This window comes from Hyphomonas sp., from assembly GCF_013823385.1.
Taxonomy (GTDB): Bacteria; Pseudomonadota; Alphaproteobacteria; order Caulobacterales; family Hyphomonadaceae; genus Hyphomonas.
On the sequence record NZ_PNMA01000002.1, the window covers coordinates 1 to 56,498 of the forward strand.

Consider the following 56,498-nt stretch of genomic DNA (forward strand, 5'->3'; position numbering starts at 1 on the left):
CCCTTCGAGGGATCAGAAATCGCACGGCGATTTCCCCGAGAAGGCCTGCTGTCTGAAAGACAGCTGGCAAGGCCACCTGAACTGATCCGAACCCGGATGGCACCCGCCAGTCCGGATACAGACATATGGAAAAAACTCATGGCAAGACGAAAACGAGACCGCCGGCTGGATTATGCGCAGATCAGCTACCCTGAAGACCGCGCCGCCCTGCTGAGGCTCAGCGGCGCGCCCGCCTGGCTGATCGCCCGCGCGCAGCGGGAGGAGCGCCCGAACGCCCTGCGTGCCCTTGGCAATCCTCAGCGGCGCCGGGAAAAGGCGCGCCCTATTTCTCGCCGGCGGCCTTGCCCATCTGGCGCAGGATCCAGACCGTGATACCGATCATCACCAGTATCAGGGCGCCGAAACCTGCAAGCGCGCCCACCGCCAGGGGATCAATCGTCAGATTACCGATCTGCATGTGAGGCCTCCTCCAGCATTGAGATTCTCAAACGGAAGATACGAGAAGCCTGGCGCCGGGGAAACCCGCGTAAGACTACCTAGGCTGGGAACGCCCCCGCCCGGCTGAGCGCGCTGGCGACCGGGTGGCCCAGCACGGTTTCCAGCCATTTTGCCGTTTCGATCAGGCGCGCAAGGTCGAGCCCCGTCTCATATCCCGCCCGCTCCAGCATCCAGACAACATCTTCGGTCGCCACATTGCCCGTCGCCGCCGGCGCGAAAGGACAGCCGCCAATGCCCCCGCAGCTGGCATCGATCACATCCACGCCCGCCTCCACGGCGGCAAACACATTCGCGAGGCCTGCACCGCGCGTATCGTGGAAATGCATCCGCAGGAACACGTCCGGCGCCTCGATCCGTACCCGGTCGATCGCGCGGCGCACGTCCCACGGCGTGGCCGCCCCGATCGTGTCGCCCAGCGCCAGCTCGGCAACGCCTGCCCGCTGCGCCTGCGCGGCAAGGCTGCCGACCACGGCGATATCCACATCGCCCGTATACGGATCGCCAAAAGCCACCGAGATCGTCGCCGTCAGCGGAATGCCCGCCTCATGTGCCAGCGGGGCGCAATGGCTGAGCATGTCGGCGCTCTCCTGCGGGCTCATGCCCTGGTTGCGCCGCCCGAACGCCTCGCCTGCCACCAGCACGAAATTGATTTCATCCGCCTTCGCCTCAATCGCCCGGCGCATGCCGGTCTCGTTGAGAGCCAGGGCAATGTGGCGGGTCGTCCGTGTCCGGTCGAGCCCGGCAAACACGGCCGGAGAATCCGCCATCTTCGGCACGGCCTTGGGGCTGACGAAGCTCCCCGATTCCATCCGCCGGACGCCCGCCGCCTCCAGCCGCGCAATGAATTCCAGCTTCTGTTCGACGCTGAGATTGGCCGGATCATTCTGCAGCCCGTCGCGCGGGCCAACCTCCACAATATCGATACGCCGTCCCATGCTCACTTCCCTGTAAATGCCGGCGCCCGCCGCTCGACAAAGCTCGCCACGCCTTCCTTGAAATCATGCGTCGCAAAGCTCGCCTCCATCTCGGCATCGGCCACTTCCAGCGAGGCCGCGTAAGACTGGAAATAGCTCTCGCGCACCTGCCGCTTCATGATCGCTACCGAGCGCGGCGACACCTGCGTCGCCAGATGCCGGGCCGTCTCGCCCACAAATTCCATCAGTTCACTGCCGGGCAGCGCCTTGTTGACGAGGCCAAGCCGCTCTGCCTCCACCCCGTCAAACTTGCGCGCGGTGAACAGAAGGTCCAGCGCATGGGCTTCCCCGACCAGGCGCGGCAGCTGCCAGGCAATGCCATGCTCGGCAATCAGGCCGCGCTGGGCAAAGGCGGTGGTGAACTTCGCCTCGGCGGCGGCATAGCGCATGTCGGCAAAGAGGGTGAGGATCAGGCCGATACCGGCGCAGGGCCCGTTGATCGCCGCGATGATCGGCTTGGGGCAGGCAAACATGTGGCCAAAGCGGCCCGGGAACACCTTCTCGAGCTCTGACGGCGTCTGCGGCCTGGGGGCAGAAGGCCGCGTCGCGTTATAGTCTGCCCCGGCGCTCGCCTGGATCGACTGGAGGCCGTTCATGTCCGCCCCGGCGCAAAAGCCGCGCCCCGCCCCGGTGATCACGATGCAGCGCACGGCGTCGTCAGCCCCGCCCTTCCGGATCGCGGTCTCCACCTCAACCTGCATCGTGCCGGTCCAGGCGTTCAGCCGGTCGGGACGGTTCAGCGTGATCGTCAGCACGCCGTCTGAAAGCCCGGTCAATATCTCCTGATAGGCGCTCATCGCTCGTCTCTCCCTATGGTCTCTGCATCAGTCTAGACCCGTATCCCAGGATTGGGCAGACGCAAAACCACGCTCCCCTGCCGCTTGACTTGGGCGCGGCCATGGGCGACCGCTGCGGCGATGAGCAGCTTCCTCCCTCCCCTCTCCGGCAGCGCGCAGGACGAAACCGCCGAGCTGCGCCCGCGCTTCGATGCGAACGGTCTCATCGCCGCCATCGCGCAGGATGCTGTCAGCGGCGAGGTGCTGATGCTCGCCTGGATGAATGCCGAGGCGCTGCAGAAAACGATTCTGACCGGCCGGGCCACCTACTGGTCGCGTTCGCGGGGCGAAATCTGGGTCAAGGGCGAAACCTCCGGCCACATCCAGGAAGTCACCGAGATCCGCATCGATTGCGATCAGGATGCCGTGCTGCTGAAAGTCCGTCAGACCGGCGGGGCCTGCCACACCCACCGGGAGAGCTGCTTCTACCGGCGCGTCGACGGCTCTGCGCTATCCTTCCCCGGCGAGGCAGATTAGGGTTCCGCCGAAAACTGGAGGAACCGCCATGCGCCTGCCCACATCATTGACCCAATGCCTGCTAACCGGCGCTGCCGCCGCCCTTCTGGCTGCCTGCGCCCCGCCTGCCGAAACGCCCTCTGCCGAAGCGCCCCTGCCTGCTGCCGAAACCGCAGACGCAGCCGCCCCGGCGCTCTACGTCGATGTGCTCGATTGCGGCACCATCGCCATCTCCGATCTCGATGCCTTCTCCTCGGCCGGCGACTATGCTGGCCAGGCCGACGAGTTCACGAACACCTGCTATCTGATCAACCACCCGAATGGCCGCCTGCTGTGGGATCTTGGCCTGCCGTCCCAGCTCGTCGGCCTGCCGCCCTTCACCCAGCAGATATTCACCGTATCGGTCGAACGCTCGATCACAGACCAGCTCGCCGATCTCGGCGTGGTGCCGTCCGAACTCACCTATGTCTCGATCTCGCATGCCCATTTCGACCATATCGGCCAGGCCGATCAGGTTCAGGGCGCCACCTGGCTCGTGAACCAGACCGAGTATGACTACATGTTCCCGGCCGATGGCTCGCCCCCGGCGGACCCGTCACTGGCGGCAAACTTCGCCCTGTTCCAGGCGATGGACAAACAGATCATCAGCGATGGGCATGACGTGTTCGGCGATGGCAGCGTGGTGATCTTCCAGACGCCTGGCCATACGCCGGGGCATTCATCGCTCCAGCTGACCCTGCCGGAAACCGGGCCGGTCCTGCTGACCGGCGACCTCTATCACCGCACCGAGAGCCGCGAGCTTGGCCGCGTGCCGCGCTTCAACACGAGCGAAGAGAATACCCTCGCCTCGATGGCCGCATTCGAAGCGCGGGCCACCGACCTTGGCGCCAAGGTCGTCATCCAGCATGAGCCGGCTGACATTGAGCCGCTGGGCGGAGCTATTCGCTAGGCGCCGTCTCATCCTCAGCGGGCAGAGGGGCGGGCCGGATGAAAATCCGGTCCTCCCGCCCGGCAAACTCGCCCCGGCGGAATTCGCCAGCAATGCTGGCTGAAAGCCCCGCCTCCGTGAGCACGGCGGCGATGCGGGCGGCGCGGCGGTGCCCCAGCGCCCGCTCGTCAAATGTCTGCGCCGCCACGGCGTTCGGAAGATAGGCCACCACCTCCACCCGCCGCGCGCCCCAGCGCTGCAGGGCCCAGACCTGATCGGCCAGCATATCGGCGGCGCGCGGGGCCAGCGCATCATCATTGGGCGCAAACGGGATGGGCAGCAGCGCCAGCGGCGGCGGTACGACTGAGATCGTCCAGTCGGCATAGTTCCGCGTCAGCCCTTCCTCCAGGCTGCGCCAGACCGGCAGGGTCACCCCTTCGGTCGGCGCGGCTGCGAACACAGCCGAGCGCGCCTGCGGGTCGATGTCTGCGGCGGCGAGATTGAAGGGAAAGGCGGCGCGCAGATCCCGCTCGGTCCGGCGTTCCTGAGCCAGGGCTTCGAACTGGGACATCTGGGCCCGCAGCGGCGCGCCAAGGGAAGACTCCGCCGCCTGAAGGAAACGCGCCGTCGCGGTGTTGTTGTTGTCGTCCACCTGAATCTGGTCGATCGAAACCTTCACCGTCCGGCGAAACCGCTCTGCCAGCCGCTCCGCCAGCGCCGCTTCGGCGCCCGGCACACGGTCATTGGTCAGCACGGTCGCCTGCAGCACGATCTGATGTTCCCCGCGCCGGGGAAACGCCACATCCATATCGGAAAGCCGCGCTTCCCTGCCCTCAAACGGGACCAGTACCAAATCCCGCGCCACATCCCGCACGCGGGTCTCATAGGCAATGTCGCGCAGCGCCAGGCCGAGCGGAATCGAAAGGGCAACGAAGACGCCGACGATCAGCCCGGTCTGCCAGAAATTATGCTGCGGGCTGTGGCGCTCGCCAAACCCGTAGAAGCGGGACAGCACCGTCACCGAGAGCGCAATCGCCAGAAGGTTCGTCATGTAGAGAAAGAAGGCCCCGCCCGCGAGCTGGAACTGCGCCGTCGCAAGGCCATAGCCCACAACCGCCAGCGGCGGCATCAGGGCCGTGGCAATCGCCACGCCGACGATCGTCTCGCCCTTGCGGTGGATCACGGCATAACCGCCCGCAAGACCGGAGAAGACAGCGACCAGAAGATCAAAGAAATTCGGCCGCGTCCGCGCCAGGATCTCCGGGGTCACATCCGTCAACGGAGAAAGGAAAACGATCAGAAAAGACGTGCCAAGCGCCAGACCGGTGCCGATGGCCAGCGAGAGGATGGCCTCCCGCAGCGCTTTCAACTCCAGGATCGAAAGCGAGAAGCCCATCAGCATGATCGGCCCCATCAGCGGAGAGATCAGCATAGCGCCAATGATCACCGCCGGAGACGACAGAAGCAGGCCGAGAATGGCGATCCCGCAGGACATTGCCGTCATGAAAAGATAGCGCCCGGAGACGCCGCCTTCTTCATGGACGTGATCGACCACTTCCATATGATCAATGCTGCGGATGCCGCGCCAACGAGCCACCCGCAGCCGGCGATACCATTCCGGCCGCCGGGGCGGCTTGTGCTCAGCAGTATTGGTCATGTCCCGTCCTCGTTCACGAGAGTCCGTTCAAGCAAGCCACAGTGTAGCTCGCTCTCGCAACTGAAGTGTTACGCTAAGGAACGAGGCTCAGTTGCCACCCTCAACCAGGCGCCGGGCGATCACCATCGCCTGCACTTCGCCCGCGCCCTCGAAGATGTTCAGGATACGTGCGTCCTGCAGAATGCGGCTAATCGTGTATTCCAGCGCAAAGCCATTGCCGCCATGGATCTGCACGGCATTGTCCGCCGCCGCCCAGGCAACCCGCGCCGCCAGCAGCTTCGCCATGCCCGCTTCCAGATCGCACCGCTTGCCATTGTCCTTCTGGCGCGCCGAGAAATAGGTCAGCTGGCGCACGCCAATCAGTTCCGCCGCCATCATCACCAGCTTGTTGGAGACACGCGGGAACTTGAAGATCGCCTGGCCAAACTGCTGCCGGTCGAGCGCGTAACGAAGCCCGGTTTCGAAGGCGTTCTGAGCCACGCCCACCGCGCGCGCCGCCGTCTGGATACGGGCGCTCTCGAAGGTGGCCATCAGATGTTTGAAGCCCTGGCCTTCCACGCCGCCCAGCAGGTTCTCGGCCTTCACCTTGAACCCGTCAAAGCCGATCTCGTATTCCTTCATGCCGCGATAGCCGAGCACTTCGATTTCGCCGCCCGTCATGCCCTCTGCCGGGAACGGCTCGGCATCGGTGCCGCGCGGCTTCTCCGCCAGCAGCATGGAGAGGCCGGAGAAATTGTTCGTCGCCGGATCGGTTCGCGCCAGCAGCGTCATCAGGTCGGCGCGCACAGGGTGGGTGATCCAGGTCTTGTTGCCAGTTACGATATAATCGGCGCCGTCAGCAGACTTGACCGCGCGGGTGCGCAGCGAGCCAAGGTCAGACCCGGTATTGGGCTCGGTGAACACGGCCGTGGGCAGGATCTCGCCGCTGGCAATCTTGGGCAGCCACTTCTCCTTCTGCTCGGGCGTGCCCCCGATCAGGATCAGTTCAGCAGCGATCTCGGACCGCGTGCCGAGAGAGCCCGTCCCGATATAGCCGCGCGACAGTTCCTCGGAGACAACGCACATCGCCGTCTTGCCCATGCCGAGGCCGCCGAACTCTTCGGGGATCGTCAGCCCGAACACGCCGAGCTCCGACATTTCGTCGACCACATCCATGGGAATGTATTCATTGCGCAGGTGCCAGCCATGAGCGTGCGGCTTGATCCGGTCTGCGGAAAACTTGGCAAACTGTTCGCGCACCATTTCCATGGTCTCGTCGAGACCGGTGGTCTCCACCGTATTGCGCGACAGCGCATCGGGCAGCAACGCAGCAGCGGCTGAAAGAACTGCCTGGCTCTTGCCCTCGATGATCAGCTTGCGGATGACCGGCACGGCGAACAGTGCGTCGGACGCCTCAAGGCTGCCGAGTTCATGCGGGCGGATCGTCTCGCCCTGGTTCATCGGAATGCCGCCAATGATCTGGGCGCAATACTCGCTGAACAGGATCTGGGACAGCAGCGCCTCGGCCTCACCGAACCTGCCCTCAGCCTCAAGCCGCGCGGCCCATTCGGAAACCTGGCGCAGCGTTTCGACATAGGTGACGAGCCAGGAGAGGCCATGGGCCATGTGCTGGTTGCGCTCGAAGGCGCCGCGATCCGGTTTCCCGTCAGCGCCGGCCAGCAGGCCCCTCGCCCCGGCAATCGCGGCGGCCGCATAGGTGTCGAGCGCGGTGACGGCTTCCGCCAGCACGCCCACAAGCCCCGGAAAAACCGTGCCCTGGCCCTGTTCCAGCGTCTCAACTGCACCCATCGCGTCTCTCCCTCATATCTGTTGCCGCCTCATGTCGCCGAATAGGATAGGGCGGCAAGCGCTTTCTGGCATATCCATGTTGTGCGGCGCAACATCGCGCCGGAGTCCATCTCCTGGCCTCAGCCTTCCAGTTTCCGGTAGCGCGCCGTCTGCGAATGCGCCAGGGCCCGGCCCGCCGGCTCCGGCAGAAGGCGGGTCAGCGTCGCCACCGCCTTGTTGAACAGGCCCGGCACCACCACCGGCTGGCCCCGGTTGACCGCCTCAATTCCGGCTTTCACCACCGGCGCGGCGTCCATCCACATCCATTTCGGCATCTTGTTGGTCGTCTCGCGCATGCCGTTGACGTCATGGAACTCGCTCCAGGTAAAGCCGGGGCAAAGCGCCGTGCAATGAACATCCTTATGCCCCAGCGTCTCGCATTCGGCCGCGACACTCTCGGAGAACTTGATCATCGCCGCCTTCACGCTCCCGTAAAGCGTGTGCCCGGCGCTGCCGGGCGCATACCCGGCCAGAGAGGCAACATTGATGATCCGGCCATAGCCCCGCGCTGCCATGCCGGGCAGCACCCGGTGCGTCAGCTCCACCGGCGCCAGATAGAGAACCTGCAGGAAATCGGCCTGCTCGGCCCATTTGGTGGAGAGAAACGTGCCGGGCAGTCCGTAGCCGGCATTGTTGACCAGCGCGTCGATCTCCCGGCCCTTGCCTTCCAGCGCAGCCATGATCCGCGGCGGCGCGCCGGGATTGGCCAGATCTTCGGGAATGACCTCCACCAGCACGCCGTAGCGGGCATGCAGCTCGGCCGCCAGAACCTGCAGCCGGTCCACCCGCCGCGCCGTCAGGGCGAGGTCCCAGCCCAAAGCTGCGTACTGCTTCGCAAACTCAGCACCTATGCCGGAAGAGGCACCCGTGATGAGGCAAAGCCGCCTATTCATGCCCATTTTTCATGCTCGCTTCGTGAGTTGTGTCAGAAATGCAACAAAAGCATAACTAAAGCATGGCGTTAGCGCGGCCTCCTTGTTGATTGCTACGCCGCCCTCACCTTACGGTCAGTTCAGGTTTCCACAACCACCCGCCGGCAAGCCGGCACACACGCACACGGAGTGACCCCATGAAATTTAAAACAGCCCTATCAGCGGCCGTTGCCGTTGTTGCGCTTTCCGCCGCCGCAGCCCCCGTCTGGGCACAGGCACAGGAAGGCGACTCTGCCCGAACCCTCGATACCGTCGTCACCGTCGGTACCCGCGTTGCCAACCGCTCTGCCCTCGATACCGCCGCCCCGGTAGACGTGGTGTCCGCAGAGACCATCCAGAATATCGGCGTCGGCGAGCTTAACCAGGCGCTCTCCGTCAACCTGCCTTCCTACAACTTCCCCCGCCCTGCCCTGACCGATGGCACCGACTCCGTGCGCCCCGCCGCCCTGCGCGGCCTGGCGCCCGACCAGACCCTCGTGCTCGTCAATGGCAAGCGCCGCCACTCCGCCGCCCTCGTCAACGTCAACGGCTCGATCGGCCGCGGCGCTTCGGCGGTTGACCTCAACACCATCCCCTCGCTGGCCGTTGGCGGCGTGGAAGTCCTGCGCGATGGCGCCTCGGCCCTTTATGGTTCCGACGCGATTGCCGGCGTGGTCAACGTCCGCCTGCGCGAAGCCAATACCGGCGGCGCAGTCCAGGCGAGCTATGGCTGGCGCGAAACCGAATATACGACACCGGTCATCGCCCCGACCGCCGCAGGCGTGCCCAATCCCGGCAGCACGGTCAGCCGCAAACGCTCGGACGGCCATGTCCTGACCGTCGCCGGCTGGAAAGGCTACAGCCTCGGCGAAGATGGTTTCCTCACCATCACCGGCGAATACAAGGACCAGAACCACACCGAACGCTCCGGCTATGACAGCCGCCAGCAATATCCGACCGTCTTCCCGGAAGGCGAAGCGATCATCAATCGCTTCAATGGCTGGACCGGCGAGCCCGACCTCGAACAGCTGAGCTTCTTCGCCAATGCAGGCTACACCCTCGCCAACGGTGTCGAGCTTTATGGCTGGGGCAGCTTCCAGGACCGCGAAACGGTGTCTGCCGGCTTCTTCCGCCGCGCCAATGATGCCCGCAACGTCATCGAGATCTACCCGAACGGCTTCCTGCCGAAGATCAACCCGACGACTACGGACTATTCGGCCCTCGGCGGCGCCCGCTTCAACTGGGCCGGCTGGGATGTCGATGCCTCGCTCGGTTATGGCTCCAACAAGATGGAGTTCCAGATCATCGACACGCTGAACCGCTCGATCGGCCCGGCATCCAAGACCTCCTTCGACGCCGGTGGTTTTGAAGGCTCGCAGCTGGTGGCCAATATCGGCTTCGTCAAAGGCTTTGCCATGGACGGCCTCGCCTCCGATCTCAACGTGGCCTGGGGTGTGGAAGCGCGCAAGGAAACCTACGAAATCTTCGCAGGCGAGCCCGACTCCTACCGCAATGGCGGCGTGCTGCTCGGCGGCGCCCCGACCGCGTCTGGCGCCCAGGTGTTCCCCGGCTTCCGCCCCGAAAACGAGCGTGACGAAGACCGCACCGCCGTCGGTATCTATGTCGACCTTGAAGCCAACGTCACCGACAAGCTGCTCGTCTCCGGCGCCGTGCGCGGCGAATCCTATTCGGACTTCGGCGAAGCCCTCACCGGCAAGCTCGCAGCCCGTTACGATCTGACCGAGAGCTTCGCAGTCCGCGGCTCGATCCAGAACGGCTTCCGCGCCCCGTCGCTGCAGCAGCAATACTTCACCACCACCTCGACGAACTTCATCGGCGGCGTGCCCTTCGACATCACCACCTTCACGGTGGACGATCCGGTGGCCATCGCGCTCGGCGCAACTCCGCTGGATGCAGAAAAGTCGGTCAACTACGCCCTCGGCTTCGTCTTCCGTGCCGGCGCCTTCAACCTCACGGTCGATGGATACCGGATTGATGTTGAAGACCGTATCGTCCTGTCGGAAAACCTCACCGCAGCCAACGTTCAGGCTTACCTGCAAGGGCTCGGCTTCGTCGGTTCGGGCGGCGGCCGCTTCTTCCTGAACGGCGTCGACACCGAAACCACGGGCGTCGACATCATCGCCAACTACGCCTTCCCGGAAACGGAAATCGGCACCTTCCGCGGCACGCTCGGCGCCAACTTCAACAAGACCGAAGTGACGAAAGTGCCGGCCGTTCCGCAACTGGCAGCGCTTAATCCGGCCCCTGTCCTCTTCGGCCGCGTCAACGTCCTGACCCTCGAAGAAGGCGCCCCGAAGGACAAGTTCACCGGCCAGCTCGACTGGGAACGCGGCCCCTTCGCCGCCACCCTGCGCGCGATCCGCTATGGTGAAGTGCTGGTGCCCAACTCCAACCCGGCCAGCGACTATACGCTCGATCCGAAAACGGTCATCGATCTGGAAGCCCGTTACACCTGGAACGACCGCCTCACGCTCGCCCTCGGCGCCGACAACATCCTGGACGAGTATCCCGATGCGGCCCCGGCAGCGCAGAATGGAACGGGCAATACGCCCTTCTCCACCTACTCGCCCTTCGGCTATTCGGGCCGCTTCGTCTACACGAAGGCTACCCTGAAATTCTAAGGCGCGATCCCTCCGCTTACCAACAAACGCCGCCCTTCCGGGGCGGCGTTTTTCATTGCCCTGAGGGCAGCGCTTGATCTCTTCTGGCCCGCCCCTACTGTCCGGCGCCAGCACACGATCCTTGGGGGGAAACACTATGGCCCGCATCCGCGCCAACGGCATTGAACTGGAATATGACACGCTGGGAAATCCGGCCGACCCGGCCATCCTGCTGGTGATGGGCTTTGCCTTCCAGATGACCCGCTGGCCAGACGCCTTCCGCCAGGGCCTTGCCGAGGCTGGCTTCCATGTCATCCGGTTTGACAACCGGGATATTGGCCTCTCCCAGGAAATGGGCGGCTTTTCCAGCTATACCCTGAACGACCTTGCCGCCGATGCCGCCGGCCTGCTGGAAGCGCTCGGCATTGAGCGCGCGCATATTGTCGGGATGTCGATGGGCGGCATGATTGCCCAGCTGATGGCGCTCGACCATCCGCAGAAGGTTCACAAGCTGGTTGCGATGATGACTTCGTCCGGCGCCCCGAACCTGCCCCCGCCCACCCAGGAAGCCCTCGCCGCGCTGACCGCCGTGCCGATGCAGCGCACGCCCGAGGCCATCGCCGACATCGCCGTGAAAGCCCAGCACGCCATCGGCTCGGCGCCGCATCTGCGCAACAGCGCAGATACCATCCGGCGCAATGCGATTGAGGACTTTCACCGCTCGGACCGGCCATTTGGCGTCATCCGTCAGTTCACGGCCATTCAGGCCCAGCCCCGCTGGCATGACCGTCTCGGCGCCGTCACGGCCCCTACCCTCGTATTGCACGGCAGCGATGATCCGCTGGTGCGCCCGGCGGCCGGCGAAGACATCGCCCGGCGCATTCCCGGCGCCCGCTTCAAGGCCCTTCCGGGCTGGGGCCATGATCTCGCCGACGCGCTGTCGGAAACCCTCGCCAGCGAGATCACAGCCTTCCTGAAAGCATGATCCGTTAGCGGATGGCCACCGGGTTGATGATCGCCTGAACGGCGCCTTCAAGGCGCGGCGTGCCCAGCGTGAAGAAGAACTCCGTCACACCGTCTTCGGCCAGTTCATGCGTCACCATATTCTCGAGGATGTAGACGCCATTCTTGGCCAGCAGTGTCAGGTGAACATCAAACGGCCGGGCCTCCTTCTCGAACGGGATCACTTCCAGCGCCCAGGTATCGGCGCCCACCGCGACGGCGCCAAGATCGGCCAGATACTGCGCCCCTTCCACGCCAGGGCCTGGCTCCGTCGGCGGAAGATCGGCAGAACCTTCATTGGCCTTCATCGTGCCCGTATGGAAGAGAACCACATCCCCCTCCCCGATGCTGACACCGGCCGCCGCCATCGCCGCGTCGATCTCCGCCTTATTGAAAGCTGTTCCGGCAGGCACCGGATTGCCAAACTGCTTGGTCATGTCCAGCAGCACGCCGCGCGTCGCCATCGGCGGCAGATCATGCGTGCCAAACTGGGTAAGCCCGCCGGTCGTCACAAAGTCCGCCACCGGCACACCGTTATAATAGCGATGGTCGATGCCCATATGGCCAAGCCCGTCAATCTGGCTGCCGATGCCGATATAGGTGTTGACGAGATCGTCATTGCCCACCGCCTTGTTCTCGCCCAGCGGCGTGCCCGATCCGTCCGAGAGCTGAAGGATCGTCATGGAGAAGCTGCGCGGCCCGTATGCCGGCGTCTTGCGCCCGGTCACCTGGCCCAGCGCATAGGTCTTGCCCGTGGTGATCAGCTTGGCAGCTTCGGCTGTCTTCTCCGGCGAGAGCAGGTTCATAGCCCCGATCCGGTCCTCCGCGCCATAGCGGGAGGGATACCAGACCTCTTTCGCAGCCCCCTTTGCCCCCGGCGCCGGCGCCGGCGCGGCCTCATCCGCCGCCATATGCCCGCACGCCGCCACCAGCAGCACCGATGCCATCAGAACCTTCTTCATCGCTTCCTCCCGATTTTCTGTTTCTGGGAGAAAGCCTAGCGCCGGATCGCGCCTGCGCAACCCGTATCAGGCCCGGCGCACCAGGAAGCCCGCCCGCGGGAAATGCACATGGATGGTCTCGGCCACGTCGCTCACCCGCTGCAGGATCACGCGCTGGCTGTCGGCATGCACCAGCTCGCCCTCCACCCAGTCCTGGCCGTAATCGTCTGGCGCCACCGCCACATGCTCGCCCGGCGCAAAGCCCTGCGGTTCGTTGCGCGTGGTTGCCGCCACCAGGCGCGGGGCCGCATCCTTGGCAATCGCAATGGCCTGAGCCGGCGTGATCGTCTCGGGCGTCTGGCCTTCCACTTCGGTCAGCCGGTCATACCAGGCCCGCGTCAGCGGCGCGCTCTCGAAACAGGCATCGGCAAAGGCCGGCACGGCCTGCTTCATCCACCACACATTCATGTAGGCATGCACATCGACAAAGCCCGGCTTCGCGCCGATCAGATACAGCCCGCCGCCCGCGCCCTTGGCGCCCGCCAGCCGCTCCTCCAGCAGCATCAGCCGCGCCCGCCACTGGTCGCGCATCATCGGCGCCACCGCCTTCATCGCCGGGATGTTGAACGGCCGCCCGGAAAGCTGCTCGCGGTCCTTGATGAAGGCTTCGGGCACATTGTCCCCGATCTCGCCAAAGATCACCGCCACCGAAGACTGGAACCAGCGCCCGTCGCTCCAGCCCGCCACCATCTGCGAAAGGCCCTCATGGCCCGGCAGTTTCAGCGACACCATCGGATAGCGGATATCCAGCTCCCGCAGGATGATCGCCGTGTCGCAATAGATATCCGCGCCGATCTGCAGCACCGGAATGCGCCGGTAGCCGCCCGTCAGCGGGATAAGGTCGGGCTTGGGCATGATCGAGGGCTGCTCGACCCTCGCATAGGCGAGGTTCTTGAGGCGAAGCGTCAGGCGCACCTTCTCGGCATAGGGCGATGCAGGATATTCGTGCAGGATAATGCTGCGGGCGTCCGCCATGGTAACCGTTTGCCTCCCAGGCTGTTTTTGGGGCGCACTCTGCGCGCGTTCCTGTTTGCAGGAAAGTGTAAATTCCGCCCTTAACTCTGGGATAAGAAACGGCAAGAATCGGGTGGCGCCGCCCTGGCGGCTCCGGCAAACTCCCCTCCATGGCAGACACCCTCTCCCCCCTCGACGAACGCGCCCGCGCCTATGCCCGCATGGCCAAGGCTCTCGAATGGCTGGGCGACACCTGGCAGGAATGGCCCGGCCTTGACGCCGCCGCCCGGGCCATGGGCCTCTCGCCGCATCATTTCCAGCGCGAGTTCACCCGCTGGGCCGGCATCAGCCCGAAACAGTTCCAGGGCGCCCTTGCCCATGCCGCTGCGGGCGATCTCCTGCGCCAGGGCGCCAGCGTGCTGGACGCCAGCCTCGAGACCGGCCTTTCCGGCCCAGGGCGCCTGCACGACCTTTTCATCGCCCATGAAGGCCTCACCCCCGGCGAAGCCAAATCCGGCGGCAAGGGCGCAGACCTTACCCTCGGCAAGGCGCCCACCCCCTTCGGCATGGGCGCCTGGCTGATTGGCCCGCGCGGCCTCATCGCGCTCGGCTTCATCGACGAGGAGGCCGCCCCGCGCACCGGCTTCGAGCATCAGGGCCGCCAGGAAGAAGACGCCTTCGCCAATCTCGCCGCCCGCTATCCCGCCGCCACGATCCGCCGGGATGACGCCGCCGCCGAGCGCATGGCGCGGGACGTGTTCGAGGATGGCGCGCCCCTGCCCGTCTGCCTCTATGGCACGCCTTTCCGCCGTCAGGTCTGGCGCGCGCTGCTGGATATTCCAGCCGGCGAAACCTGCACCTATGGGCGCCTGGCCGCCGCGATCGAGGCGCCCAGGGCCTCCCGCGCGGTCGGCGCGGCGGTCGGGGCCAACCCGGTCAGCTGGTTCATCCCCTGCCACCGGGCCCTTGCAGCCGATGGCCGGCTGCATAACTATCATTGGGGTGTGGCGCGAAAGCGCGCCATGCTGGTATACGAACGCGCCCATCTGGCCTGATCCTCAAGGGGGCCAGCCAGCTTCGGGCGCCCAATTCTGGCCCTGAAGCGGACCTGACCCATGTGGCTCTACTTTCTTCTCATCTTTGCCATCCTGGCCTGGGGTGCCCACCTTGGCTGGCGGTGGAAACAGACGCGGGAATTTGCGCCCCAGCTGCTCGCCCTGCGCCAGCAATCGGGTGAATTGCCTCCTGGCATTGACGAGAAGGAGTTCACCGATCTCTATCTCCGCGCCGAAGGCCCCCGCGCCGCCACCTATATCTATGTCTGCGCCGCCCTGCTGACGCTGGGCCTCGCCCCGTTGATCGCCGTGTTCAACATGATCTGGGACACTTTCTGGCAGCTCTCGGGCACCTCCCCAGTGTTCGAGCGCGGCACCCTGATCCACACCTTCAGCATCTTCCTCGCCTTCATGGGCGTGACGGTGCTGCTCCTCGCCGCCGCCCTGCGCCGCTACTACACCCTGACACCGCCAAACCTCCGGCAGGTCATCCGTAATCTGAAGGAAGCCTATTCATGAGCCCTGAATTCCTCCACACCATGATCCGCGTCGGCGACATTGACGCGGCCAAGCGCTTCTTCTGCGACGGCCTCGGCCTCACCGAAGTCACCCGGTACGACAATGAAGCCGGGCGCTTCACCCTGGTCTTCCTCGCCGCCCCGGCAGACATCGCCCGCAATGGCGGCGTGCCCGAAGGCGCCTCCCCAACATCGCTCAATATCCCGATGGTGGAACTCACCCATAACTGGGACGAGACCGAATATGCCGGCGGGCGCAATTTCGGCCACCTCGCCTATCAGGTCGAAGACATCTACGCCGCCACCCAGCGCTTTGCCGATCTCGGCGTCACGATCAATCGTCCGCCCAGAGACGGCCGGATGACCTTCATCCGCTCCCCCGACGGCATCTCCGTCGAACTCCTCCAGAAGGGCAAACCGCTGGCCCCGCAAGAGCCCTGGGCCAGCGCCCCGAATATCGGGGCCTGGTAAGAAGGAGGATAAGCCCCCCGCCTATCCAACACCTCCCACCCGTCATCCCGGAATTTGCGGAGCAAATATCCGGGACCCAGAAAGCCCCTCCACCCCCCGTGTCATCCCGGCCAAGGCCGCGCAGCGGCCGCAGAGCCGGGACCTGCTCACGGTTTGCAGAGCGCCCTCACCAAGGTCCCGGATCACCGCTGCGCGGTGTCCGGGATGACACGCGCGGAGAAAACCTTATCCGACCGGGTGTCCCGTTCCCCCACATTACACGCATCCTCCCCACAGGAGCCGCGCCGGTACCGTTCGGTTTGGGGGGAGGGGCGCCCCGGAGGATGGGAGGCGGTGGACGTAACGGCCCACCGCAACCCTAGGGACGTTGATCCAGGCAAGCCGGACCAAAAAGCCGGTAGAGAACCCCGACTGGCCCGCCTCTCACCCGAGAGGTCACGTGAGCAATGGTAAGTGGTCAAGGCCTGGCAGCGCCGAAGTCATCCCGAAAACTGCCCGAAACTCCGGCGGCAGTGCGCGGCGGGCGAATGCGCCCACACCGCAACAGTAAAACTTAAACCACCGGGCGCCGCGGCGCCCGCCGCGCAGGCTCCACTTCAAGTGAGCCGACCGAACTGCTCCGAACCCGGATGGCCCCGCCAATCCGGATACAGCCGCATGGAGACACGCCGCACCAGCATTCCGGCGACCGGCTACCCGGTAAAAACGCGCACCGGCTCGAACTGTCCGGCGCGGACTTCGCCCAGCGCAATCGCCTCCTCACCCATAAGGGCAAGGGCAACCCGGTCGTCCTCATCGCTGCGCCCTTCGCGCCAGCCTTCCACCACATGCGGCAGCAGGACAATCGAGCGCCCCTGGCGGATATTGGCCGCGTCATGCGGGCTGATCTGCACCTGCGGCATGCCGGAGAGGACCGCATGCAGTGGCTGCAGCTTCGTCATCAGGGCGGGCTTGTCCTCCTTCAGCGCCTCCAGATCGGCAAGGGAGACGGCCGATTGCGCCCCGAAAGCGCCGACGCGGTTGCGGCGAAGCTGGGTGATATGGCCCTCCGCGCCCAGATCATTGGCCAGATCCCGCGCCAGCGCCCGGACATAGAAGCCCTTGCCCGAGACGACATGGATCACCGTATGATCGGCGTCCGGCATACCGATCACGCTGGCGGCATGCACATCCACCTCGCGGGCCTCCAACTCGAACGCTTCGCCTTCCCGCGCCAGGTCATAGGCCCGTTCGCCCGCCACCTTGATGGCGGAATATTTCGGCGGCACCTGCTGGATCGTCCCGATATAGCGCTTCAGCGCCGCTTCGATGGCGGCCCGGTCCGGGCGCACATCTGAGGTGGCAATCACTTCGGCTTCGGCGTCCTGGCTGGCGGTCGAAATGCCCCAGCGGATGGTGAAGACATATTCCTTGTGCGCGTCCATCGCCCACTGGACGGTCTTGGTCGCTTGGCCGAGCGCGATGGGGAGGATACCGTCCGCCAGCGGATCAAGCGTGCCGCCATGGCCCACCTTGTCGGCATTGTAGAGCCGCTTGATGATGGCCACCGCCTGGGTGGAGGTCATGTCGACCGGCTTGAAAAGATTGATCCAGCCCGTGATGGGCTCGCCTTTGCGCTTACGTTGGCGGGACACTGGTATTCTCCGGGCTGGCCAGTCTGGCGGTTCGAACGCGCAGCCGGCAAAGGGCTCATATTGTGCCGCCGGGCTTATGCGCGCTGGCCCTGCCGCGTCAACGGGGCCTGCTGCTGCGCCCGGCAAAAAGGATCAGAAAGTAATGCGCGGGCCTTCGAAAACATCGTCTTCCTGGGCAGGCTCCGGCTTGGCCGGCGCGGCGGCACTCAGCGCTGCGCCCTTGGGCAGGCGAAGGTTCACGACATCGAGATTGAGATCGAAATCGCCCGTGATGGCCGCGTCGCCCGTATCCATCTTGTGGCGCACCACATCCCGGATCTTCACCAGAACATCCCGGTTATTGTCCACCAGCGGGATCTGCCGGGCATCCGAAGTGCCGATCAGGAGGCGGTAGTAAGGCTCCCGCTTCTTCAGCATCACAGCAATCATCGCCGCCCGGATGCCCAGAAGGACGCCGAGAACCAGCAAACCGATGCCGGCAAAGAGGCCGATCACCCCATCGCCCTGCGCCGGGCGCAGCGCCCACCAGCCGAGCCCCAGCAGGCCGAAGAAAAGAAGGGAGACACACAAGGTGGCATAGACGCTCTGCGTCTTGCGATTGCGCGGGGTATCCCAGGGGGCAAACTCATGGCGCTCGACCGACATGGTCGCGATCCGGCGGATGGCGATGGTATCGTCGCCCATCTGCAGCGAAGCTGCGGAAACCTCGCCCTGGCGGGCGCCTTCCATGTCGAGTGTCTGACGGTCCATTCTGAGCCCCGATTACCCAATATGATGGGCTGGCAGGGCCATCCCATCCTGTCAAATGACAAAGCAAAAAGGCAGAAAGACGGCAGCCGCCTGCCTTCAGTCCTGGCTGTCCACGTCGCGGCGCACGCGCGGATCGTTCAGCAGCCTGTCGATAGCGGTTGCCTCATCATAGGAGGCGTCCGCGATGAAATGCAGCTCTGGCGTGAACTTCAGTTCGATCTCGCGGCCCAGCCGCGCGCGCAGGAACCCCTTCGCCCGGGTCAGCGCCTCGGTGAGACGCTTGCGCCCCTCCTCGGACTCGTCGCCCAGCGGGGTGACGAAGATATTGGCATGCTTGAGATCGGGGGAGCAGCGCACTTCCCCGACCGTGACGATGACATTGGCAAGATCGGGATCGCGGAAGTCCTCGCGCGAGATGATCTCGGCAAGGGCATGGCGGATGATCTCCCCAGCGCGCAACTGGCGCTGGGAAGGAAGACCGGGAGGTGTCGGGCGGCGGGCCATATCGGGGTGTTACGCAAGCGTCCTTGCGATTTCCTCGACCTGGAAGCACTCGATCTTGTCGCCGACGCGGATATCGTCATAGCGCTCGAACGCCATGCCGCATTCCATGCCTGCATTGACCTCGGACACTTCGTCCTTGAAGCGCTTGAGCGTCTTGAGCTTGCCCTCGTGGATAACGACGTTGTCGCGCAGCAGGCGCACGCCGCAACCGCGGAGAACCTTGCCTTCGGAGATCCGGCAGCCGGCAACCTTGCCGACCTTGGTGATGTTGAAGACTTCCAGAATATCGGCATAGCCGAGGAAGGTCTCCCGCTTCTCCGGGGCAAGCATGCCCGACAGGGTCGATTTCACGTCGTCGAGCAGGTCGTAGATCACCGAATAGTAGCGGATCTCGACACCTTCACGCTCGGCCAGATCACGCGCCTGCTTGTTGGCGCGGACGTTGAACGCAAAGATCGGCGCATTCGACGAGCGCGCGAGCAGAACATCGGACTCCGAAATACCGCCGACAGCGCCATGAATGACCTTGGCGCGAACTTCCTCGGTCGAGATCTTGTCGAGCGACATGGTGATCGCTTCGACAGAGCCCTGCACATCGCCCTTGAGAACGATCGGCAGTTCGCTGGTCTCGATGGCGCCGTCCTTCAGGCGATTCATGATCTGATCCAGCGAGGCACGCGCTGCCACGGACGCATTGCCGGCAATCTGGCGCTTCGTCCGGACACGGTATTCCGTGATCTCACGGGCGCGGGCCTCGTTCTCGACGACGACGAAAACGTCGCCCGGATCCGGCGCGCCATCCAGGCCGAGCACCTCAACCGGAAGCGAAGGACCGGCATCGGCAAGTTGCTGGCCGCGCTCATCGACGAGCGCGCGCACCTTGCCCCAATTGCCGCCCGCAACGACGATGTCGCCGCGCTTGAGCGTACCGCGTTTCACCAGAACCGTCGCGACCGGGCCACGGCCCTTGTCGAGCTTGCTCTCGATGACGACGCCGTCCGCCGGACGGTTCGGGTTGGCTTTCAGTTCAAGCACTTCGGCCTGCAGCGAGATCGCGTCCGTCAGCTCGTCAAGGCCGAGGCCGGTCTTGGCCGACACTCTCACGGCCTGCGTCGTGCCGCCCATGGATTCGACCTGAATGTCATGCTGCAGAAGGTCTGTGATGACCTTGTCCGGATTGGCGTCGTGCAGGTCAGACTTAGTGATTGCCACGACGATCGGCACACCGGCCGCCTTGGCATGGCTGATGGATTCAATCGTCTGCGGCTTGATGGAATCGTCTGCGGCGACGACCAGAACGGCGATGTCGGTCGCGTTGGCGCCGCGGGCACGCATGGCCGTGAAGGCAGCGTGGCCCGGCGTATCCAGGAAGGTGATCCGTTCGCCGGATTTCAGCTGAACCTGATAGGCGCCGATATGCTGGGTAATGCCGCCGGCTTCACCGCCGGCCACATCTGTCTTGCGCAGGGCGTCCAGCAGCGAGGTCTTGCCGTGGTCGACGTGGCCCATGATGGTGACGATCGGCGCACGGGGTTGCAGATCTTCCTCACGGTCGTCCTCGCCCTCAAGACCGATTTCAACGTCGGCCTCAGACACGCGCTTCACGGTGTGGCCGAATTCGCCGGCGATCAGCTCTGCCATGTCGGCGTCGATGATGTCATTCCCGCGCAGCATTTCGCCCTGCTTGAACATGAACTTCACGACGTCAGCGACGCGCTCGTTCATACGCTGGGCGAGATCCTGGAGGGTGATCGTTTCCGGCAGGGTGACTTCGATCGAAACCTTGTCGCGGTGATCAGCGCCGCCAATACGGCGTTCGCGTTCACGCTCGCGGGCCCGGCGGACCGAGGCGAGCGAGCGTTGACGGTCTGCATCATCGCCCAGCGCCGAAGCGATGGTCAGCTTGCCACGGCGGCGTTCGCCGGCATCGCGCGACGCCTTCGTTGCCACTTCCCGGGCGCGCTCGGCACGATCATCGCGCGCCGGCTTGCTTGGGCTTCCACCGCCGCGCTTGGCGCGGCCGGCATCGGCTTCTTCTGCTCCGGCGGCCGGAGGGGCCTGAACGGCAGGGGCAGCACGGGGCGCCTTTGTCGGGCGTTCCACGCGTTGTTCGCGGGTGGCAGCTTCGGCGGCCAGCTTGGCGGCTTCTTCCTCAGCGCGGCGGCGAGCCTCAGCCTCTTCGCGTTCGCGGGCTTCCTGCTGCTTGCGCTCCTGTTCGTTCCGCAGGCGATCCTGAGCGGCCCGTTCGGCCTCGGTGTCCTTGGCGCGGGCGGCTTCTTCGGCCTTGCGCTGCTCAAGCACTTTCTGCCGGGCCTTGAGCTCGGCAACTGTGATGCCGAGCTTGGCAGCAAGAGCGACCAGCTTGGCTTCCATTGCATCGGAAGCAGACGGCGTCGCGGGGCCAGCATCATTGCCACCGCCCTGCCCGCCACCGGCAGACACCGGGCGGCGCTTCTTGGTCTCGACGACCACCTGTTTGGAGCGCCCATGGCTGAAGCTCTGCTTGACCGTGCCGGAGGTCTTCCGCACCACAGTCAACGGCTTGCGCCCACCGGAATTGCCTTGATCGTTCGTATCGCTCATTCGTCCTACATATCACATATTACACCGAAACACCTCTGTGTTCCGGCAGTTTCCGTTATCGGCCCGTTTCCTGGAACCAGGTCAGCTCTGGTGCCTCCCGAAATCCGGTGAGGCGCCGATAGGCGATCTCCCAGGAATCCGCGATGGGCCCCCTACGGACGAGCCCGTGTATCACACGGTCGCGTCCAAATGCCATGCCCAATTCCGGCGCGCTGAGCGCTCCGGCGACTTTCACGTCGCTATATAGGGCTTTTGCGAGAAAATATACCTTCGAGCGGCCATCTTCCGCGCCATCTGCCGCCTCAAGCAGGAAAGCGGGGTGCCCGCCGCGCAGAGCGTCGCGCACCTGGTCAAACCCGCATATGGCTTGCCCGGCCTTGCGCGCAAGGCTGAGCGTGTCGACGCAGCGTTTGAGGAGAAGGCGCTCAATCAGATCGGCCAGCCCCTCAGGCACTGTGACCTGAGATTTGAACCCGCGTGCGAAAGCGCCTTTCTTGGCGGCCAGATCGATCACGCCGCGCTCTGCCTTCACCCAGACGCCCCTGCCCGGCAGGCGCTCCTGAATGTCCGGCGTCACAACACCATCGGGAGACAGCACAAAGCGCAGCATCGCCGCCTTCGGCAGCCGCTCGCGGGTAACCGCGCACTGGCGCTCGGGCGAGGAAGTATCCTCCTCGCCCGGACCATCATCCAAATTGTCTGCGATCAGGCGCGGATCACTCTCGGGACGCGGCTTCGTCATCGCCGCCCTCCGATTCAAGTTCGGAGAGGTCAATGCCGAGCTCTTCGGCAAGGGCCTCTTCCTCTTCATCATCGTCAGTCGAATTGCCGAGCTCGCCAAGCGCGAGGAGCGCACGCTCCTCCTCGGTCAGCTCAGGGGCTGCTTCGGTTGACTGTTGCTGCGCCAGCATCTCCTCAATGGCTTCCGGCTCGATCCAGCCAGCGGCAACGCGCGCCTTCATGACAAACAGATTGGCGTCGTCCTTGCGCATCTCGCCCTTCTTGAGGATGCCTTCGACCCAGACGGGCTTTCCGTCCGGACCGGGCTCGCGGTAGCCGGTGATGTCGTCCGGAACGAGACCGGCCACATCTTCAACCGTCTTCACGCCTTCCTGACCAAGCTTCACAGCAAAGGAGGGCGTCATGCCTTCCAGCGCCATGACGTCGTCCGTCACGCCAAGTTCGCGGCGCTTGGCATCGTTTTCAGCGGCGACGCGCTCAAGATACTCGCGGGCACGCTCCTGCAGCTCTTCAGCCACATCGGTGTCGAAGCCCTCGATCGTGATGAAATCATCGGAAGCGACATAGGCAATCTCTTCAACCGACTCGAAGCCTTCCGAAGCCAGCAGCTGGGCGAGGGTTTCGTCCGCATCCAGAGCTTTCATGAAGAGTTCGGTACGCTCCTGGAATTCCTTCTGGAAGCGTTCGGAATCTGCCGACTCGGTGATCAGGTCGATCTGCCAGCCGGTGAGCTGGGATGCCAGGCGCACGTTCTGGCCGCGGCGGCCAATGGCCAGCGGGAACTGATCGTCAGCCACCACAACCTCGACGCGGCGCTCGTCTTCATCGAGCACCACCTTCGAGACTTCTGCCGGCTGCAGCGCGTTCACGATGAAAGTGGCCGCGTCAAAGCTCCACGGGATGATGTCGATCTTCTCGCCCGAAAGCTCGCCGACGACCGCCTGGACACGCGCGCCGCGCATACCGACGCAGGCGCCGACCGGATCGATCGAGCTATCATTGGAGATAACGCCGATCTTGGCCCGGCTGCCCGGATCGCGGGCACAGGCCTTGATCTGGATAACGCCTTCATAGACTTCCGGCACTTCCTGGGCGAACAGCTTGCGCATGAAATCTGGTGCCGCGCGCGACAGGAAGATCTGCGGGCCCTTCACTTCACGGCTCACCTTGTAAAGGTAGGCGCGCACGCGATCATTCGGCTGGAAATTCTCGCGCGGGATACCGTCATTGCGGCGGATGATGCCCTCAGCGCGGCCAAGATCGACGATCACATGGCCATACTCGACGCGCTTGACGATGCCGGAGACGATCTCGCCGACGCGGTCCTTGTATTCATTATACTGACGCTCACGCTCGGCATCGCGCACTTTCTGCGTGATCACCTGCTTGGCGGTCTGGGCAGCAACACGGCCGAAATCGAAGGGCGGCAGCTCTTCCTTGAGCTCGCTTCCGGAGACCAGGGAGGCATCAATGCGCTTGGCTTCGGAGAGACGCAGCTGTTTGGCTTCGTCTTCAAAAACTTCGTCTTCCACAACCGTCTGCACGCGCCAGAGCGTCTGTTCGCCCGTCGCAGGATCGATCTTGGCCCGGATGTCATGCTCCTGGCCGTACTTGGCCTTGGCGGCTTTCTCGATCGCCTCCTGCATCGCCTCAATGACGATACGCTGGTCAATCGACTTCTCCTCGGCAACCGCCTTGGCGATCTGCAGGATTTCAAGCCGGTTGGCTGAAACGCCGATGGCGCTCATTGGACATCTCCTGTCTCTTCATCTTCGTCTTCGGACTCGTCGATCTCGAAATCGGCGAGGGATTCTTCATCGTCTTCCGGCTGCGGTGGCAGATTTCCTGCGGCCCGCGCGGCTTCAATCAGTTCGTCCGTGAGCACGAGACTTGCCCGGCTCATTTCGTGGATGCCGGCAACGAGTTCGGTCTCATCGTCAAGCTCGATCCGGGCGCCGTCATTGTCTTCGCCGATAATGATGCCGGTGAAGCGGCGGCGGCCATCAATCGGACGCGCCAGTTCGATCTTCACGGCATGGCCGATCCAGCGGGCAAAATCGCCAGGACGCGTCAGCGGCCGGTCGATGCCCGGCGTCGATACTTCCAGCGTGTAAGCCTCGGAAATCGGGTCTGCGGCGTCCAGCGTGGGCGACAGGGCCCGCGAAAGGCGCGCGCAATCTTCCACATCGGTCGGCGCGCCCCCTGCCCTCTCGGCCATGATCTGCAGGTGCGGGCGGCGCCCACCCTGGACGCGCAGGCGCACGATTTCCATCCCGATGCCCTCAGCCACAGGCTGGATCAGCGAAAGAAGACGGCGTTCCTGTTCAGTCAGAACGATCATGTGTAGGGGGCAGGCTCCGGACTAAAGAAAAGCGGCGGACCCGTTTCCGGACCCGCCGCCGATATATTTCGACTTGGCCGCTAGATAGTCGCAATTGATCGGGATGTCGAGGGGCCAGATGAATACCATGATGGCCTGACACCCTTAGGGCCACATCACAAACTGGAAGGGTATGGTTACCAGCTGGCTATTGGCTTTAGAGCAATCTGGCTCTGGCTGCTGTTCATTGTAAGTCCAGCGAACATTCTTCATCGAATCCAGCGCCGCCTTCTCAAACTTGCTGTCGGGCACAGCTGCCAGAACTCTTACATTTCTTATCTCGTCCACTTCTAGATCGAACCCGATCAGAACTGCGCCGATATATCCCTCCTTCAGTGCATCACGAGGATAATTTGGGCTGGGCGTCTTATCCAACCCTCCTCGACAATATCGCGGCGGCCTCTCGCGTGTCTCGTAGTACGCTTTTCGCAGCTTCTTTCTTTCTGTGTCGACGTACTCATCAGCTGCGGCGATTGCGCGTCGATGACTGGATGGGTGCGAACGGAACCAGGAGGTTATTGCGTAACGCCACGCTTGGGTCTGGTAATAAAGGTCCTTCAGCACGGGCCGGTCATCTTGTTCCTCAAGTATATAAGGATAGAGACTGACCTCCAGCCGAGCCAGACGATCAAGGGCTTCCGACCCTCGTTTTCGCGAAAAGGTCGTCGCTATCGAGGAGAGTTCAACTGTTGCCCAATTTTCTGGAATGACGGCGCGCACAGGAGCGTAGTGAGCGATAGCTAAGTCCGCAATTTTCTGGGTTTGAGCAAGATTGCCCGCCTTGAGTTTAGCCGCGTGAAATTTGTCGAATGCCACAATGGTGAGTAAGGTGGGCTGTTGAGGTGCTACAGCGCTGAGAGCTTTTTCCAGTGCCGTGGACGTCTTGGAGTTCTGCTCCACGCTCCATTCGGATAGAGCGATCAGCAAATTACCGAGTTCCGCCGAAACTTCTTGACTAGCTGGCCCGCGCATTATGGACGCCGCGCTGCGGGCCCGATCACATGCCTCCCGAATACACAGCTGCGTTCCCGCTTCAAAAGCGATCTCGCGCGCATAGGGATCATCAGGGTTCTCAGCGGCAGCAGCGATCAATTCTTCTGAAATCAGCAGGATGGCGGCAGAGTCGTTTTTCTCGAGAGCAACATTGAAGCTTTGGATGAGATCAGGAGGAATTTTTGCTGAAGCCGATGCGCAAAACATTAGCCCAAACAATACAGCCAACACCCATCCACGCAGTTTCATTTTCACCTCGGCAGCCACCTCCTTTAGGTTGCCAGATTAAGCGCAACGGTCAACCCAAAACAAAAGCGGCTTGGGTCGCCCAAGCCGCTTCCGCGCGTCTTCCCGAGGAAAAGACTTAGAGGACTTTCAGGTCCACAGCCGAGGTTTTGCCGCGGCGCTCGTCTTTGTAGAGCTCGTAGGAGATCGACTGGTTCTCAGCGAGGGTTTTGAGGCCCGAGCGCTCGACAGCAGAAATATGGACGAAAACGTCCGAGCCGCCATCGTCCGGCTTGATGAAGCCGAAGCCCTTCTGATCGTTGAACCATTTTACTTTGCCGGTTGCCATAATGGCTTTCCTTTGCCGTTCCGTCGGCCGCGCAGACGCGGAATTACGCCTTGCGGTGCCTGTCGAAACTCGGAGGAGGGAAAGTCATTGCCGTCGGTCTGACGGGGTCTTGATATTCAGACCGACCGGTTTCGATAGCCTAGATTTGCGCATGTACGGGGGTTTTCGTCAAGAAGGACCGTCAACTCACCGCACGCGGAAGTCGAACCAGACCGGCCGGCAATCACCCAGCTGCTTGGATTCGTAGCGGGTCGTCACATGGTCGGCAGGGGCACAGCGCCAGTCATCAGCGGCCGCCGCCAACCACTCAAACCTGCCATCGCCGAGGAAGGTCAGCAGGGCTTCATCCGCATAGCTCTTCACATCGGTGGCAAAGCGAAGATGACCGCCGGGCTTCAGTTTCGGGTAGAGCGCATCCAGGAACGCGGGCTGCACAAGCCTGCGTTTATGCTGGCGGCGCTTGGGCCATGGGTCCGGAAAAAGGATGAAGACCCTGTCCAGACTCTGATCCGGCAGGCGCGCGATCAGGGGACGTGCATCGTCAGGCCAGAGGCGGACATTGCCGGCGCCCGTTTCCTCGATGCCGGCTAGGGCCTTGGCGACCCCTTCCAGAAAAGGCTCGCAGCCGATGATCCCGGTGCCCGGATTACGGCGCGCCTGGGTTATCATGTGCTCGGCGCCGCCAAAGCCTATTTCCAGCCAGAAGGCCGCCTTGCCGGGAAACAGTTCCGAGAGGACGATCGGGGCCTCTCCTTCGGCGATCCGCCAGGTGTTCAGCGTCTCGGCCATCAGGGCTCTCTGCCGGGGAGAGAGCGGGCGCCCTCCTGTCCGGCCAAAGCTGCGCAGCGGCCGGTCCCGAAACTGGGAGTCGTCTGCGCTACTCATACTGCCCCTGGTGCGTTGCGCGGGTTTCGAAGGCGGAGGCGGCGGCCCGAATGGTGGCCAGAAGGGAGCGGCGCAAGGAAGCGTCTTCGATCTTCTGGAACGCTTCTATCAGTTGAAGCACCTCGTCGGACAGGACCGCAATCTGGGGTTCCTCGGCCTCTTCGGCCAATCCTGGTGTTTCCCTAAACGGGAGGGTGCCGGCGCCCTCGAAGAAGAAGCCGACGGGAACTTCGAGCACATTGGCAATCTCATACAGGCGGCCGGCGGAAACCCGGTTCACGCCCTTTTCGTACTTCTGGACCTGCTGAAAGGTCAGGCCCAGCAACTCACCCAGCCTTTCCTGGGTGAGCTTCAACCTGCGGCGCTGGCGGTAGATGTTCTCCCCGACGATGCGGTCAATATCGCTCGGCAATTTGCTTTCTGACATGACCTGATCCTAGGCGCGCCGCGCATTTCCACAAAGGAAATGCCCTTAGCGTCTCCAGGTCGCGAAGGCCAGTAGTGCGAACAAGCAGAGCGAAATCCAGAATAGGGCCGCGCCGAACCGACTCTGAAACAGGGTCACTTCGGCAGCCACGGGCAGCCTCGCCCGGCCGTATGAAGTAGACCAGCCTTCCGGCGCCGTTTCCGCCGGAATGGTGCGCATGATCTCGCGGCCATACCCATCGACGATACCGGACGTGCCCCGATTGGCCGCCCGGACCAGCGGCAGGCCGGTCTCGATCGCGCGATAACGGTTCTGCGCATAATGCTGCGCCGGCCCCATCCCGCGCCCGAACCAGGCATCGTTGGAAATCAGGACCATCCACTGCGCCCGATCCGTCAGGTTCACGCCCCGCGAAATTTCCGGGAACAGCCCTTCATAGCAGATCAGCGCGACAAAGGCCGGAAGGCCGCCGGTATCGATCGCCGTCGCCCCTGCCCCTGGCCGGAAGCCGTCTGCGGCAAGCCTCTGGACTGTCGGCGGCAGCATCCCGCTAAGCTGGGGCCCGTACGGAATGAAATTGATGGCGGCCAGCTCCCCGAACGGGACAAGCCGGTGCTTGTCGTAGAGCGCCAAGGGGCCGGTCTGGTTGACCGTCTCGTCCATCACCGCAAGGCTGTTATAGTAGGTGCGGCTGTCAGTGGTCGTCAGCTCATACCGCGTCGTGCCCGCGATCAGCTTGCGCTGGCCGATATAAGCCGCGATGGCATCCAGCGCATTGGCATCCTGCAGCAGATAGGCCGGCACCGCCGCTTCGGGCCAGACCACGATGTCGCCCGGCCGGCTGTCAGGATATGTCAGCATGCGCAGATATTCATAGAGAACCGGATCAGGCCCGAGCGTATCCCACTTGTCCTGCGGGACCCCGGCATCCATCACCACGACTGCCTGATCGGTGAGCGGAGAGGTTTCTTCGGTGCGGTTTGCCCCCCAGGCCCAGCCGAGCGCAAGCGCCACGACCGAGACAAGCGCCGGCGCAACGCGAAGCGGAATGCCCCGCGCGTCCCGCGTATCCACAAGCGCTGCCGGCGACGCCATGACGAACACCGTCATAAGCGTCAGCCAGTAAACGCCGCCCAGGGAGGCGGCCTGCGAAAGCGCGCCACCGGGAATCCAGGTTGTGCCCGGAAGGTTCCAGGGGAAGCCGCCGAAGAGATGGCCCCTCGCAAATTCCGCAAGGGCGAAGAAGAGCGCGAAAATGAAAACGCGGGAGGGCGAGGCAGACCAGAAGGCGCCCGCCATGGCGGTGAAGGCGCCCCAGATGATCGCCATGCCCGCCGGCAGCAGGATGAGCGGCATCCAGATGAACCAGATCGTCCGCGCCGGATCGACCAGGAAGGGCATCGCCGTCCAGTGAAGGCTGATCAAGAAGAAGCCCGTCCCAAATGCCCATCCGCGCAGGAACACCGCCCTGCCCCAGCGCGCCTGCGCGCGGGCGCCATCAATCATCCAGACAAGGCCGGTGAAGGAAATGACCAGCACAGCGCTGAAATGAAAGGGCGCGAAGGCGACAGCCGAAAGCGCGCCCAGCGCAAAAGCAGCGGCCAGAGCCGGCAGGCCGGACAGGCGCGCAAAGGCCTCATGCAAAGGCCCAAGCGCAGTGAATCCATGGCTGCGCACAGCTTTGCTCATTTAACTCTACTCCTCGGCAGCAGGCTGCGGCGGGGGTTCGGGCAGGCGCAGACGCAGGCGGCGAACGCGCCGCGAGTCCGCATCAACGATTTCAATCTCAGTTCCGCCGGGATGGCGCAGAACTTCGCCCCTGGCTGGGACCTTTCCGGCGAGGGCAAAGGCGACCCCGCCCAGCGTGTCAATGTCCGCATCCAGATCATCCAGGCTGAGGTCCACCCCGGACTCTTCCTGGAAATCCTCGATCTCCATGCGCGCGTCCGCTTCCCACAAACGGGCACTGCGGCGCACGAACATCGCCTCTTCATCATCGTGTTCGTCTTCGATGTCACCCACGATGACCTCAACAAGGTCTTCCAGGGTCAGCAACCCATCGGTGCCGCCATACTCGTCCACCACCAACGCCAGATGAATGCGGGTCGCCTGCATCTTCACCAGAAGATCGGTCAGCTTCATCGAAGGGGGAACGTAGAGCACTTCCCGGTGCATCCGCTCAAGCGGGCGGCGCGGCGGTGTTCCGCCTTTCGCCAGCTCGGTGACAAGATCCTTGATGTGAACAAAGCCGATCGGATCATCCAGCGTTTCCCGGAAGACCGGGAGCCGCGAATGGGTGACCTCGGCGAAGAACTCCAGAAGTTCCTGAAAACCGATGCCCGCTTCCACTGCCTTTATGTCGGCCCGGGGCACCATCACATCGTCGACGCGCAATTCTTCGAACTCGGCCAGCCGCAGCCGCATGACCTGTGGCGCATCGGTGGGCTCGGCATCCTTGCCTGTCGCATTCACAGGCTCTGCCGCCTTCTTCCGGAAGCCGAAGAGGTTTCTCAATCGGCCAGAAGGGGCCGCGTCGGAGGGGTCTGAATCGCTCATTTCCGGTCAGTCAGTCTGGTATGGATTAGCTATGCCGAGGGTTGCAAGCGCCTTTATTTCCAACGCTTCCATTTCTGATGCTTCTTCATCCGTCTCGTGATCGAATCCGAGGAGGTGCAGGTATCCGTGGATCAGCAGATGAACAAGGTGGTCTGCCAGCTTCTTCCCCTGAATTTCGGCGTCTGTTGCAGAGACGCCCCATGCAACCGCAATGTCGCCTAGAAACGGCCGGTCCATCGGCAGCGAGGGGAAAGAAAGGACGTCTGTTGGTTTGTCCTTGCCCCGAAAATCTCGATTCAGCTGATGAAGGGCGCCATCATCTGCCAGCAGCAGGGCAATGTTGCCGGCATCGACAGACGCGACCGACTGGGCTGCGTCAAAGGCCTTGCGGCATAGAGCGTCGAGATCTCCCAGCGCGCTCCAACTGTCATCCTCGACGATAAGATCGAAACTGATCATGGCCGGGTCAGCCCTGCCCGGCAGCGGCATAGGCATCGATGATCCGGCTAACCAGCCCGTGGCGGACCACATCGGCAGCGGTCAGCCGCTGAACCGAAATGCCTTCGACATTCGCCAGAATGCGCAGGGCCTGCTTGAGACCGGATTCCTGATTGCCAGGAAGGTCGACCTGATCGGGATCGCCGGTAATGACCATGCGGCTGTCACGGCCCAGACGGGTCAGCACCATTTTCATCTGCGCCGCGGTTGTGTTCTGCGCCTCATCAACGATGACGAATGCGTTCTTCAGGGTACGTCCGCGCATGAAGGCAATCGGCGCAACCTCGATTTCGCCGCGCGCCATCCGGCGCTCCATCTGCTCCTGCCCCATCAGCTCGCGCAGGCTGTCCCAGATGGGCAGCATGTAAGGGTCAACCTTCTCTTCCAGCGTGCCCGGCAGGAAGCCGAGCTTTTCGCCCGCTTCAACGGCCGGCCGCGTGACGATCAGGCGCTGACGGATGCCCGCATTGAGTTCGGCAACGCCGGTTGCCACGGCAAGGAATGTCTTGCCGGTACCGGCAGGACCGACGCCGAAAACCAGCGCATTATCCGGATTAGCAAGCATATCCAGGTACTTTGCCTGACCGCGGGTCATCGCGGTGACAGACTTTTTCAGACCCCGCAGGGCGGAGAAAGATTGCGCTGGTGATTGAGCCGCCTGCAGGGCGCCATCAAGTTCCATCTCGCTGGGTTCCCCACCGCTCCGCAGGCGGCGCTCGAAATCTGCAAGGGCAGCTTCAGCGATGGACACGCCCTCTTCCGCGCCGCTCAGCCGGATGCCGCCGCCCTGGCTTTCGGCCTGCAGCCCAAAGGCCTTCAGCCGGGTTTCCAGAAGGGTCAGATGCCGGTGATGGGGCCCGCAGAGATCGCGCAGGCGTTCGGCTTCGCGCACCTCATACAGGCGGCTGACCGTTTGCGGCTCAGTTTCGGTAGAAGACCGCCGTTTTCCGCTCACAGAGCCGCCTCGCGCACGCGTGCCAGTTCCCCGGTCAGCGAATTGAGGCTCGCACCGACGATTTTCACGTCGACAATCTGCCCGTTGAGACTTTCAGGCCCCTCGAAGTGAACCGCCTGCAGATAGGGTGAGCGGCCATGCATCTGGCCCGGATTCCGGCCCTTGCCCGTTACCAGCACCGGCAGAGACTTGCCGATCTGCGAAGCATTGAACTCGGTCTGCTGCTGCCGCAGCAAGGCTTGCAGAGCCTGGAGACGTTCGTCCTTTACCGCTTCGGAGACATGTCCGTGCATCTCGGCGGCCGGTGTTCCGGGGCGCGAGGAATATTTGAACGAATAGGCGATGGCGTAGCCGATATCCCGGACGAGTTGCATCGTGGCCTCGAAATCCGCGTCACTTTCCCCCGGAAAACCAACGATGAAGTCAGACGCGATGGCGATGTCTGGCCGGACCTTGCGGACGCGGGCGATGATATCCCGGTAATGGTCGGCTGTGTGCCCGCGGTTCATGGATTTGAGAATACGGTCGGAGCCTGACTGAACCGGCAGATGCAGGAACGGCATCAGCGCCGGTGTGTCGCCATGAGCGGCAATCAGATCGTCATCCATGTCGCGCGGGTGGCTGGTGGTGTAGCGGATGCGCTCGATCCCGCCAATTCTGGACAAATGGCGACACAGCTGGCCAAGCGTCCAGTCATCCCCGCCCTCGATTGCCGGGGCGGGCCCGTGAAACGCATTCACATTCTGGCCAAGCAGGGTGATCTCGCGAACGCCCTGCGAGGCAAGGCTGCGCGTCTCGAGGACAATATCATCCACACGGCGGGAGATTTCCGCCCCCCGTGTGTAGGGCACCACACAGAAGGTGCAGAACTTGTCGCATCCTTCCTGCACCGAGACGAACGCCGCCGGGCCATCGGCCTCACGCGTCTTCGGGAGGGCATCGAACTTCTCGATGGTGTCGAACTCGGTTTCCAGACGGTCCCCAATGGCGCGGCTGGCGCGGGCGATCATTTCCGGCAGCTTGTGATAGGCCTGCGGGCCAAGGACCAGATCCACGGCGGGTTGGCGGCGGATAAGTTCCTCGCCTTCGGCCTGGGCAACGCACCCAGCCACCGCAATCGTCATCCGCCCACCGGAGGCTTCCTTCATCCGCTTCAGCTGGCCAAGTTCGGAATAGACCTTCTCGGTTGCCTTCTCGCGGATATGGCAGGTGTTGACGACCACGAGATCGGCCGCTTCCGGGGCGTCCACAGGCGCATAGCCCAAGGGCCGCAGCACATCGCGGATGCGCTCGGAATCATAGACATTCATCTGGCAGCCATAGGTCCTGATAAACAGGCCCTTGAGGCTCTTTTCGTCGGGGGTGCCGGTCATCTGGCGGCTTATGCCTCAAAAGCGGGCAAGCTGAAAGAACCTTCCTCAACGCAGCAAGCTCTACAGCAGCTTTAGGCTTCACAGGTGAGAGAAGCGGGCTAGTGTGCCCCCAAATTGACACCTTTGGCGCCGGGGAGGCCCTCTGTTCATGTTCGAAAATTTCTATGCCAGCCTTGAGACTGGCGTACAAAATGTCAGCGGCTTCATCTGGGGCGGAGAATGGGGTGGAGAACAGGTTCTGCCTGTTGGTCCGATCGCCGTTATCCTGCTCGGGACCGGCCTGTTTTTCATGCTTCGCCTTGGCGGCCGGCCGCTGCTCCGGTTTATCCCGGCCCTTGTCGAGGTCTGGAAAGGCCGCAAGGGGAATGGCGATCCTGCCGCCATCACGCCGTTTCAGGCACTTTCCACAGCCCTTTCCGGCCAGGTCGGGACGGGTAACATCGTGGGTGTGGCCACCGCCCTGACGCTGGGCGGCCCCGGCGCCATCTTCTGGATGTGGGTGACGGCGATCTTCGGCATGGCACTCGCCTTCGCCGAAAGCTCGCTGGCCATCAAATACCGCGAGATTGACGAATATGGCCGCATCAATGGCGGCCCGATGTATTACATCAAGAAGGGCCTCGGAAAGAACTGGACCTGGCTGGCGGCGATTTTCTGCGTCGGGACATTGTTCTCCGCAACAGCCACCGGCGGCATGATCCAGGCCAACAGCCTGACGGCAAACATTCATTCGGCGTTTTCGGATGGCGGTATCGGCATTCCGCTATGGGTGCTGGGCCTCATTCTGGCGGGCCTGGTCTTTGCCGTGATCGTTGGCGGCATCAAATCCATCGGCCGCGTGGCCGGTAGCCTCGTGCCGACGATGGCGGCGCTCTACATTCTCGCCTGTATCGTCATTCTGCTCCTGAACCTGCAATACATTCCCGGCGCATTCGGGATGATCTTCTCTTCCGCCTTTGGCCTGAACCAGGCCGCCGGTGGCCTCGCAGGTTATGCTGTCCTATCCGCGATCCGCTTCGGTGTGGCCCGCGGCCTGTTCTCGAACGAAGCGGGCCAGGGCTCGGCCCCGATCGCGCACGCCGCCTCGCAGATGAAGAACCCCGCCAAGCAGGGCGAGATCGCGATGATCGGTGTCTTCATCGATACGATGGTCCTCTGCACCATGACCGCACTTGTCATCCTGACAGCCGAGGGCAGCTGGGCCACGGCCGCGCAGTTCAAGGAATGGGCGGGCGAAACCACGACCCATATGTGGATGGCGGAAGGCCACAACCCGGCAACGCTGACCAATCAGGCCTTCACCGATGCCGTTCCCGGCCCCGTCGGGGGCTGGCTCGTAACGCTATGTCTGGCTCTCTTCGCCTTCACCACGATCATCGGATGGTCCTACTATGCCGAGCAGGCGGTGACATTCCTCGTCGGGGAATGGGCGACGAAGCCGTTCCGCTATATCTGGGTGATCATCATCTTCATCGGCGCGATGGCCGAGGTGAATATCGTCTGGCTGTTCGGCGACATCGCCAACGCTTCCATGGCGCTGCCCAACCTGCTTGCCATCCTGCTGCTGTCAGGCGTGGTCTATGGCATTCACAAGGCAAATGGTGATCCTGAAACCGCAGACGGCGACAGCCTCATTGAAGACCTGCGCATAAAGGAAACGCCCGCCGAATAGGCGGGCGTTCAGCGGGCTCAGGCTTTCGCTGAGGGTCAGATCGTCAGGACGATCTTGCCGAAATGCTTCTGGCTTGCCTGATGGGCAAAGGCAGCGGCGATCTGATCCAGCGGGAACTTGCTGTCGATAACCGGGCGCATGTTGGAGGCCTCAATAGCCTCCACCATGTCTTCCTGATGGCGGCGCGAGCCGACCGTGATGCCGGACACGGTGATATTGCGCGAGAACAGCGCGGCGGTTGGCACTTCGCCAGACACGCCGGTCAGAACGCCGATCAGGGAGATATGACCGCCGGGACGGCAGGCATTGATGGATTGGGCCATTGTGCCCGGTCCGCCGATCTCGACCACCTCGTCCACACCGCGGCCACCGGTCAGCTCAAACGCCTTGCGGCCCCATTCCGGCGTCGTCTTATAATTGATGACATGATCGGCGCCGAGCGCTTTCAGGCGCTCCATCTTCTCATCGGAAGAGGACGTCGCAATCACGCGTGCGCCAGCCATCTTGGCAAATTGCAGCGCAAAGATCGAAACTCCGCCGGAGCCCTGAACCAGAACCCAGTCACCCGGCTTGGTCTTGGTTTCCACGAACATGCCGCGCCAAGCCGTGAGCGCCGCACATGGCAGCGTCGCCGCCTCCTCGAAACTCCAGCCGGCCGGCATCCGCGTGAACGCCGTCTCAGGCGCAGCAACAAATTCGGCGCCAAAACCGTCCGCGCCATCGCCGGGCACGCTGGCAAATCCAGCTGCCTCGATCTGGCCTGACTGCCAACCGGGGAAGAAAAGCGAAATGACCTTGTCGCCTACCTTCCATTTGGTGACACCTTCGCCGACCGCGACGACTTCGCAGGCGCCGTCCGACATCGGAATGCGGCCATCCGGCGTCGGGATACCGCCGAGCACGACGACGAAATCGTGATAGTTGAGCGAGCTTGCCCGCACGCGGACCAGCACTTCCCCCGCTTTCGGCGTCGGGTCGTCCCGCGTCTCGATCACGAGATTCTGGAGCCCGCCGGGCTTCTTTACGGCTGCTACTTTCATTGTCTTGTCCTCCCTGGGTGTGACCGGACGGGACCTATGGCGCCCTTGGGGAAGTCAAGAGGAAGCGGCGAGCCTTGCCTCGCGTAAAGCCTTCCGGCGGACCTTACCCGCATCATCGCGCACCGCTTCGGCAGTGTATTCGAAGCTTTTCGGGATCTTGTAGCGCACGAGCCGTTCGGCCAGATGAGCAAGCATCGCGGCATCATCCACCGGGCCATCGGGCCGGTCGATCACGGCATGGAGCCGCGCGCCCATATCCTCATCGGGCAGCCCGATGACGGCAGAGGATCTGACGCCGGGATAAGCTTCGATCGCCGCTTCCACTTCTGCCGGATAGATGTTGGCGCCGCCCACGATCACCATGTCGGACAGGCGGTCGGAGAGGTAGAGATAGCCATCCTCGTCCATCCAGCCGAGGTCACCCAGGCTTTCCCAGCCACCATCAATGGCCTTGGCGTCCGCGCCGATATAGCGATAGGTGGTGCCGGCGCCTGCAATGGGACGAATGAATACCTCGCCCACTTCGCGTGGTGGCAGGGTCTGGCCATCCTCGCCGACGATCTTCATCTCGCAGGTTTCCACTGGCTTGCCGACCGATCCCTTATGTTTCAGCCATTCCGTGCCCTGAATGGTTGTGGAGCCCTGCCCTTCCGTGCCGCCATAGAGTTCCCAGATCACTTCCGGGCCCAGCCAGTCGATGAAGCATTCCTTCAGCCAGGCCGGGCAGGGCGCGGCCAGGTGCCAGAGCGCCTTCAGGCTGGAAAGGTCGTAGGCGGATCGTACTTCTTCGGGCAGCGACCAGATGCGGCGCATCATGGTGGGCACGGTGTAGACTACATCGACCTTGTGCTTCTCGATCAGCTTCAGGGTTTCCTCAGCATCAAACCGTGTGGTGACGACAATCGTGCAGCCCTTGAACAGGGCGGTCATGGCCCAGAGGAACGGGCCGTTGTGATAGAGCGGGCCAGGGATCAGCATGCAGCCCTGCTGTGGAATCTCCAGAAGGGGTACGTCTGGATCAGATGCGGCGGGCTGTTTGGAGACGATCAGTTTGGGACGCCCGGTCGAGCCGCCCGATGTCATCGCCTTGAAGCTGGCCGCGGTAACCTCCGGCAGCGGCGCATCTGACAGCTCTGCGCCGGGCTGATACCCCTGCGGAACACACGCCGCCTGCGGATATTCCCCATCGGGAACACCAACAACAAGGCTCGGCGCGCCAATCTCGACGATCTGGTCGCGCTCCAGCTTTGGCAGACGCGCTGAAATCGGCTGGGGTGTCGCGCCAGCTTTCCATGTTGCGAAACAGGCTTCGAAAAACTCGATCCCGTTCGGCAGGGAAATCGTGACGAAATCATCCTGCTTCACGCCCAGCTTCTGATAAGCGCGCGCCAGACGATTGGTGCGCGCTTCAAACTCCGCCCAGCTGACCTCCTTGCCTTCATGGCTGAGAACTGTCCTGTCCGGCTGCTCGGCCGCCCAGTGCGCAATGATGCGCGACAGTGAAATGATCGCCATGAATGTTTCCTCCCGTTTCCTTTTATTCGCACCAGGTCAGATGCCGGCGCGCTTCAACAATCTCTGAAATCCGCCCCAGAACTCCGCCCGGCGATCATCCGTCTCCATCAGGATCTCGTGCATCGCGCCGTCCACGGTAATGTGTTCGCAGTCCTTCAGACGCGCCGCGATGCGGGCATGGGCGGCATTGTCGATCAGCTTTTCGTCTCCGGCCGAAGCAACGAAAACCGGAACCGTCACCGTTGCCAGCGTCTTGGGCTTGGAGAAGGTCGAGAAGATATCAAGGGACGCTCCAAGCCATCCCCAGGTGATCGGGCCAAGCTCCAGATCTGGATGCGCGTCAATCAAGGCCCGCTGCAAATCCCAGCGGCGCTTGTCATGGGTCACGATATTCGTCTCAAATCGCTCTGGCGGGCCAGGCTGCATGGCATAGTCGCCGGAACGGCCGGTCGCCCGCATCGCCCAGACAAGGTAGCGCATACCAAGGAAAGGCGATTTCAGCCCCCACATGGGCGCGCAGAAGGCTGCTGCTTCCACCTTCACCAGGCCCTTGGCAATCGCCGCCAGCGCAATTGCGCCCCCCATCGAATGGGCGAGAGATACGTACGGCCGGGGCAGGCGGCTTTCCAGGGCATCAAGCCCCTTTGCCAGCGCCGTCATGAAAGTTTCGAAACGGTCGATATGCCCCTTCTTGCTGTCAGGCAGCAGCCGGTCAGAGAGGCCCTGCCCCGGCCAGTCCAGAATGACGAGCGCAAACCCCATCTGCTGGAGTTCGCGGCCCACCTCGAAATACTTTTCGATGAACTCGGTTCGCCCTGGGCAGACGATGACCGTGCCACGTGCCTTTGCCGGTGAAAGCGCGGGGGCAATGCACGCTCTCAGCCGCCTGCCCTCTGATCCCTCAAACCAGACGATCTCAGCGCCCTGCGGCGGAGGGTTCCCCGGCACTTCGACAAACCGGCGGCTTCTGTCGCTTGAGGGCGTCACCATTCAGTGTCTCCAGAGGCCAGATAGATTGAGCCGCCCGCAGGTCTCCCCGGGGCGGCCCAATGCGTCAAGCGATCTGTATCAGATGGCTCAGTCAGCGAGCTTTTTCATCAGGGACTGGAGCTGCATGGCGACGGACATGTCACCGGCAACTTTCAGCTTGCCCTGCATGAAGGCCATGGTCGGGTCCAGCGCGCCAGCGGCGAGCTTGGTGAAGTCATCCCAGTTTACCGAGATGGTGGCATCGGCTGCGCTGTCGGAATTATCGGCCACGCCTGCGGCGCCGTCGATGAACAGCTTGCCAACGCTGCCGAAGTCGAACTTAACTTTTTTCTTGAAATCGCTGCCGCCGGCAACGGCTGCTGCTGCGCGCTCAGTAAGTTGGGCGAGATCCATCAGGCTTCCTCCTTGGATTGATACCTGCAGCGGATAAAGCAAACCGGACGGGACGCGGCAAGAAGAATCCCTTGACGCGCCTTGCGGCACATCGGTCAGGTAAACTTCATGAGTTGGCAAAAAGCGATTGAAGAACTCCGCCGCCGGGAACGCCTGGCCGAGGAGATGGGGGGAGAAGAGCCGGTTTCGCGCCAGCGCGGACGCGGCAAACTCACGGTTCGGGAGCGGGTCGCCTTCCTGGCCGATCCGGGCAGTTTCCATGAAATCGGCAAGATCGCCGGCAAGGCGAGCTATGGCGCTGACGAAGAGCTGGCGGGCTTCATGCCCTCCAACTCCGTGATGGGGCGGGCACGGCTAGATGGCCGTCCAACGGTTATTCTGGCCGATGACTTCACCGTCCGGGGCGGCGCGGCGGATGCATCCATCTGGCAGAAGATGGTTCAGGCCATAAAGATGGCCGCCGAATACCGGATGCCGCTTGTCCAGATGATCGACGGCACCGGCGGGGGCGGTTCGGTCAAGATGCTGGAGAAAGATCCCCGCACCTACATCCCCGAAACGCCAGGCTGGAACGAAATCGTCCACGGCCTGACTCAAGTGCCGTTCGTATCCCTGGCGCTCGGCCCGTGCGCCGGCATGGGCGCGGGCCGCGTCGCCGCGAGCCATTTCAGCGTCATGGTGAAGGAACTCAGCCAGGTTTTCGTAGCTGGGCCGCCTGTGGCGATTGCGCTGGGAGAAGATGTTACCAAGGAAGAGCTCGGCGGCTGGAAAATCCAGGGGCAGAACGGCACGGTCGATAATGTCGTCGATACCGAAGCCGACGCTTTCATCGCAGCCCGGAAATTCCTCTCCTATCTCCCGCCTTCGGTGCATCACCTGCCTGAACGTGTTCAGCCCGCAGACGATCCGAAACGAAAGGAAGAAAGCCTCCTCTCCATCGTGCCGGAAGATGGCCGCACCCCCTACAAGCCACGCCGCATCATTGAGGCCGTGGCCGACAAGGGCAGCTTTTTCGAGATCGGCTCCTATTGGGGCCGCGGCATCGTCACCGGTCTTGCCCGGATTGACGGGCACGCCGTGGGCATCATGGCGGGCGACCCCTTTTTCCTGGACGGCGCCTGGACGGCAGATGTGTGTGACAAGGTCACCCGCCATATAGACCTTTGCTCAACCTTCCACCTCCCTGTCATTCACTTCGTGGACTGTCCCGGCTTCGCCGTGGGCGTAAAGGCGGAAACGGCCGGCGTCACCCGCGCAGGCGTGCGCGCCATGACGGCAGTTTATCAAGCCAGCGTGCCTGTCTGCTCGGTGGTCATCCGCAAGGCCTATGGGCTCGCCGGATCTGCCATGATGAACCAGTCCAGAACCAAATGGCGCTATTGCTGGCCAAGCGGCGATTGGGGCTCCCTGCCGATGGCGGGCGGAATTGAAGCTGCCTTCCGCAAGGAGCTGTCAGAAGCAGACGATCCAGAAGCATTGAAGGCGCAGCTTTACAAGAAGTTCGACGCCATCCGGTCCCCCTTCCGGACGGCGGAAAGTTTCTTTGCGGAGGAAATCATCGATCCGCGCGAGACCCGCCCTCTGCTGGTTGACTTCGTGCAGCATGCCCAGCGCGTCTTGGAAGCCGGCGAGACCCGGACCGGTTTCCGCCCCTGACCTGACGCGCTTCCCGATTCCACCCCGCTTCGGGCATGCTCTTGCCATTTTCGGGGAGATGATGCCTCCTTGAACCCGGTGATCGGGGAGGGACATCATTCATGCTTTGGAAATCTGCTCTTGCGGCTTTGCCGCTTGTCCTGGTGACCGCTTGCGGCGCACCGGGCGACAGAAGCTACTCTTCGCCCGGCGCCCCCGCGCCAGCCGAAATTACGATGAAAATGGCGGAGCCGTCTTACGAGGCCGCCAGAGACACAGCCGGTGGCGGCGCGCCCGTGGCCGAGCAGTACATCGCCTATGCCCACAGTGTCGGGATGCGCCTTCCAGTGAAAGCCATTGAACCCACGCTGCAAGGGCACATTGCCGCCTGCAACGCGGCCGGGCCTTCCGTCTGTATTGTGACCAATTCCTGGCTCAATGCCTATTCGGAAGATTCAGCCTCCGCTTCGCTGAACCTTCGGGCGACGCCCGCCTGGATTGATACATTTCTTTCGGGCGTCGAGGCCGAAGCCATCGCTGCGAAGGGCGAGATCACCAATCGCCAGACGACCGCCGAAGACCTGACCGTCTCGATCATTGACACCGGCGCCCGCCTGAAGGCGCAGCAGACACTTCAGGAGCGGCTCCAGAAACTCCTTGCCGAACGGCCGGGCGAACTGGGCGAGCTTCTGGAAACGGAGCGGGAGCTGGCGCGGGTCAATGGCGAGATTGACTCTCTCAAATCCTCCCTCGCGGCCCTGCGCCAAAGGGTGGATATGAGCCAGCTTTCCGTCAGCTACGAGACCAAGATCAATCCGGTGTCCCAGGGCGCGCTTCAACCGCTGGGCGAGGCCTTCGGCAACTTCTTCTACAACCTCGCCAGCGCCATCGCCGCCGTGGTGACAGCGTTTGCGGTCGGCCTGCCCTGGCTCCTGCTGCTGGGCGCCTTGCTCTGGATCTGGTTGCGGCTGATCTGGCCCCGCATCCGGAGAAAGAAACCGGGCGCCTGATCCGTTTCCGGATCAGGCAACCTTTCAGACGCGTTCTGCCTGCTTGCGCTTGGCGCCATCGCCCTTGCGGGCCAGCAGGATGCCGGCAACTTCCTTGGGCACGATCATCAGCATCTGGCTGAGGGTCGTCTCCCAGGCGTCGAGCAGTTCCTTGCCCCGCACCGATCCGGTCCGGCGCACATGCTCTTCGAGCAAGGCTTTCGTTTCGCCGATATATTCCTCCGGCATGTCCGCCAGCGGATACCAGTCGATCGAGTCCGGATTGGCCACCCGCTCAAACCGCTGTTGCGGATCCCAGATAAAGGCAGCGCCCCCGGTCATCCCGGCGCCGAAATTGTCGCCAACAGGCCCGAGGATAACGGCTCGCCCGCCAGTCATGTACTCGCAGCCATTGGCGCCGCAGCCTTCCACCACGGCCTTCGCGCCCGAATTGCGGACAGCGAAGCGAACGCCTGCCGTGCCGGCCGCAAACAGCTTGCCGGAGGTGGCCCCGTAAAGGCAGGTGTTGCCGATGATGGCGTCGCCCACCGCCGCGCGGCGGTCACGCGGGCGCGGAGTCACGACGATGCTCGCCCCCGAAAGACCCTTGCCGACATAGTCATTCGCGTCCCCCAGCACTTCCAGCAGAAGCCCCTGCACGCTGAACGCGCCGAGCGACTGACCGGCTGATCCCTCAAGGCGAATATGCAGACGGCCTTCAGGAAGAGCATGCATGCCGAACTTGCGGGTGATGCGCGAGCTGGCCCGCGCGCCGATTGCCCGCATCGTGTTCTGCACGCCATATTCCAGCTGCATCTTCTCGCCGCGCTCGAAGAACGGCTCGGCGTCGCGCAGGATCTGAGCGTCGAGCGTATCGGGAACTGCCTCGCGGCGGTTTGGCTTGTAAACGACCGGGCTATCTGTATCGACCTGGACCAGAAGCGGATTGAGGTCGAGGTCATCAAGGTGCGTCGCGCCGCGGCTGACCTGCTTGAGCAGGTCGGTGCGCCCGATCGCTTCGTCCAGAGACTTCAAGCCGAGCGAGGCGAGGATCTCGCGCACGTCTTCGGCGATGAAGCTCATCAGGTTGACGACCTTGTCCGGATTGCCGGTAAAGTGCGCGCGCAGGGCTTCGTCCTGTGTGCACACGCCGACCGGGCAAGTGTTGGAATGGCACTGGCGCACCATGATGCAGCCCATCGCAACGAGAGAAGCCGTGCCGATGCCGTATTCTTCGGCGCCCAGCATTGCGGCGATCACGATATCCCGGCCCGTGCGCAGACCGCCATCTGTCCGCAGGGTGATCTTTTCGCGGAGGTTATTGAGCGAGAGCACCTGATGCGCTTCGGCCAGGCCGATCTCCCATGGCAGCCCCGCATACTTGATCGAGGTTTGCGGAGAGGCGCCTGTGCCGCCTACACCGCCAGCGATCAGGATGATGTCCGCCTTGGCCTTGGCAACACCCGCCGCCACGGTGCCGACACCGGACTGCGCCACGAGTTTCACGCACACCCGGGCATCCGGATTGATCTGCTTGAGATCGTAGATCAGCTGCGCGAGGTCTTCGATCGAGTAGATGTCATGGTGAGGCGGCGGGGAAATCAGCGTCACGCCCGGTGTGGCATGGCGCAGTTTCGCAATCAGCTCGGTCACCTTGAAGCCCGGCAGCTGGCCGCCTTCGCCGGGCTTGGCGCCCTGAGCCACCTTGATCTCGATCTCACGGCACTCGTTAAGATACTCAGCCGTAACCCCGAAGCGCCCCGAAGCAATCTGCTTGACGGCGGAGTTCATATTGTCGCCATTCGGCAGTGGGCGGTAACGGGCGCGGTCTTCCCCGCCCTCTCCGGACACGGACTTTGCGCCGATGCGGTTCATGGCGACGTTGAGCGTACCATGCGCTTCCGGAGAGAGTGCGCCCAGCGACATGCCGGGCGTGACAAACCGCTTGCGGATCTCGTTGATCGACTGAACCTGGGAGAGCGGCACTTTCGGACCGGCCGCCTTGAAGTCCAGAAGATCCCGCAGCTGCAACGGATCGCGCGCATGAACGGCGTCCACGTACTTGCGGTAGATCGAATAGTCGCCGCGGTCGCAGGCTGCCTGCAGCGTGTGGATCAGGTTGCCATCAAGGGCATGAGGTTCATCCGACGCGCGCAGGCGGTAGAACCCGCCCACGGGCAGCGAAATGACATCTTCATCAAATGCCTTCTGATGACGGACGAGCGCATTCTCCTCAAGGCCCGCCAGGCCAAGGCCTGAAATCCGGCTCGACATGCCGGGGAAATAGTCAGCCACCAGCGCGCGCGAGAGGCCAAGGGCTTCGAAATTATACCCACCGCGATAGGAGGAGATAACCGAGATACCCATCTTCGAGATGATCTTCAGGAGCCCCGCTTCGATGGCTTCCTTGAAGTTCTGCACCGCCTTGCCGAGGGAAATGTCGCCCAAAAGGCCGCGCGCATGACGATCCGCGATCGCATCCTGCGCCAGATAGGCGTTGACGCAGGTTGCACCGACGCCGACGAGAACGGCAAAGTAATGCGTATCGAGACATTCGGCGGAACGCACCGTGATCGAACAGAAAGTCCGCAGCCCCTGGGCGACCAGATGCGAATGAACTGCTCCGGTCGCCAGCACCATCGGCACGGCAATGCGGCTCGCCGACTGGTGCTCGTCGGTGAGAATGATATGCTCCCGGCCCGCCCGCACTGCTTCTTCGGCCTCGCGGCGGATGCGTTCAAGAGCTTCCTTGAGCGCTGCCCCTTCGGAGGTCACATCAGCGGCATCAAATGTGCAGTCGATGATTTCCGTGCCAAGGCCGAGGCGCTCCAGAAGGCGCTCATACATACCGGTCGTCAGAACCGGACTTTCCAGCACGAACACTTCCTGCTGAGATTTATCCGTATCCAGAACGTTACCGAGATTCTTGAACCGCGTGCGCAGGCTCATCACCCGGCCTTCGCGCAGCGGGTCGATCGGCGGGTTGGTCACCTGGCTGAAATTCTGCCGGAAGAAATGGCTCATCGGCCGGTAGGCCATCGTCAGAACGGCAGGCGCCGTATCGTCGCCCATCGATCCGATCGCTTCCTTGCCACCTTCCGCCATCGGCGCAAGAATCAGCTCAAGCGTTTCGAGTGTGTAGCCGGCCGCCGTTTCCCGGCGCAGCAACTCTTCCTTGTTGAAGAGAACCGGCTCCGGGCCAGGGCCGATTTCCGGCTCCAGCTCTGTCACAGCTTGCAGCCATTCCTCATAGGGCGCCTGCGCCGCGAGGAAGTCGACAATCTCGCGATGATCGTAGAATTTGCCGGTGCCAAGGTCGGCAGCGATCATGCCACCGGCTGGGATGGAGCCTCGCCGCGTGATCTCATGATTGCCGAGCGGGCACATCCCGGTTTCCGAGCCCACCGCCAGAATACCATCCGTTGTCAGAGCGTAACGCAGCGGCCGCAGACCGTTTCGGTCAAGGCCGGCTACCGCCCAGCGGCCGTCATATGCGGCGATCGCGGCTGGTCCGTCCCATGGCTCCATGACGGAGTTGCAATAATCATAGAGCGCCCGGTGCGCCACCGGCATCACCGAATCGCGCTTCGACCAGGCTTCCGGGATGAGCATCGCCTTGGCCATCGGGGCCGGACGGCCCGACTTGCAGAGCAGCTCCCACACAGCGTCCAGCGCGCCGGAGTCCGATGTGCCATCCGGGATCACCGGCTTCACATCCTGCGTATGGTCACCGAAGGTTTCGGAAACCATGCGGATCTCGTGGCTCTTCATCCAGTTGCGGTTGCCGCGCAGCGTGTTGATCTCGCCATTGTGCGCGATCGTGCGGAAAGGTTGAGCCAGCGCCCATTGGGGAAATGTGTTGGTCGAATAACGCTGGTGATAGATAGCAAAAGCCGAGACGAACCGTTCGTCGCGCAGATCAAGATAGAAATTGTCGATGTCCTGAGCCAGGAACATGCCCTTGTAGATCAGCGATTTGTGGCTGAGCGAGCAGATATAGAATGACGGGATCGCCGCTTCGCGGGCCCGCCGCTCAATCCGCCGGCGGCAGATGTAAAGCGCCCGCTCAAGCTCCTCGGGAGAGCGGCCGCGCGCATCACGGAACATGATCTGCTCGATGGCAGGGCGCGTGTCTTTGGCTTTCTGTCCGATTACGGACACATCAACCGGCGGCTGGCGCCAGCCATAGATGTAGAAGCCGAAATGCAGCACTTCCCGTTCAACCAGCGTGCGGGCTGCTTCCTGCGCGCCAAAATCCGTGCGCGGCATGAAAATCTGGCCCACGCAGATCCGGTCATCGGTCGGGCTGTGACCGGTACGGCTTACATGTTCGCGGAAAAAGTCCTGTGGGACGTCAAGGCGGATGCCGGCTCCGTCCCCGGTTTTGCCATCGGCGTCGACGGCGCCCCGGTGCCATACATTCTTGAGCGCGCTGATTCCCATCTCGACAATCTCGCGGCGCGGCTTGCCATCAAGCGCCACGACGAGGCCGACGCCGCAAGCGTCCCGCTCGTCCTCAGGATTGTACGCTCCGGCATCGATGAGACGCTGGCGGTTCTGCTGATACTTTGTCACATAATCCGACATCTGACTTACTCCGCCGCCACTCTTGCAGCCTGCTCGGCCGCTCTCATTGCCTTGTGCATTGCTTCTGCTGCGTCGCGGCCATCCTTGATCGCCCAGACGACCAGCGAAGCGCCGCGCACGATATCGCCTGCCGCGTAAACGCCCGGCAGGCTGGTTTCCATGGTTGCATAATCCACCCGCACCGCGCCCCAGCGGTTCACTGTCAGCGAGGGCTCGTTGAACAGCGCCGGCAGGTCTTCCGGATCAAAGCCGAGCGCCTTGATCACCATATCTGCCTTCACATCGAAGGTTTCGCCCGTCTTCACCGGCGACTGGCGGCCCGACGCATCAGGCTCGCCCAGCTTCATCCGGCTAGCCCGCACCGCTTTGACCTTGCCGCCCTTGGTGTCGATGATGGCCTCAGGATTGGCGAGCCATTCGAAGACAACCCCCTCCTCTTCTGCATTCTGAACTTCGCGCTGCGAACCCGGCATATTGGCACGGTCGCGGCGATAAAGGCAGGTGACAGACTTTGCGCCCTGGCGGATAGCCGTCCGCACACAGTCCATCGCCGTGTCACCGCCCCCGATGACAACCACACGCTTACCCTCGGCGTTCAGCGCGCCGCTTTCATAAGCCTCAACCGTATCGCCTAGGCTGACCCTGTTGGACGCGGTGAGATAATCGAGCGCGGGCAGAACGCCTTCCGATCCGCTCCCGGGACATTTCAGATCCTTGGCGGCATAAACGCCGGTGGCGATGAGCACGGTATCATGCTGGCTGCGCAGATCGGCCAGGGACACATCGCCGCCAACGCGCGTGTTGAACCGGAAGACCACACCGGAAGCTTCCAAGTGCCGGATACGGCGCTCCACCACATCCTTTTCCAGCTTGAAGCCCGGAATGCCATAGATCAGCAGGCCACCGCCCCGATCATAACCGTCATAGACAGTGACCTGATAGCCCTTGCGGCGCAGCTGTTCAGCAGCGGCAAGGCCGCCGGGTCCTGCGCCGATGATACCGGCCGACTGGCTGCGTTCGCGCGGCGGCTTGATCGGCTGGATCCAGCCTTCGGCCCAGGCGGTGTCCGTGATGTATTTCTCCACCGAGCCGATCGTCACTGTGCCATGGCCAGATTGTTCAATCGTGCAGATGCCCTCGCAGAGGCGATCCTGCGGGCAGATACGGCCACAGATTTCGGGCATGTTGTTGGTGGCGGACGAAACCCGCCAGGCCTCTTCCAGCCGGCCTTCCGCTGCCAGCTTCAACCAGTCGGGAATATTGTTCTGCAGCGGGCAGCCCTGTTGGCAGAAGGGCACGCCGCATTGCGAGCAGCGGCTTGCCTGCGCCTTGGCGGCATCCGGCGAGAACTCTCCGTATATCTCACGAAAGTCCGCCGCGCGCTCCCTGGCGCTCCGCTTCTCGGGCATGGCCCGGGAAACCTTGGTGAATTGCAGCATACGCTCGGCCATAGGCTTGCCCCGAAATTACTGGAGCGATCTCTATAAGCGGCAATTTTCCGCGAGCAAGCGGCACATTGGCCAGTAAATATCACAATGATATTTTATGTCTGCGTTTTTTTAGGATCGCGGTATCTTTGAGAGCGGTTCCGCGCCGTAATATATCTTATTGATATATATTTTTTATCCTCTTCTTCCTTATGAAATGGCGGTAGCAATGTCTCAATGATTTGAATGGTACCCGGCGGCATGTCGTTTCTTCAGCTCTTCCTGATCGCGGTCGTCCAGGGCCTAACCGAATGGCTGCCGATTTCCTCCTCGGCGCATGTCCTGCTGGCGTCCGATTTCATGGGGCTGGTGGGCCGGGATGAATTGCTGATCAATGCCGCGTCAAATGCCGGCACCCTGATCGCCATGCTGCTCTATTTCCGTAAGGATGTCGGCGCCGCCATCCTGGGCGGGTTCGAGCTTGTGGGCGCCCCGGTTACCAAACGGCCCCTGTCGGCGGGCGGGCGCCTTGCCTTGTGCATCATTATCGCCACCCCGTTCGCCCTTGTCGGTGCCGTGATCTATGAGAGCATTGCCCCGGAATCCCTCTGGACGGCCCTGCGCAGCGTTTATGCTGTTGCCGCCTCTACCATCTTTTTCGGCGCGCTCCTCTGGTGGGCTGATGCGCGCGGCGGGCAGTCCCGCTCGGAAGGCGACATGACCCTTCGGGACGCGTTCCTGATTGGCGCCAGCCAGCTCATTGCCGTCATCATCCCCGGCACCAGCCGCTCGGGCATCACCATGACCACGGCCCGTGCACTTGGATATGAGCGTGTCGAGGCCGCCCGCTTTGCCATGCTGATCGGGGCGCCGATCCTTGCCGCCGTCAGCCTCTACGGGCTTATGGGACTTGCCAGCGCGCCGCCCGGCGGCGAGGGCGCCACGATTACCGACGGCCTGATCGTTGCGGCCATCGCCTTTGTCTCGGGCTATGCATCCATCGGCCTGCTCATGACGCTGGTCCGCAAGATGAGCTTCATGCCCTTTGTGCTCTATCGCTTTGCACTGGGGATCGCGCTGTTGGCCACCTCCCCTATCGTAGCTGGAGCAATCGGCTAAGCCTCAGGCTTCTCGCGCCTTGTGGAACTCGCCATAGGGGCGGAAGCGCCACAGGTAAGACGGCACAATCGCTTCGACCGATTCCAGCTGCGTGACGCCGAGATCGCTGATGCCCAGCGCCCCTTCAGCCACAACATTGTCTTTCGTCAGCAGCTCGACCTGTGAGCCGGTCAACGGCGGATCACCGAAGAAACCCCAGGAAAATGGCGGCACGAACCGCCAAACTGCGCCCGTGATGTACGCAAGGGGGCGCACCACAAAGAAAGGCAGGGGAATCTTGAAGCGCGGCCGGTCCACCGTCTTCAGAATGATGTCGTAAAGCTCGTTAAAGCTGTAGCTTCGCGGGCCGCCGAGTTCGAAGGTCTTGCCCGCTGCATCTTCCCGCTCCACCGCTTCTGCAATTGCGGTGGCCACATCCCCGGCATAAACCGGCTGGAACTTCGTCTTGCCCCCGCCGATCGCCGGCATCAGCGGCGCAAACCGCGCCATATTGGCAAAGCGGTTGAAGAACTTGTCTTCCGGGCCGAACACGATGGAAGGCCGCAGGATTACGGCCGAGGGAATAGCCTCGCGCACCGCCTCTTCGGCCGCCGCCTTGCTGCGGCCATAGGGCGAGCGCGAACCGGCATCGGCGCCGATGGCTGAGACCTGCACGAAGCGGGCAATGCCTTTTTCCCTGGCGACTTCGGCCAGCAGCCCGGCGCCATCAGCCTGTTCGCCCTGGAAGGTCTGGCGGGCGTGTTCAAACAGGATACCGACGAGGTTTACCACCGCATCTGCGCCATCCAGCGCGCGCTCAAGCGAGGCCCGGTCGCGGATATTGGCCTGAACCACATCGACCCAGCCTGGAGGGCCGGCAAGGCGTACATCAATCGCAGTATGCACCCGGCGGCAGGCAACGCGGACACGCCACCCCTTCTCTACCAGCACACGCGCGGCATACCGCCCAATGAAGCCCGAGCCGCCAACCAGAGTCACCAAGCCTTTGCTCATTGTCCTGTCTTCCTGTTTGGGCGCGGATGCCGCCCCGATTCAGCTGTTCTTCGCGCCTTTCACCATTTTGCGGCGCCGATGTCCATGCGTCCATGACGCCCGCTGCGTTCCTGGAGCGCAGGCATCCAACCCACTATACAGCGTCCGCTTTCGATCCGGTGTAGAAAGGCGCGCGCTTCAGCCTTTCATCAGGCCGGAGGCCTTGAGCAGCTTGCCCGCGCGCAGAACCCGGTCGAGCTTGTGTTCGCTGGACCGGTCGCCCTTGTTGGAATCCGGGTGGAACCGGCGCACATATTCGGCATAGCGCGCGCGGATCTGCGCCGGCGTCGCGTCTGTTTCCAGATCGAGTTCCCTGAGCGCGCGGATCTGCAGGCTTGAGCGGTGCGTATGCAACCGCTCTTCACCCGCCGGGGTATCGTCCATGTCGAAGAAACTGCGGCCCGCCCAGCGGCGCGGATCATGCGGATCGGTTGCCTTGCGCCCTCCCAGCGGCCCGGCGCCCATGCGCCAGGTGCGCTTGTGCCCATACTGCTCGGCGCGCAGGAAAGCGGCTGCCTCAGCCTCCGTCATACCTTCAAAGAAATTGAAGCTGCGATTGTAGGCCGCTGCATGGGCCTCGCAGAACCAGTGGCGCCCCCTGCCGCCCGGACGCGGCGCCGGATGGGAACCTTCCAGGTCGCAGCCGGGCTCCTCGCACACGCGCGTACGCTTGGCCCGTGCGCGCGACGTCTCGTCGGCGGGCGGCTTCACGCGTATATCCGTGAACTTCACTCGGTATCTGAACGGTTCGCCGTCTGACATGGGGCCACATAATAGGGAGCGCCGGTTAAACATGCCACAACCAAACGACAGACAAACGCGGATTGAGGCAGCGCTCAACGCTGCCTTCGAGCCTGTCTCGCTGAGCGTGACTGACGACAGCCACAAGCATGCAGGCCATGCCGGCGCCGCACCGGGCGGAGAGACGCATTACTCTGTTGAAATTGTTGCCGAGGCTTTTGCCGGCCTCTCCCGTGTGCAGGTTCAGCGCGCCGTGATGATGGTGCTACAACAGGAGTTCGATACCGGCCTGCATGCCCTCGCCCTGAAGGCACGCGCGCCCGAGGCGAGTTAGCCGATCCTTCAGTCTACCTCGATCTCCGCCACCGCGCGCGAGACATTGACCCCGGTGACCTGATTGCGCTGCCGGCGCAGAACATTGAACCGGTAGCCATGGAACACGAAGCTCTGGCCGGGCTCGGGGATCGTCTGGGCTTCATGGATCACAAGGCCGGCAACCGTCACGGCTTCCTCATCGGGAAGATCCCAGCCAGTGGCGCGGTTGAGATCGCGGATCGGCACCCAGCCATCGACATTGACCGAGCCGTCGGGCTGCGGACGCACGCCCTGCACCTGCACATCATGCTCATCATGGATGGCGCCCACGATCTCCTCGAGAATGTCTTCCAGCGTGATCAGGCCCTGCAGTTCGCCATACTCATCGATAACGAGAGCGAAATGCTGGCCGCGCGACAGGAACTGGCTGAGCTGTTCCTGCACCGGCGTCGTCTCCGGGACGAACCAGGGTTTGCGCAGGATGGAATCAAGGTCGAGCTTGGAAACGTCCCCGCCGAGCGGCAGCGCCGCGCGCAGCAGGTCCTTGGCATGGAGAATGCCGATGATCTCTTCCTTCTCGCCGCGATAGAGCGGCAGGCGGGTATGCGGGCTCGACAGCGCCTTCATGATCAACTGGCGCGGCTCAAGGTCTGCGTCCAGCATGTAGATGTTCTTGCGGTGGATCATCACGTCTTCGACGGTGAGATCCTTCAGGTCGAGCGCGCCGACGAGGCGGAGATGATCGTCCTTGCCCACGCCGCCTTCGGCCGCATGCAGATCAATGGCTCCGCGAATTTCGTCTTCAGCCGAGAGCGGGCTTGCGGCCGCCCCAACGCCGGCAAGACGGAGCACGCCGTTGACGATCATCTGGATGACCCTGATGATCCAGGAGGCTGACTTCACGACCAGAGAAATGGGGCGAGCCACGTTCAGCGCCACCGAATCCGGGCGCGTGATGGCATAAGTCTTCGGCATTACTTCGGAAAAAATCAGCACGAGTATGGTCATCACGGCCGTCGCGACGGCAAGCGCAAGGCCCCCATGCCCGAAGAGCGCGGTGAACATCGAGGTCGCCAGAACCGATGCCAGAATATTGACGACATTGTTTCCGAGCAGGATGGCGCCGATGAAATTCTCGCGGTTCGCGAGCAGCTTGTTCACCGTCCGGGCCCGCTTGTCGCCGTCTTTCTCCAGCGCGTGCATCCGGGCGCGCGAGGCCGCCGTCAGCGCCGTTTCCGATCCAGAGAAGAATGCCGATATCATCAGCAGAATGATGATGGCAATGGCATATCCGGCAATCATTGTAAGGCCCAGCTCCTGTCAGGTGGATTCGGAGAGTTCGGTGGCGAGAAAGCGTTCAACTGAGGCAAGATCAGCATCCGGATGGACATAGGCTGCCCCGATCCCGCGCGCGAGAATCAGCGGGACACGGCCGGCGCGCGCCTTCTTGTCCTGCTGCATCAGCGTGGCGAGGCGGCTTGCCGTAAAGCGCGCCCGGTCAAACCCTTCCAGCGAAACCGGCAGGCCCGAAGCGCCCAGAACCTCCTTTACGCGCGCAGCGTCCGCAGGCGGTGTAATGCCGCTCGACGCGCCATAGCGGAAGGCAAGCGCCATGCCGAGCGCGACGGCTTCGCCGTGCAGCAGGTCTTCGCGGTATTCATTTGCCGCTTCGAAGGCATGACCAAACGTGTGGCCAAGATTGAGCAGCTGGCGCACGCCAGTTTCGGTTTCGTCTTCCACCACGATCGCCGCCTTCGCCGCGCAGGAGCGCGAAACCGCATAGCGCGCCGCTTCCGGCTTCAGCGCCAGAACCTTCTGGCCATGCTCTGCCAGCCAGTTGAAGAAAGGCGCGTCATTGATCAGGCCGTATTTGACGATCTCGGCATAGCCCGCTTTCAGTTCCCGCTCCGGCAGGGTGGCGAGCAGGCCCGTATCTGCGATCACGAGGCGCGGCTGATAGAAGGCGCCGATCAGGTTCTTGCCGCGCGGCGTGTTCACGGCAGTCTTTCCGCCTACGGACGAATCCACCTGCGCTAGCAATGTGGTGGGCACCTGCACGAACCCCATGCCGCGCTTCATCAGGCTGGCGGCCAGCCCGCCCATGTCTCCGATCACGCCGCCGCCGAAGGCGATCAGCGTATCGCCCCGGTCCGCCCCGCCCGCGAGCAGCCAGTCGAGCACGCCTTCAAGATTGGAAAAGCTCTTGGTCTTTTCGCCCGGCGGCAGGCTGCACCAGTCGAGCTGTATCCCGGCCGTCTTCACCGCCGCCTCAAGGGCGCCCTTATGGTGACGCATCACGGTATCATCCGTCAGCACGAAGGCGCGGGGCCGTTTCAGCATCACGGAGAGCCGGGGCCCAAGTTCGGCCAGCGCGCCATGGCCCACCAGAATATCATACGCCCGCGCGCCCAGGTCGACACGCACCGTTTCCAGCGAAGAAGGAGTGTTCATTTCGGTTTCCAGGTCTGAAGGGCTTTCAGGATCGCATTGACGGTATGCGTATGAGGGCCGTCCTTGGAATGGACGACCAGATCGGCCTGTGAATAGAAGGGCTCGCGTTCCATCACGAGATGGGCGAGATGATCTTTGGCATCGGCCCGCTGCAGCAGCGGGCGGGTGTCGCGCTTCTGGACGCGGCGCCAGAGCGTTTCGAGATCGGCATTCAGCCAGACGGTGATCGCCCGCTCGCGCAGGATGGCGCGGGTGTCGGGATCCAGATAGGCCCCGCCTCCGGTCGCCAGCACGTGCGGGGGCAGGTCCAGCAGGCGGCGGATCACCTGTTTCTCGCCGCGGCGGAAGTCGGCCTCGCCATGTTTGGCAAAGATGTCTGAAATCGACAGGCCGGCTGCCTTCTCGATTTCATGGTCGCTATCGTAGAAATCCCGGCCCAGCTTGTCGGCAAGGCGCCGCCCGACAGTGGATTTGCCCGCGCCCATCAGACCGACAAGCGCAATCGTGCGCCCGTGGAAGGGCAGCTGCGTACTTGAAGGGTCTGAGTCGGAAGGCATCTGTTCGTATTACCCGGCGTTGCGCATATGTCCTAGTGGTGCCACATAGACGGCGCAATCGGCAGGCAGATTCGCCCTGCCACACTCGTTTTCTGGGCCGGTTTCATGCGCAAATATCTTATCCTGTTCGTTATTCTAGCAGTCGCCATTGCCGGGGGTATGTGGTGGCTAGGTCAGCGTGCCGTCAAGAACGCGCCGCCAGAAGGCGAAATCCGCATACCTGTTGAAGGCGCCCTCGAATAGGCTGAAACGCCCCCTTAACCGCGTTTCCCTAGCGTTGGCGGATGGATGACCGTTCGCGTATTGGCGCTTTTCTCGAAATGATGTCGGCCGAGCGGGGCGCAAGCCCCAACACGCTCGATGCCTATGGCCGTGACCTGCTGGACGCGTCCGAATTCTGCGGCCTGCGCCTCGTCACCGCCTCCTCGGCAGACCTGTCGAACTGGCTGGCAGACCTCGCCGCGCGCGGGATGGCGCCCTCCACGCAGGCCCGGAAACTGTCGGCTGTGCGCCGGTTTTTCCGCTTTCTCTTCCAGGAAGGCGACCGGAAGGACGACCCCACCGCCCGCCTCGACGGCCCCTCCCCCGAACGGGAAGTGCCCGATGTGCTCTCCCGCGAGGAGGTTACCCGGCTGATCGCCGCCTGCGAACCGGATAAACGCCTCAAATGCCTGGTCGAACTGCTCTATGGCGCGGGCCTGCGCGCTTCCGAACTCGTGACGCTGCGGGTGGGAAACCTGCCCCGCCGCAAGGCCGGCCAATGGATGAGCGCGGATATCATCATCCGCGGCAAGGGCGGCAAGGACCGGCTGTGCCCGCTGGGCCGCGCCGCCCTCATCGCGCTGGCCGAATGGCTGGATGTGCGTGAGGCAAGCCTGCCGGATAACCCCCTGCTGCGCAGCAAGGCGGAGGGTTTCGTCTTTCCCTCGCGCGGCAAGGAAGGCCATCTCACCCGCCGCCGCCTGGGGCAGATGCTGGAAGAACTCGCCACAAAAGCAGGAATAAGGTCAGAGCGGGTCTACCCCCACGCCCTGCGCCATGCGTACGCGACCCATCTGCTGCAGGGCGGGGCGGACCTCCGGGTTGTGCAGACCCTTCTCGGTCACGCCGACATCTCCACGACGCAGATCTATACCCACGTCCTGACCGATGAACTCGCCGAACTGCTGGAAACCGCTCACCCCATGGCAGTGGCAGGCCGCAGCCGCCGGTAAGCGTCAGGCGATCGCCGAGCCGCGCGTATTGACCCAGAAGGCGTGAATCACGCCGGGCAGCCAGCCGATCAGCGTCAGCAGCACGTTCAGCAGGAATTGCAGGCCAAGGCCTTCCTTGAGCAGAACCGCAACCGGCGGCAGGAAAATCGTCAGCAGGATCATCAACAGCGACATGGGAATACCTTTCCGTGTGGTGTGATGACCCAACGCGCCAGACTGCCGGGCGTTCCGTCACACCCGGCCGGTTTGACGCGGTGCAGCACCGCCCTTAATCCTTGCCCGGCAAGAGGGAGCCCCAGATGAGCCAGAAAACGCCGCGCAATTTCTTCAAGCCGCTCGCCATCGGCGCCCCGGAGCCTTACCGCGACCTGCCGGTGAAACTCGAGCGGATGATCCATTTCGTCCCGCCGCATCTGGACAAGGTGCGTGCCAAGGTGCCCGAAATGGCGCCGACCGTGGACGTGATGCTGGCAAATCTGGAAGACGCGATCCCGGCCGATGCCAAGGACGCGGCCCGCGCCGGGGCCATCGAGATGGCCAACATGTATGACTGGCAGGGCAAGGGCACCGGCTTCTGGAGCCGCGTGAACTGTCTCAATTCCCCCTGGTTCCAGGAGGATGTGTCCGAGCTTGTCCTGAAGGCCGGCCACCAGCTGGACGTGATCATGCTTCCCAAGGTCGAAGGCCCATGGGACATCCATTTTGCTGACCAGTATGTGGCGCAACTAGAGGCCAAGGCGGGACTGAAACGCCCCATCCTCTTCCATGCCATCCTTGAAACCGCCGAAGGCGTCGCCCGCGTCGAGGAGATCGCCCTCGCCTCTCCCCGGATGCAGGGCATCAGCCTTGGCCCGGCAGACCTTGCCGCCAGCCGCAAGATGAAGACCACCCGCGTCGGCGGCGGGCACCCCTTCTACCGCGTGATCGAGGACCCCAAAGCAGACGGCACCCCCCGGATGAGCGCCCAGCAGGACCCCTGGCACTACACCCTCGCCCGCCTCGTAGACGCCTGCCGCATGGCCGGAATCAACGCCTTCTACGGCCCCTTCGGCGATATTGCCGACCTTGATGCCTGCGAGCAGCAGTTCCGCAACGCCTTCCTGCTCGGTTGCGCGGGCACCTGGAGCCTGCACCCCAACCAGATCGCGATCGCCAAGCGCGTCTTCAGCCCCGATCCGGATGAGGTGAAATTCGCCCGCAAGATCCTCGCCGCCATGCCTGATGGCACCGGCGTTGCCATGATCGACGGCAAGATGCAGGATGACGCCACCTGGAAACAGGCCAAGGTGATCTCCGATCTGGCCGATCTGGTGGCCGCGAAAGACCCCGACCTTGCCGCCGCCTATGCGGGCTGACTAGGAAGACGAGATCAAGCCGACTCAATTCGTTGTCACTTCCGCTTTGATGATCCTGCCATCAGAAGCCAGAACCTCACAAACAAAGGTCTCCTCCGCATCCATGGGTCGGAGCACCACTCTCCACGTTAAGCCCAACTCTCTGGTTTGGAAGTCAGATAGTCGAATGCTCAGAAAATGGTTCTTGTACTTGGCGATGAAGTCTGAGCCGCCGTTGGCGTCTGCAATGCCCATTAGCGATTCAGTGGTGGTGAACTTTTCCCAGTGTCTTGGTTCAAGTTGACCGGAAACGTCTTTTGAACCTGTCGATGGAGGCATGGCCAAAAGCTCGTCCGGATAAGGGCGTGGTCTCGCATGACGGTAATGGTCTACTTCGAGAACATGTAACATATCGCCCAAAGCAAAGAACAAAAGGCCAGACTCCGAAACATCGACATGCATTTCGCGTTCGGAGATGTCGTCTGCAAAACGGAATGACCACCGCTCGACATTGGGGTGCTTGACTCTCGATGCTGACCAGTCGCCGATGGGCTTCCCAAAGTGCGCATCGTAGATTCTGCTGAATTGTGGATAGACAGGCGACAAAGCTGCCGAGGCTGCGCGCGCGGCGTCATGAAAGCCGAATTTGCCCTCTGACTGTTTTACTAGGGATGATGAAGCCCATGCACCATTTGCTGCATCGCGCACATATTGTTCAAGGGTGGGCAAGCAAGCCATCAGGAGCGTTTTGGTCTCCTGCAAGCAGGCTTCGAGCTCCTCCTTCGTGCCGTAGCACCAGTCCATGCGCCTCCGATCGAAAAACTGGACCAAATTGAATTTTGACCAGCTCCGTGGCGCATTGGGGCACCTCAAACGGATCCAAACGGTATAGGTCTTCCCCATGCCGAAATGATGGATGCGCTCG

At 63.0% G+C, this 56,498-nt stretch carries 52 protein-coding genes (1 of these 52 running past the window's edge); 15 read left to right on the forward strand and 37 right to left on the reverse strand.

The window, feature by feature from the left end; genetic code table 11:
- Window positions 1–322 precede the first annotated feature (322 nt).
- From C0456_RS01830 to C0456_RS01840, 3 genes are all read right to left on the reverse strand, one after another.
- Window positions 323–457, reverse strand: coding sequence for a hypothetical protein (locus tag C0456_RS01830; RefSeq protein ID WP_291047686.1), 135 nt, complete (start codon window positions 455–457; stop codon window positions 323–325).
- 79 nt (window positions 458–536) lie between these two features.
- Complete coding sequence (locus tag C0456_RS01835; protein ID WP_291047688.1) at window positions 537–1,433, reverse strand: hydroxymethylglutaryl-CoA lyase; 897 nt, start codon at window positions 1,431–1,433, stop codon at window positions 537–539.
- Between the two features lie 2 nt (window positions 1,434–1,435).
- Window positions 1,436–2,269, reverse strand: coding sequence for an enoyl-CoA hydratase (locus C0456_RS01840; protein WP_291047690.1), 834 nt, complete (start codon window positions 2,267–2,269; stop codon window positions 1,436–1,438).
- 120 nt (window positions 2,270–2,389) lie between these two features.
- Here C0456_RS01840 and hisI point away from each other — a divergent pair, with 120 nt between their 5' ends.
- Together hisI and C0456_RS01850 are read left to right on the forward strand one after the other, a co-directional pair.
- Window positions 2,390–2,785, forward strand: a complete 396-nt coding sequence (hisI, locus tag C0456_RS01845; protein ID WP_291047692.1) for a phosphoribosyl-AMP cyclohydrolase — start codon at window positions 2,390–2,392, stop codon at window positions 2,783–2,785.
- 28 nt (window positions 2,786–2,813) lie between these two features.
- Window positions 2,814–3,713 carry an N-acyl homoserine lactonase family protein gene (locus tag C0456_RS01850; RefSeq protein ID WP_291047694.1) on the forward strand — a complete coding sequence of 300 codons (900 nt, stop codon included), beginning with the start codon at window positions 2,814–2,816 and terminating at the stop codon, window positions 3,711–3,713.
- Here C0456_RS01850 and C0456_RS01855 read toward each other — a convergent pair.
- The 3 genes from C0456_RS01855 to C0456_RS01865 all read right to left on the reverse strand — a co-directional run bounded on the left by C0456_RS01855 (window position 3,703) and on the right by C0456_RS01865 (window position 8,069).
- The gene (locus C0456_RS01855) at window positions 3,703–5,349 is read right to left on the reverse strand and encodes a TIGR00341 family protein (protein WP_291047695.1); all 1,647 of its coding nucleotides are present in this window, start codon (window positions 5,347–5,349) and stop codon (window positions 3,703–3,705) included. The two genes, C0456_RS01850 and C0456_RS01855, sit on opposite strands and share 11 nt — an antisense overlap.
- 87 nt (window positions 5,350–5,436) lie before the next feature.
- Entirely contained in the window at window positions 5,437–7,137 is a 1,701-nt protein-coding gene (locus C0456_RS01860; protein ID WP_291047697.1) for an acyl-CoA dehydrogenase family protein, read from the reverse strand.
- Window positions 7,138–7,256: 119 nt separating this feature from the next.
- Window positions 7,257–8,069 carry an SDR family oxidoreductase gene (locus C0456_RS01865; RefSeq protein ID WP_291047698.1) on the reverse strand — a complete coding sequence of 271 codons (813 nt, stop codon included), beginning with the start codon at window positions 8,067–8,069 and terminating at the stop codon, window positions 7,257–7,259.
- Window positions 8,070–8,245: 176 nt separating this feature from the next.
- Here C0456_RS01865 and C0456_RS01870 point away from each other — a divergent pair, with 176 nt between their 5' ends.
- Window positions 8,246–10,729, forward strand: a complete 2,484-nt coding sequence (locus tag C0456_RS01870) for a TonB-dependent receptor (RefSeq protein WP_291047700.1) — start codon at window positions 8,246–8,248, stop codon at window positions 10,727–10,729.
- Between the two features lie 136 nt (window positions 10,730–10,865).
- Window positions 10,866–11,693, forward strand: coding sequence for an alpha/beta hydrolase (locus tag C0456_RS01875; RefSeq protein WP_291047701.1), 828 nt, complete (start codon window positions 10,866–10,868; stop codon window positions 11,691–11,693).
- A 4-nt stretch (window positions 11,694–11,697) separates the two neighbouring features.
- Here C0456_RS01875 and C0456_RS01880 read toward each other — a convergent pair whose 3' ends face one another.
- Both C0456_RS01880 and C0456_RS01885 read right to left on the reverse strand, forming a co-directional pair.
- A complete protein-coding gene (locus C0456_RS01880) occupies window positions 11,698–12,672 on the reverse strand; it encodes a cyclase family protein (RefSeq protein ID WP_291047702.1) in 975 nt (324 codons plus the stop codon).
- Window positions 12,673–12,738: 66 nt separating this feature from the next.
- Window positions 12,739–13,686, reverse strand: coding sequence for a glutathione S-transferase (locus C0456_RS01885; protein ID WP_291047703.1), 948 nt, complete (start codon window positions 13,684–13,686; stop codon window positions 12,739–12,741).
- Window positions 13,687–13,835: 149 nt separating this feature from the next.
- Here C0456_RS01885 and C0456_RS01890 point away from each other — a divergent pair, with 149 nt between their 5' ends.
- The 3 genes from C0456_RS01890 to C0456_RS01900 are packed head-to-tail and all read left to right on the forward strand — an operon-like array spanning window position 13,836 to window position 15,709.
- Complete coding sequence (locus tag C0456_RS01890) at window positions 13,836–14,720, forward strand: methylated-DNA--[protein]-cysteine S-methyltransferase (RefSeq protein WP_291047704.1); 885 nt, start codon at window positions 13,836–13,838, stop codon at window positions 14,718–14,720.
- A 60-nt stretch (window positions 14,721–14,780) separates the two neighbouring features.
- A complete protein-coding gene (locus C0456_RS01895; protein ID WP_291047706.1) occupies window positions 14,781–15,239 on the forward strand; it encodes a hypothetical protein in 459 nt (152 codons plus the stop codon).
- Window positions 15,236–15,709 carry a VOC family protein gene (locus tag C0456_RS01900; protein ID WP_291047707.1) on the forward strand — a complete coding sequence of 158 codons (474 nt, stop codon included), beginning with the start codon at window positions 15,236–15,238 and terminating at the stop codon, window positions 15,707–15,709. Before C0456_RS01895 ends, C0456_RS01900 begins: the two co-directional genes overlap by 4 nt.
- Window positions 15,710–16,401: 692 nt before the next feature.
- On the opposite strand, the gene truB is transcribed toward C0456_RS01900, so the two are convergent.
- From truB to miaB, 16 genes are all read right to left on the reverse strand, one after another.
- Window positions 16,402–17,343 carry a tRNA pseudouridine(55) synthase TruB gene (gene truB / locus C0456_RS01905; RefSeq protein WP_291047709.1) on the reverse strand — a complete coding sequence of 314 codons (942 nt, stop codon included), beginning with the start codon at window positions 17,341–17,343 and terminating at the stop codon, window positions 16,402–16,404.
- A 132-nt stretch (window positions 17,344–17,475) separates the two neighbouring features.
- Complete coding sequence (locus C0456_RS01910; protein ID WP_291047711.1) at window positions 17,476–18,093, reverse strand: DUF6232 family protein; 618 nt, start codon at window positions 18,091–18,093, stop codon at window positions 17,476–17,478.
- Window positions 18,094–18,189: 96 nt separating this feature from the next.
- Window positions 18,190–18,597 carry a 30S ribosome-binding factor RbfA gene (rbfA, locus tag C0456_RS01915; protein ID WP_291047712.1) on the reverse strand — a complete coding sequence of 136 codons (408 nt, stop codon included), beginning with the start codon at window positions 18,595–18,597 and terminating at the stop codon, window positions 18,190–18,192.
- 9 nt (window positions 18,598–18,606) lie between these two features.
- Window positions 18,607–21,180 (reverse strand): translation initiation factor IF-2, encoded by a 2,574-nt coding sequence (gene infB / locus C0456_RS01920; RefSeq protein WP_291047714.1) that lies wholly within the window; start codon window positions 21,178–21,180, stop codon window positions 18,607–18,609.
- Between the two features lie 55 nt (window positions 21,181–21,235).
- Window positions 21,236–21,922: an RNA-binding protein gene (locus C0456_RS01925; RefSeq protein WP_291047716.1), complete on the reverse strand. Its 687-nt coding sequence runs from the start codon at window positions 21,920–21,922 to the stop codon at window positions 21,236–21,238.
- Window positions 21,897–23,669, reverse strand: coding sequence for a transcription termination factor NusA (gene nusA, locus C0456_RS01930; RefSeq protein WP_291047719.1), 1,773 nt, complete (start codon window positions 23,667–23,669; stop codon window positions 21,897–21,899). Before nusA ends, C0456_RS01925 begins: the two co-directional genes overlap by 26 nt.
- A complete protein-coding gene (gene rimP, locus C0456_RS01935) occupies window positions 23,666–24,262 on the reverse strand; it encodes a ribosome maturation factor RimP (RefSeq protein ID WP_291047721.1) in 597 nt (198 codons plus the stop codon). The genes nusA and rimP overlap by 4 nt, the downstream gene beginning before the upstream one ends.
- A gap of 144 nt (window positions 24,263–24,406) precedes the next feature.
- Window positions 24,407–25,561: an energy transducer TonB gene (locus tag C0456_RS01940; RefSeq protein ID WP_291047722.1), complete on the reverse strand. Its 1,155-nt coding sequence runs from the start codon at window positions 25,559–25,561 to the stop codon at window positions 24,407–24,409.
- 97 nt (window positions 25,562–25,658) lie between these two features.
- Complete coding sequence (locus C0456_RS01945) at window positions 25,659–25,868, reverse strand: cold-shock protein (protein WP_035597751.1); 210 nt, start codon at window positions 25,866–25,868, stop codon at window positions 25,659–25,661.
- A 186-nt stretch (window positions 25,869–26,054) separates the two neighbouring features.
- On the reverse strand, window positions 26,055–26,657 hold the full coding sequence (gene trmB, locus C0456_RS01950; protein ID WP_291047724.1) for a tRNA (guanosine(46)-N7)-methyltransferase TrmB: 603 nt from the start codon (window positions 26,655–26,657) through the stop codon (window positions 26,055–26,057).
- An 88-nt stretch (window positions 26,658–26,745) separates the two neighbouring features.
- The gene (locus tag C0456_RS01955) at window positions 26,746–27,180 is read right to left on the reverse strand and encodes a helix-turn-helix transcriptional regulator (RefSeq protein WP_291047726.1); all 435 of its coding nucleotides are present in this window, start codon (window positions 27,178–27,180) and stop codon (window positions 26,746–26,748) included.
- Between the two features lie 45 nt (window positions 27,181–27,225).
- Entirely contained in the window at window positions 27,226–28,869 is a 1,644-nt protein-coding gene (gene lnt / locus C0456_RS01960) for an apolipoprotein N-acyltransferase (RefSeq protein ID WP_291047728.1), read from the reverse strand.
- Window positions 28,870–28,875: 6 nt separating this feature from the next.
- Window positions 28,876–29,736 (reverse strand): CBS domain-containing protein, encoded by an 861-nt coding sequence (locus tag C0456_RS01965; RefSeq protein WP_291047730.1) that lies wholly within the window; start codon window positions 29,734–29,736, stop codon window positions 28,876–28,878.
- Between the two features lie 6 nt (window positions 29,737–29,742).
- A complete protein-coding gene (ybeY, locus tag C0456_RS01970; RefSeq protein WP_291047731.1) occupies window positions 29,743–30,195 on the reverse strand; it encodes an rRNA maturation RNase YbeY in 453 nt (150 codons plus the stop codon).
- A gap of 7 nt (window positions 30,196–30,202) precedes the next feature.
- A complete protein-coding gene (locus C0456_RS01975; RefSeq protein WP_291047732.1) occupies window positions 30,203–31,189 on the reverse strand; it encodes a PhoH family protein in 987 nt (328 codons plus the stop codon).
- The gene (miaB, locus tag C0456_RS01980) at window positions 31,186–32,562 is read right to left on the reverse strand and encodes a tRNA (N6-isopentenyl adenosine(37)-C2)-methylthiotransferase MiaB (protein ID WP_291047733.1); all 1,377 of its coding nucleotides are present in this window, start codon (window positions 32,560–32,562) and stop codon (window positions 31,186–31,188) included. Before miaB ends, C0456_RS01975 begins: the two co-directional genes overlap by 4 nt.
- Before the next feature lie 148 nt (window positions 32,563–32,710).
- On the opposite strand from miaB, the gene C0456_RS01985 reads away from it, so the two are divergent.
- Entirely contained in the window at window positions 32,711–34,234 is a 1,524-nt protein-coding gene (locus C0456_RS01985; protein WP_291047734.1) for a sodium:alanine symporter family protein, read from the forward strand.
- A gap of 35 nt (window positions 34,235–34,269) precedes the next feature.
- Here the strand turns inward: C0456_RS01985 and C0456_RS01990 are convergent, their stop codons facing one another.
- The 4 genes from C0456_RS01990 to C0456_RS02005 all read right to left on the reverse strand — a co-directional run bounded on the left by C0456_RS01990 (window position 34,270) and on the right by C0456_RS02005 (window position 38,172).
- Window positions 34,270–35,274, reverse strand: a complete 1,005-nt coding sequence (locus C0456_RS01990) for an NAD(P)-dependent alcohol dehydrogenase (RefSeq protein ID WP_291047735.1) — start codon at window positions 35,272–35,274, stop codon at window positions 34,270–34,272.
- Window positions 35,275–35,328: 54 nt separating this feature from the next.
- Window positions 35,329–36,789, reverse strand: a complete 1,461-nt coding sequence (locus tag C0456_RS01995) for an AMP-binding protein (RefSeq protein WP_291047736.1) — start codon at window positions 36,787–36,789, stop codon at window positions 35,329–35,331.
- A 36-nt stretch (window positions 36,790–36,825) separates the two neighbouring features.
- A complete protein-coding gene (locus C0456_RS02000) occupies window positions 36,826–37,779 on the reverse strand; it encodes an alpha/beta fold hydrolase (RefSeq protein WP_291047737.1) in 954 nt (317 codons plus the stop codon).
- 87 nt (window positions 37,780–37,866) lie between these two features.
- Window positions 37,867–38,172, reverse strand: coding sequence for an SCP2 sterol-binding domain-containing protein (locus C0456_RS02005; protein WP_291047738.1), 306 nt, complete (start codon window positions 38,170–38,172; stop codon window positions 37,867–37,869).
- Between the two features lie 108 nt (window positions 38,173–38,280).
- On the opposite strand from C0456_RS02005, the gene C0456_RS02010 reads away from it, so the two are divergent.
- The gene (locus tag C0456_RS02010; protein WP_291047739.1) at window positions 38,281–39,828 is read left to right on the forward strand and encodes an acyl-CoA carboxylase subunit beta; all 1,548 of its coding nucleotides are present in this window, start codon (window positions 38,281–38,283) and stop codon (window positions 39,826–39,828) included.
- A 221-nt stretch (window positions 39,829–40,049) separates the two neighbouring features.
- Complete coding sequence (locus tag C0456_RS02015) at window positions 40,050–40,817, forward strand: DUF4349 domain-containing protein (protein ID WP_291047740.1); 768 nt, start codon at window positions 40,050–40,052, stop codon at window positions 40,815–40,817.
- 24 nt (window positions 40,818–40,841) lie between these two features.
- Here C0456_RS02015 and gltB read toward each other — a convergent pair whose 3' ends face one another.
- Together gltB and C0456_RS02025 are read right to left on the reverse strand one after the other, a co-directional pair.
- Window positions 40,842–45,383, reverse strand: a complete 4,542-nt coding sequence (gene gltB, locus C0456_RS02020; protein WP_291047742.1) for a glutamate synthase large subunit — start codon at window positions 45,381–45,383, stop codon at window positions 40,842–40,844.
- A 5-nt stretch (window positions 45,384–45,388) separates the two neighbouring features.
- Window positions 45,389–46,834 (reverse strand): NAD(P)-dependent oxidoreductase, encoded by a 1,446-nt coding sequence (locus C0456_RS02025; protein ID WP_291047744.1) that lies wholly within the window; start codon window positions 46,832–46,834, stop codon window positions 45,389–45,391.
- Window positions 46,835–47,071: 237 nt separating this feature from the next.
- Here C0456_RS02025 and C0456_RS02030 point away from each other — a divergent pair, with 237 nt between their 5' ends.
- Window positions 47,072–47,929, forward strand: coding sequence for an undecaprenyl-diphosphate phosphatase (locus tag C0456_RS02030; RefSeq protein WP_291047746.1), 858 nt, complete (start codon window positions 47,072–47,074; stop codon window positions 47,927–47,929).
- Window positions 47,930–47,932: 3 nt separating this feature from the next.
- Here C0456_RS02030 and C0456_RS02035 read toward each other — a convergent pair whose 3' ends face one another.
- Window positions 47,933–48,922, reverse strand: a complete 990-nt coding sequence (locus C0456_RS02035; protein WP_291047748.1) for a complex I NDUFA9 subunit family protein — start codon at window positions 48,920–48,922, stop codon at window positions 47,933–47,935.
- A 177-nt stretch (window positions 48,923–49,099) separates the two neighbouring features.
- The gene (locus C0456_RS02040) at window positions 49,100–49,672 is read right to left on the reverse strand and encodes a J domain-containing protein (protein ID WP_291047750.1); all 573 of its coding nucleotides are present in this window, start codon (window positions 49,670–49,672) and stop codon (window positions 49,100–49,102) included.
- Between the two features lie 82 nt (window positions 49,673–49,754).
- On the opposite strand from C0456_RS02040, the gene C0456_RS02045 reads away from it, so the two are divergent.
- Window positions 49,755–50,036: a BolA family transcriptional regulator gene (locus tag C0456_RS02045; protein WP_291047751.1), complete on the forward strand. Its 282-nt coding sequence runs from the start codon at window positions 49,755–49,757 to the stop codon at window positions 50,034–50,036.
- 8 nt (window positions 50,037–50,044) lie between these two features.
- Here the strand turns inward: C0456_RS02045 and C0456_RS02050 are convergent, their stop codons facing one another.
- Genes C0456_RS02050 through C0456_RS02060 form a run of 3 tightly spaced genes read right to left on the reverse strand, consistent with a single transcriptional unit; the run spans window position 50,045 to window position 53,025 of the window.
- The gene (locus tag C0456_RS02050; RefSeq protein WP_291047752.1) at window positions 50,045–51,319 is read right to left on the reverse strand and encodes an HlyC/CorC family transporter; all 1,275 of its coding nucleotides are present in this window, start codon (window positions 51,317–51,319) and stop codon (window positions 50,045–50,047) included.
- Window positions 51,320–51,337: 18 nt separating this feature from the next.
- Entirely contained in the window at window positions 51,338–52,468 is a 1,131-nt protein-coding gene (gene aroB, locus C0456_RS02055) for a 3-dehydroquinate synthase (protein WP_291047753.1), read from the reverse strand.
- Window positions 52,465–53,025 carry a shikimate kinase gene (locus C0456_RS02060; protein WP_291047754.1) on the reverse strand — a complete coding sequence of 187 codons (561 nt, stop codon included), beginning with the start codon at window positions 53,023–53,025 and terminating at the stop codon, window positions 52,465–52,467. The genes aroB and C0456_RS02060 overlap by 4 nt, the downstream gene beginning before the upstream one ends.
- Window positions 53,026–53,130: 105 nt before the next feature.
- Between C0456_RS02060 and C0456_RS02065 the strand changes: the two genes are divergently transcribed.
- Window positions 53,131–53,268 carry a hypothetical protein gene (locus C0456_RS02065; protein ID WP_157532757.1) on the forward strand — a complete coding sequence of 46 codons (138 nt, stop codon included), beginning with the start codon at window positions 53,131–53,133 and terminating at the stop codon, window positions 53,266–53,268.
- A gap of 41 nt (window positions 53,269–53,309) precedes the next feature.
- Window positions 53,310–54,239: a tyrosine recombinase gene (locus C0456_RS02070; RefSeq protein WP_291047760.1), complete on the forward strand. Its 930-nt coding sequence runs from the start codon at window positions 53,310–53,312 to the stop codon at window positions 54,237–54,239.
- 3 nt (window positions 54,240–54,242) lie between these two features.
- On the opposite strand, the gene C0456_RS02075 is transcribed toward C0456_RS02070, so the two are convergent.
- Window positions 54,243–54,413, reverse strand: a complete 171-nt coding sequence (locus tag C0456_RS02075; RefSeq protein WP_291047761.1) for a YqaE/Pmp3 family membrane protein — start codon at window positions 54,411–54,413, stop codon at window positions 54,243–54,245.
- Between the two features lie 125 nt (window positions 54,414–54,538).
- On the opposite strand from C0456_RS02075, the gene C0456_RS02080 reads away from it, so the two are divergent.
- Window positions 54,539–55,594 carry a CoA ester lyase gene (locus tag C0456_RS02080; RefSeq protein ID WP_291047762.1) on the forward strand — a complete coding sequence of 352 codons (1,056 nt, stop codon included), beginning with the start codon at window positions 54,539–54,541 and terminating at the stop codon, window positions 55,592–55,594.
- 24 nt (window positions 55,595–55,618) lie between these two features.
- On the opposite strand, the gene C0456_RS02085 is transcribed toward C0456_RS02080, so the two are convergent.
- Window positions 55,619–56,498, reverse strand: the 3' portion of a protein-coding gene (locus C0456_RS02085; protein WP_291047764.1) for a hypothetical protein. 293 nt of this gene lie beyond the right edge of the window; 880 of the gene's 1,173 nt are visible here — the last part of the coding sequence; its start codon lies beyond the right edge, outside the window; the stop codon is at window positions 55,619–55,621.

Excerpts from the sequence above, each read along its gene's own strand:
- C0456_RS01830 (WP_291047686.1), bottom strand. The coding sequence starts at position 457 with ATGCAGATCGGTAATCTGACGATTGATCCCCTGGCGGTGGGCGCGCTT.
- C0456_RS01835 (WP_291047688.1), bottom strand. The coding sequence starts at position 1,433 with ATGGGACGGCGTATCGATATTGTGGAGGTTGGCCCGCGCGACGGGCTG.
- C0456_RS01840 (WP_291047690.1), bottom strand. The coding sequence starts at position 2,269 with ATGAGCGCCTATCAGGAGATATTGACCGGGCTTTCAGACGGCGTGCTG.
- hisI (WP_291047692.1), top strand. The coding sequence starts at position 2,390 with ATGAGCAGCTTCCTCCCTCCCCTCTCCGGCAGCGCGCAGGACGAAACC.
- C0456_RS01850 (WP_291047694.1), top strand. The coding sequence starts at position 2,814 with ATGCGCCTGCCCACATCATTGACCCAATGCCTGCTAACCGGCGCTGCC.
- C0456_RS01855 (WP_291047695.1), bottom strand. The coding sequence starts at position 5,349 with ATGACCAATACTGCTGAGCACAAGCCGCCCCGGCGGCCGGAATGGTAT.
- C0456_RS01860 (WP_291047697.1), bottom strand. The coding sequence starts at position 7,137 with ATGGGTGCAGTTGAGACGCTGGAACAGGGCCAGGGCACGGTTTTTCCG.
- C0456_RS01865 (WP_291047698.1), bottom strand. The coding sequence starts at position 8,069 with ATGAATAGGCGGCTTTGCCTCATCACGGGTGCCTCTTCCGGCATAGGT.
- C0456_RS01870 (WP_291047700.1), top strand. The coding sequence starts at position 8,246 with ATGAAATTTAAAACAGCCCTATCAGCGGCCGTTGCCGTTGTTGCGCTT.
- C0456_RS01875 (WP_291047701.1), top strand. The coding sequence starts at position 10,866 with ATGGCCCGCATCCGCGCCAACGGCATTGAACTGGAATATGACACGCTG.
- C0456_RS01880 (WP_291047702.1), bottom strand. The coding sequence starts at position 12,672 with ATGAAGAAGGTTCTGATGGCATCGGTGCTGCTGGTGGCGGCGTGCGGG.
- C0456_RS01885 (WP_291047703.1), bottom strand. The coding sequence starts at position 13,686 with ATGGCGGACGCCCGCAGCATTATCCTGCACGAATATCCTGCATCGCCC.
- C0456_RS01890 (WP_291047704.1), top strand. The coding sequence starts at position 13,836 with ATGGCAGACACCCTCTCCCCCCTCGACGAACGCGCCCGCGCCTATGCC.
- C0456_RS01895 (WP_291047706.1), top strand. The coding sequence starts at position 14,781 with ATGTGGCTCTACTTTCTTCTCATCTTTGCCATCCTGGCCTGGGGTGCC.
- C0456_RS01900 (WP_291047707.1), top strand. The coding sequence starts at position 15,236 with ATGAGCCCTGAATTCCTCCACACCATGATCCGCGTCGGCGACATTGAC.
- C0456_RS01910 (WP_291047711.1), bottom strand. The coding sequence starts at position 18,093 with ATGGACCGTCAGACACTCGACATGGAAGGCGCCCGCCAGGGCGAGGTT.
- rbfA (WP_291047712.1), bottom strand. The coding sequence starts at position 18,597 with ATGGCCCGCCGCCCGACACCTCCCGGTCTTCCTTCCCAGCGCCAGTTG.
- infB (WP_291047714.1), bottom strand. The coding sequence starts at position 21,180 with ATGAGCGATACGAACGATCAAGGCAATTCCGGTGGGCGCAAGCCGTTG.
- C0456_RS01925 (WP_291047716.1), bottom strand. The coding sequence starts at position 21,922 with ATGACGAAGCCGCGTCCCGAGAGTGATCCGCGCCTGATCGCAGACAAT.
- nusA (WP_291047719.1), bottom strand. The coding sequence starts at position 23,669 with ATGAGCGCCATCGGCGTTTCAGCCAACCGGCTTGAAATCCTGCAGATC.
- rimP (WP_291047721.1), bottom strand. The coding sequence starts at position 24,262 with ATGATCGTTCTGACTGAACAGGAACGCCGTCTTCTTTCGCTGATCCAG.
- C0456_RS01945 (WP_035597751.1), bottom strand. The coding sequence starts at position 25,868 with ATGGCAACCGGCAAAGTAAAATGGTTCAACGATCAGAAGGGCTTCGGC.
- trmB (WP_291047724.1), bottom strand. The coding sequence starts at position 26,657 with ATGGCCGAGACGCTGAACACCTGGCGGATCGCCGAAGGAGAGGCCCCG.
- C0456_RS01955 (WP_291047726.1), bottom strand. The coding sequence starts at position 27,180 with ATGTCAGAAAGCAAATTGCCGAGCGATATTGACCGCATCGTCGGGGAG.
- lnt (WP_291047728.1), bottom strand. The coding sequence starts at position 28,869 with ATGAGCAAAGCTGTGCGCAGCCATGGATTCACTGCGCTTGGGCCTTTG.
- C0456_RS01965 (WP_291047730.1), bottom strand. The coding sequence starts at position 29,736 with ATGAGCGATTCAGACCCCTCCGACGCGGCCCCTTCTGGCCGATTGAGA.
- ybeY (WP_291047731.1), bottom strand. The coding sequence starts at position 30,195 with ATGATCAGTTTCGATCTTATCGTCGAGGATGACAGTTGGAGCGCGCTG.
- miaB (WP_291047733.1), bottom strand. The coding sequence starts at position 32,562 with ATGACCGGCACCCCCGACGAAAAGAGCCTCAAGGGCCTGTTTATCAGG.
- C0456_RS01985 (WP_291047734.1), top strand. The coding sequence starts at position 32,711 with ATGTTCGAAAATTTCTATGCCAGCCTTGAGACTGGCGTACAAAATGTC.
- C0456_RS01990 (WP_291047735.1), bottom strand. The coding sequence starts at position 35,274 with ATGAAAGTAGCAGCCGTAAAGAAGCCCGGCGGGCTCCAGAATCTCGTG.
- C0456_RS01995 (WP_291047736.1), bottom strand. The coding sequence starts at position 36,789 with ATGGCGATCATTTCACTGTCGCGCATCATTGCGCACTGGGCGGCCGAG.
- C0456_RS02000 (WP_291047737.1), bottom strand. The coding sequence starts at position 37,779 with ATGGTGACGCCCTCAAGCGACAGAAGCCGCCGGTTTGTCGAAGTGCCG.
- C0456_RS02005 (WP_291047738.1), bottom strand. The coding sequence starts at position 38,172 with ATGGATCTCGCCCAACTTACTGAGCGCGCAGCAGCAGCCGTTGCCGGC.
- C0456_RS02010 (WP_291047739.1), top strand. The coding sequence starts at position 38,281 with ATGAGTTGGCAAAAAGCGATTGAAGAACTCCGCCGCCGGGAACGCCTG.
- C0456_RS02015 (WP_291047740.1), top strand. The coding sequence starts at position 40,050 with ATGGCGGAGCCGTCTTACGAGGCCGCCAGAGACACAGCCGGTGGCGGC.
- gltB (WP_291047742.1), bottom strand. The coding sequence starts at position 45,383 with ATGTCGGATTATGTGACAAAGTATCAGCAGAACCGCCAGCGTCTCATC.
- C0456_RS02025 (WP_291047744.1), bottom strand. The coding sequence starts at position 46,834 with ATGGCCGAGCGTATGCTGCAATTCACCAAGGTTTCCCGGGCCATGCCC.
- C0456_RS02030 (WP_291047746.1), top strand. The coding sequence starts at position 47,072 with ATGTCGTTTCTTCAGCTCTTCCTGATCGCGGTCGTCCAGGGCCTAACC.
- C0456_RS02035 (WP_291047748.1), bottom strand. The coding sequence starts at position 48,922 with ATGAGCAAAGGCTTGGTGACTCTGGTTGGCGGCTCGGGCTTCATTGGG.
- C0456_RS02045 (WP_291047751.1), top strand. The coding sequence starts at position 49,755 with ATGCCACAACCAAACGACAGACAAACGCGGATTGAGGCAGCGCTCAAC.
- C0456_RS02050 (WP_291047752.1), bottom strand. The coding sequence starts at position 51,319 with ATGATTGCCGGATATGCCATTGCCATCATCATTCTGCTGATGATATCG.
- aroB (WP_291047753.1), bottom strand. The coding sequence starts at position 52,468 with ATGAACACTCCTTCTTCGCTGGAAACGGTGCGTGTCGACCTGGGCGCG.
- C0456_RS02060 (WP_291047754.1), bottom strand. The coding sequence starts at position 53,025 with ATGCCTTCCGACTCAGACCCTTCAAGTACGCAGCTGCCCTTCCACGGG.
- C0456_RS02065 (WP_157532757.1), top strand. The coding sequence starts at position 53,131 with ATGCGCAAATATCTTATCCTGTTCGTTATTCTAGCAGTCGCCATTGCC.
- C0456_RS02070 (WP_291047760.1), top strand. The coding sequence starts at position 53,310 with ATGGATGACCGTTCGCGTATTGGCGCTTTTCTCGAAATGATGTCGGCC.
- C0456_RS02075 (WP_291047761.1), bottom strand. The coding sequence starts at position 54,413 with ATGTCGCTGTTGATGATCCTGCTGACGATTTTCCTGCCGCCGGTTGCG.
- C0456_RS02080 (WP_291047762.1), top strand. The coding sequence starts at position 54,539 with ATGAGCCAGAAAACGCCGCGCAATTTCTTCAAGCCGCTCGCCATCGGC.